This is a genomic window from Streptomyces sp. NPDC059534 (genome assembly GCF_042743475.1).
Taxonomy (GTDB): domain Bacteria; phylum Actinomycetota; class Actinomycetes; order Streptomycetales; family Streptomycetaceae; genus Streptomyces.
In genome coordinates this window covers 1-57671 of record NZ_JBHWAQ010000003.1, presented here as the reverse complement: position 1 = coordinate 57671, position 57671 = coordinate 1, and the positions used below count along the sequence as shown (strand labels likewise).

The 57671-nt window shown below is 73.9% G+C and carries 43 protein-coding genes, 1 tRNA gene and 1 pseudogene (1 of these 45 running past the window's edge); 26 read left to right on the top strand and 19 right to left on the bottom strand.

The window, feature by feature from the left end:
- The 3 genes from ACFVZH_RS04510 to pepN form a co-directional block, all read left to right on the top strand.
- Nucleotides 1-578: the 3' portion of an aspartate-semialdehyde dehydrogenase gene (locus tag ACFVZH_RS04510; protein WP_384893058.1), read on the top strand. The gene continues 439 nt to the left of window position 1, outside the view; the window shows 578 of its 1017 coding nt (coding positions 440-1017); its start codon lies off the left edge, out of view; its stop codon occupies nucleotides 576-578.
- Nucleotides 579-658: 80 nt separating this feature from the next.
- On the top strand, nucleotides 659-1843 hold the full coding sequence (locus ACFVZH_RS04505) for a TerD family protein (protein ID WP_384893055.1): 1185 nt from the start codon (nucleotides 659-661) through the stop codon (nucleotides 1841-1843).
- A gap of 52 nt (nucleotides 1844-1895) precedes the next feature.
- Nucleotides 1896-4478: an aminopeptidase N gene (pepN, locus tag ACFVZH_RS04500; protein WP_384893052.1), complete on the top strand. Its 2583-nt coding sequence runs from the start codon at nucleotides 1896-1898 to the stop codon at nucleotides 4476-4478.
- 90 nt (nucleotides 4479-4568) lie between these two features.
- Here the strand turns inward: pepN and alc are convergent, their stop codons facing one another.
- Genes alc through ACFVZH_RS04480 form a run of 4 tightly spaced genes read right to left on the bottom strand, consistent with a single transcriptional unit; the run spans nucleotide 4569 to nucleotide 8722 of the window.
- A complete protein-coding gene (gene alc, locus ACFVZH_RS04495; RefSeq protein ID WP_384893049.1) occupies nucleotides 4569-5690 on the bottom strand; it encodes an allantoicase in 1122 nt (373 codons plus the stop codon).
- Nucleotides 5691-5749: 59 nt separating this feature from the next.
- Nucleotides 5750-6718 carry a LysR family transcriptional regulator gene (locus ACFVZH_RS04490; RefSeq protein WP_384893046.1) on the bottom strand — a complete coding sequence of 323 codons (969 nt, stop codon included), beginning with the start codon at nucleotides 6716-6718 and terminating at the stop codon, nucleotides 5750-5752.
- 10 nt (nucleotides 6719-6728) lie between these two features.
- Nucleotides 6729-7769: a DMT family transporter gene (locus ACFVZH_RS04485; protein ID WP_384893043.1), complete on the bottom strand. Its 1041-nt coding sequence runs from the start codon at nucleotides 7767-7769 to the stop codon at nucleotides 6729-6731.
- A 5-nt stretch (nucleotides 7770-7774) separates the two neighbouring features.
- Nucleotides 7775-8722 (bottom strand): EamA family transporter, encoded by a 948-nt coding sequence (locus tag ACFVZH_RS04480; RefSeq protein WP_384893040.1) that lies wholly within the window; start codon nucleotides 8720-8722, stop codon nucleotides 7775-7777.
- A 128-nt stretch (nucleotides 8723-8850) separates the two neighbouring features.
- Between ACFVZH_RS04480 and ACFVZH_RS04475 the strand changes: the two genes are divergently transcribed.
- Nucleotides 8851-9357 carry a MarR family winged helix-turn-helix transcriptional regulator gene (locus ACFVZH_RS04475; protein ID WP_384893037.1) on the top strand — a complete coding sequence of 169 codons (507 nt, stop codon included), beginning with the start codon at nucleotides 8851-8853 and terminating at the stop codon, nucleotides 9355-9357.
- A gap of 75 nt (nucleotides 9358-9432) precedes the next feature.
- Here the strand turns inward: ACFVZH_RS04475 and ACFVZH_RS04470 are convergent, their stop codons facing one another.
- Genes ACFVZH_RS04470 through ACFVZH_RS04460 form a run of 3 tightly spaced genes read right to left on the bottom strand, consistent with a single transcriptional unit; the run spans nucleotide 9433 to nucleotide 12003 of the window.
- On the bottom strand, nucleotides 9433-9660 hold the full coding sequence (locus ACFVZH_RS04470) for a hypothetical protein (RefSeq protein ID WP_367828080.1): 228 nt from the start codon (nucleotides 9658-9660) through the stop codon (nucleotides 9433-9435).
- A 20-nt stretch (nucleotides 9661-9680) separates the two neighbouring features.
- Nucleotides 9681-11801, bottom strand: coding sequence for a 4-alpha-glucanotransferase (gene malQ, locus ACFVZH_RS04465; protein ID WP_384893032.1), 2121 nt, complete (start codon nucleotides 11799-11801; stop codon nucleotides 9681-9683).
- Between the two features lies 1 nt (nucleotide 11802).
- Entirely contained in the window at nucleotides 11803-12003 is a 201-nt protein-coding gene (locus tag ACFVZH_RS04460; protein WP_384893029.1) for a hypothetical protein, read from the bottom strand.
- A gap of 236 nt (nucleotides 12004-12239) precedes the next feature.
- Here ACFVZH_RS04460 and ACFVZH_RS04455 point away from each other — a divergent pair, with 236 nt between their 5' ends.
- Nucleotides 12240-15410, top strand: coding sequence for a beta-N-acetylglucosaminidase domain-containing protein (locus tag ACFVZH_RS04455; RefSeq protein WP_384893026.1), 3171 nt, complete (start codon nucleotides 12240-12242; stop codon nucleotides 15408-15410).
- A 60-nt stretch (nucleotides 15411-15470) separates the two neighbouring features.
- On the opposite strand, the gene ACFVZH_RS04450 is transcribed toward ACFVZH_RS04455, so the two are convergent.
- Nucleotides 15471-16034: an HNH endonuclease gene (locus tag ACFVZH_RS04450; RefSeq protein ID WP_384893023.1), complete on the bottom strand. Its 564-nt coding sequence runs from the start codon at nucleotides 16032-16034 to the stop codon at nucleotides 15471-15473.
- A gap of 278 nt (nucleotides 16035-16312) precedes the next feature.
- Between ACFVZH_RS04450 and ACFVZH_RS04445 the strand changes: the two genes are divergently transcribed.
- From ACFVZH_RS04445 to ACFVZH_RS04380, 14 genes are all read left to right on the top strand, one after another.
- Entirely contained in the window at nucleotides 16313-17374 is a 1062-nt protein-coding gene (locus ACFVZH_RS04445) for a mechanosensitive ion channel family protein (protein WP_384893020.1), read from the top strand.
- Nucleotides 17375-17599: 225 nt separating this feature from the next.
- A complete protein-coding gene (locus ACFVZH_RS04440) occupies nucleotides 17600-18814 on the top strand; it encodes an ROK family protein (protein WP_384893017.1) in 1215 nt (404 codons plus the stop codon).
- 59 nt (nucleotides 18815-18873) lie between these two features.
- Nucleotides 18874-20220 carry an ABC transporter substrate-binding protein gene (locus ACFVZH_RS04435; protein WP_384893014.1) on the top strand — a complete coding sequence of 449 codons (1347 nt, stop codon included), beginning with the start codon at nucleotides 18874-18876 and terminating at the stop codon, nucleotides 20218-20220.
- A 133-nt stretch (nucleotides 20221-20353) separates the two neighbouring features.
- Nucleotides 20354-21235 (top strand): carbohydrate ABC transporter permease, encoded by an 882-nt coding sequence (locus tag ACFVZH_RS04430; RefSeq protein ID WP_384893641.1) that lies wholly within the window; start codon nucleotides 20354-20356, stop codon nucleotides 21233-21235.
- A 2-nt stretch (nucleotides 21236-21237) separates the two neighbouring features.
- Complete coding sequence (locus tag ACFVZH_RS04425) at nucleotides 21238-22122, top strand: carbohydrate ABC transporter permease (protein ID WP_384893011.1); 885 nt, start codon at nucleotides 21238-21240, stop codon at nucleotides 22120-22122.
- An 8-nt stretch (nucleotides 22123-22130) separates the two neighbouring features.
- Nucleotides 22131-23396, top strand: coding sequence for a 6-phospho-beta-glucosidase (locus ACFVZH_RS04420; protein WP_384893008.1), 1266 nt, complete (start codon nucleotides 22131-22133; stop codon nucleotides 23394-23396).
- The gene (locus ACFVZH_RS04415; protein ID WP_384893005.1) at nucleotides 23387-24379 is read left to right on the top strand and encodes an N-acetylglucosamine kinase; all 993 of its coding nucleotides are present in this window, start codon (nucleotides 23387-23389) and stop codon (nucleotides 24377-24379) included. The genes ACFVZH_RS04420 and ACFVZH_RS04415 overlap by 10 nt, the downstream gene beginning before the upstream one ends.
- A 294-nt stretch (nucleotides 24380-24673) precedes the next feature.
- Nucleotides 24674-26101: a hypothetical protein gene (locus ACFVZH_RS04410; RefSeq protein WP_384893002.1), complete on the top strand. Its 1428-nt coding sequence runs from the start codon at nucleotides 24674-24676 to the stop codon at nucleotides 26099-26101.
- An 11-nt stretch (nucleotides 26102-26112) separates the two neighbouring features.
- The gene (locus tag ACFVZH_RS04405; RefSeq protein ID WP_384892999.1) at nucleotides 26113-27144 is read left to right on the top strand and encodes a glutamate ABC transporter substrate-binding protein; all 1032 of its coding nucleotides are present in this window, start codon (nucleotides 26113-26115) and stop codon (nucleotides 27142-27144) included.
- Between the two features lie 67 nt (nucleotides 27145-27211).
- Nucleotides 27212-28489: a hypothetical protein gene (locus ACFVZH_RS04400; protein WP_384892996.1), complete on the top strand. Its 1278-nt coding sequence runs from the start codon at nucleotides 27212-27214 to the stop codon at nucleotides 28487-28489.
- Between the two features lie 59 nt (nucleotides 28490-28548).
- Nucleotides 28549-31128, top strand: coding sequence for a tetratricopeptide repeat protein (locus ACFVZH_RS04395; protein ID WP_384892994.1), 2580 nt, complete (start codon nucleotides 28549-28551; stop codon nucleotides 31126-31128).
- Between the two features lie 2 nt (nucleotides 31129-31130).
- Nucleotides 31131-32528: a PP2C family serine/threonine-protein phosphatase gene (locus ACFVZH_RS04390; RefSeq protein WP_384892991.1), complete on the top strand. Its 1398-nt coding sequence runs from the start codon at nucleotides 31131-31133 to the stop codon at nucleotides 32526-32528.
- A gap of 53 nt (nucleotides 32529-32581) precedes the next feature.
- Nucleotides 32582-33925 carry a VWA domain-containing protein gene (locus ACFVZH_RS04385; RefSeq protein ID WP_384892988.1) on the top strand — a complete coding sequence of 448 codons (1344 nt, stop codon included), beginning with the start codon at nucleotides 32582-32584 and terminating at the stop codon, nucleotides 33923-33925.
- Nucleotides 33926-33966: 41 nt separating this feature from the next.
- A complete protein-coding gene (locus tag ACFVZH_RS04380; RefSeq protein ID WP_384892985.1) occupies nucleotides 33967-35370 on the top strand; it encodes an FHA domain-containing protein in 1404 nt (467 codons plus the stop codon).
- A gap of 9 nt (nucleotides 35371-35379) precedes the next feature.
- Here ACFVZH_RS04380 and ACFVZH_RS04375 read toward each other — a convergent pair whose 3' ends face one another.
- Nucleotides 35380-36336 carry a methyltransferase domain-containing protein gene (locus tag ACFVZH_RS04375; RefSeq protein ID WP_384892982.1) on the bottom strand — a complete coding sequence of 319 codons (957 nt, stop codon included), beginning with the start codon at nucleotides 36334-36336 and terminating at the stop codon, nucleotides 35380-35382.
- A 121-nt stretch (nucleotides 36337-36457) separates the two neighbouring features.
- On the opposite strand from ACFVZH_RS04375, the gene ACFVZH_RS04370 reads away from it, so the two are divergent.
- From ACFVZH_RS04370 to ACFVZH_RS04350, 5 genes are all read left to right on the top strand, one after another.
- Entirely contained in the window at nucleotides 36458-36862 is a 405-nt protein-coding gene (locus ACFVZH_RS04370) for a globin (RefSeq protein ID WP_384892979.1), read from the top strand.
- 222 nt (nucleotides 36863-37084) lie between these two features.
- Nucleotides 37085-40453 carry an FtsX-like permease family protein gene (locus tag ACFVZH_RS04365; protein WP_384892976.1) on the top strand — a complete coding sequence of 1123 codons (3369 nt, stop codon included), beginning with the start codon at nucleotides 37085-37087 and terminating at the stop codon, nucleotides 40451-40453.
- Between the two features lie 92 nt (nucleotides 40454-40545).
- A complete protein-coding gene (locus tag ACFVZH_RS04360; RefSeq protein ID WP_384893639.1) occupies nucleotides 40546-43350 on the top strand; it encodes an FtsX-like permease family protein in 2805 nt (934 codons plus the stop codon).
- Nucleotides 43347-44318 carry an ABC transporter ATP-binding protein gene (locus ACFVZH_RS04355; protein ID WP_384892973.1) on the top strand — a complete coding sequence of 324 codons (972 nt, stop codon included), beginning with the start codon at nucleotides 43347-43349 and terminating at the stop codon, nucleotides 44316-44318. Before ACFVZH_RS04360 ends, ACFVZH_RS04355 begins: the two co-directional genes overlap by 4 nt.
- A 212-nt stretch (nucleotides 44319-44530) precedes the next feature.
- A complete protein-coding gene (locus ACFVZH_RS04350; protein WP_384892970.1) occupies nucleotides 44531-45121 on the top strand; it encodes a hypothetical protein in 591 nt (196 codons plus the stop codon).
- Nucleotides 45122-45161: 40 nt separating this feature from the next.
- Here the strand turns inward: ACFVZH_RS04350 and ACFVZH_RS04345 are convergent, their stop codons facing one another.
- The 8 genes from ACFVZH_RS04345 to ACFVZH_RS04310 all read right to left on the bottom strand — a co-directional run bounded on the left by ACFVZH_RS04345 (nucleotide 45162) and on the right by ACFVZH_RS04310 (nucleotide 54419).
- Nucleotides 45162-45545, bottom strand: a complete 384-nt coding sequence (locus ACFVZH_RS04345) for a GNAT family N-acetyltransferase (RefSeq protein WP_384892967.1) — start codon at nucleotides 45543-45545, stop codon at nucleotides 45162-45164.
- Complete coding sequence (locus ACFVZH_RS04340; protein WP_384892964.1) at nucleotides 45542-46228, bottom strand: hypothetical protein; 687 nt, start codon at nucleotides 46226-46228, stop codon at nucleotides 45542-45544. Before ACFVZH_RS04340 ends, ACFVZH_RS04345 begins: the two co-directional genes overlap by 4 nt.
- The gene (locus tag ACFVZH_RS04335) at nucleotides 46225-46650 is read right to left on the bottom strand and encodes an acyl-CoA thioesterase (RefSeq protein WP_384893637.1); all 426 of its coding nucleotides are present in this window, start codon (nucleotides 46648-46650) and stop codon (nucleotides 46225-46227) included. Before ACFVZH_RS04335 ends, ACFVZH_RS04340 begins: the two co-directional genes overlap by 4 nt.
- Nucleotides 46650-48314 carry an energy-dependent translational throttle protein EttA gene (ettA, locus tag ACFVZH_RS04330; RefSeq protein WP_384892961.1) on the bottom strand — a complete coding sequence of 555 codons (1665 nt, stop codon included), beginning with the start codon at nucleotides 48312-48314 and terminating at the stop codon, nucleotides 46650-46652. The genes ACFVZH_RS04335 and ettA overlap by 1 nt, the downstream gene beginning before the upstream one ends.
- A 284-nt stretch (nucleotides 48315-48598) precedes the next feature.
- Nucleotides 48599-50041 carry a Cys-Gln thioester bond-forming surface protein gene (locus ACFVZH_RS04325; protein ID WP_384892959.1) on the bottom strand — a complete coding sequence of 481 codons (1443 nt, stop codon included), beginning with the start codon at nucleotides 50039-50041 and terminating at the stop codon, nucleotides 48599-48601.
- A gap of 225 nt (nucleotides 50042-50266) precedes the next feature.
- On the bottom strand, nucleotides 50267-50773 hold the full coding sequence (locus ACFVZH_RS04320; protein WP_384892956.1) for a single-stranded DNA-binding protein: 507 nt from the start codon (nucleotides 50771-50773) through the stop codon (nucleotides 50267-50269).
- Nucleotides 50774-50959: 186 nt separating this feature from the next.
- Entirely contained in the window at nucleotides 50960-52798 is a 1839-nt protein-coding gene (locus ACFVZH_RS04315) for a GTPase (protein ID WP_384892953.1), read from the bottom strand.
- Between the two features lies 1 nt (nucleotide 52799).
- Nucleotides 52800-54419 (bottom strand): dynamin family protein, encoded by a 1620-nt coding sequence (locus ACFVZH_RS04310; protein WP_384892950.1) that lies wholly within the window; start codon nucleotides 54417-54419, stop codon nucleotides 52800-52802.
- A gap of 302 nt (nucleotides 54420-54721) precedes the next feature.
- Between ACFVZH_RS04310 and ACFVZH_RS04305 the strand changes: the two genes are divergently transcribed.
- Nucleotides 54722-54794 (top strand) — tRNA-Arg (locus tag ACFVZH_RS04305).
- 385 nt (nucleotides 54795-55179) lie between these two features.
- On the opposite strand, the gene ACFVZH_RS04300 is transcribed toward ACFVZH_RS04305, so the two are convergent.
- Nucleotides 55180-55620, bottom strand: coding sequence for a pyridoxamine 5'-phosphate oxidase family protein (locus ACFVZH_RS04300; protein ID WP_384892947.1), 441 nt, complete (start codon nucleotides 55618-55620; stop codon nucleotides 55180-55182).
- A 621-nt stretch (nucleotides 55621-56241) separates the two neighbouring features.
- A complete protein-coding gene (locus tag ACFVZH_RS04295; RefSeq protein ID WP_384892944.1) occupies nucleotides 56242-57075 on the bottom strand; it encodes an L-threonylcarbamoyladenylate synthase in 834 nt (277 codons plus the stop codon).
- Between the two features lie 414 nt (nucleotides 57076-57489).
- Between ACFVZH_RS04295 and ACFVZH_RS04290 the strand changes: the two are divergent.
- A pseudogene (locus ACFVZH_RS04290) lies at nucleotides 57490-57671 on the top strand (hypothetical protein); the annotation flags it as partial.

The following is a 57671-nucleotide window of genomic DNA, read 5'->3' as shown; positions in this document are numbered from 1 at the left end:
CCACCTACCAGGCCGTGTCCGGCTCGGGCGTGGCCGGCGTCGCCGAGCTGCGCACGCAGGCGTGTGCCGTGGCCGAGACCGCCGACCAGCTGGCCTTCGACGGCGAGGCCGTCGAGTTCCCCGAGCCCGCGGTCTACAAGCGTCCGATCGCCTTCAACGTGGTCCCGCTGGCCGGTTCGATCGTCGACGACGGCAGCTTCGAGACCGACGAGGAGCAGAAGCTCCGCCACGAGTCCCGCAAGATCCTGGAGATCCCCGGGCTGAAGGTCTCCGGCACCTGCGTGCGCGTCCCGGTCTTCTCCGGCCACTCGCTCCAGGTCAACGTCCGCTTCGAGCGTCCGATCAGCGTGGAGCGCGCCTACGAGCTGCTCACCGGCGCCGAGGGCGTCGAGCTCTCCGAGATCCCGACCCCGCTCCAGGCGGCCGGCAAGGACGCCTCGTACGTGGGCCGCATCCGTGTGGACGAGACCGTCGAGAACGGCCTCGCGCTGTTCCTCTCCAACGACAACCTGCGCAAGGGCGCGGCGCTGAACGCCGTGCAGATCGCGGAGCTCGTCGCGGCCGAGCTCAAGGGCTGATCGCCGCAACCTCCGGAGGGGCGGCTTCCCGTTGCGGGGAGCCGCCCCTCCGGCGTGCCCGGCCGTGCCAGAGTGCCTCCATGACCCAGATACCGAAGGGTGCGAGCATCGCGGTGCCCCCGCAGGCCCTGCATGTCGCGGTCAGCTGGCGGACCGGGTACGGGGTGCCCGACGTGGACGTGTCGGCGCTGCTCCTGGGGGCCGGGGAGCGGGTCAGGGGCGACGCCGACCTGGTCTTCTACAACCACGCCGAGCATCCTTCGGGGGCGGTGCGGCACCTGGGGAAGTCGGCCCCGGGCGAGCCGGGCAGCCCGGCCGCGGACTGGCTGTGGCTGGACCTCGCGCGCGTGGAGCCGGACGTGGGGCGTCTGGTGATCGCCGCCTCCGCCGACGGGGGCGCCTTCGGTCAGGTGCCCGCGCTCGACGTGCGGGTCACGGACGCGGCCGGGAACCCCGTGGCGTACTGCGCGATCGGCGACGCGTCGACGGAGACGGCCTTCGTCTTCGGCGAGTTCTACCGGCGCGACGGCGGCTGGCGGTTCCGTGCCGTCGGCCAGGGGTACGCCTCGGGGCTGGCCGGGCTCGCGACGGACTTCGGCATCGTGGTGGAGTCGCCGCCGCCCCCGATCCCGGGCCCCGGTTACGTCCCGCCGCCCGCGCCGCCGGTGCCCGCGGCCCCGCCGGTCCCGGTGTCCGACCCGTACGGGGGCGCGTTCCGGCCCGCCGTGTACCAGGGGCGCGGCAAGGAGACCGTGCACTGCGACCCGGCGCTGCCGCCGGGGCACTGGGTGCTCCTGGAGATCGAGTCGTTCCACTCGCTGTCCACCACGATCGAGGCGTGCGACGCGTACGGGCGGGCCGAGGAGTTCCTGCTCATGGCGTACGAGGACGACGTCCGCGCCCGGACGGTCGCGCTGGTGCCGCGCGCTCGCCCGCTCACGCTGCGGGTGGAGGCCGACGCCCCCTGGACGCTGCGGGTGCTGCCGCTGTCCCACGCCCGCCGGTTCGACAGCCACATCGAGGGACTCGCCCACGATCTGGTGATCTACGACGGGCCGTCCGGGGTGCTCGACTTCCATCACCACGGGCAGTCCAACTTCACCGTCCACCAGCACACCCCGCCGCAGGACCCGCTCTACGACGACGAGGAGCAGGACCTGCTGGTCAACGAGATAGGCGAGGTCCGGGTCGGCGCCCCGGTGCCGGGTCCCGGACTGCTGAGGATCAGCGGCGACGGGCCTTGGAAATGCGCGGTGCGCCGCTGAGGCACCCCGTGGAAGGATGGACCAAACGTCACGAAACCGAGGAGTTGACCGGGTGCCTGGCACAAACCTGACCCGTGAAGAGGCTCAGCAGAGGGCGGCCCTGCTGTCCGTGGACGCGTACGAGGTCGAACTCGACCTCTCCGGTGCGCAGGAGGGCGGCACCTACCGGTCCGTCACCACCGTCCGCTTCGATTCCGCCGAGGCCGGTGCCTCGACCTTCATCGACCTCGTCGCCCCCGCCGTCCACGAGGCCGTGCTGAACGGCCACTCGCTGGACGTCGCCGCCGTCTTCCGCGACTCGCGGATCGCGCTGGACCACCTGGTCGCGGGCCGCAACGAGCTGACGGTCGTCGCCGACTGCGCGTACACCAACACCGGTGAGGGCCTGCACCGCTTCGTCGACCCGGTCGACGACCAGGCTTACCTGTACACCCAGTTCGAGGTGCCGGACGCGCGGCGGGTCTTCGCCTCGTTCGAGCAGCCCGACCTGAAGGCGACCTTCCGCTTCACTGTGACGGCTCCGGCCGGGTGGAAGGTCATCTCCAACTCGCCGACGCCGGAGCCGACGGGCCCCGACGCGAACGTCTGGCACTTCGAGCCGACCCCGCGCATGTCGACGTACATCACCGCGCTGATCGTGGGCCCGTACCACTCGGTGCACTCGTCGTACGAGAAGGACGGCCAGACCGTCCCGCTGGGCATCTACTGCCGTCCCTCGCTGGCCGAGTTCCTGGACGCGGAGCACATCTTCGACGTCACGCGGCAGGGCTTCGACTGGTTCCAGGAGAAGTTCGCGTACGACTACCCGTTCGCCAAGTACGACCAGCTCTTCGTGCCGGAGTTCAACGCGGGCGCGATGGAGAACGCGGGCGCGGTCACCATCCGCGACCAGTACGTCTTCCGCTCGAAGGTCACGGACGCGGCGTACGAGCGGCGCGCCGAGACGATCCTGCACGAGCTGGCCCACATGTGGTTCGGCGACCTCGTGACCATGGAGTGGTGGAACGACCTGTGGCTGAACGAGTCGTTCGCCACCTACACCTCGGTCGCCTGCCAGGCGTCGGTGGAGGGCACCCGCTGGCCGCACGCCTGGACGACCTTCGCCAACGCGGAGAAGACCTGGGCCTACCGCCAGGACCAGCTGCCGTCGACGCACCCGATCATGGCCGAGATCAACGACCTGGAGGACGTGCTCGTCAACTTCGACGGGATCACGTACGCCAAGGGTGCGAGCGTCCTGAAGCAGCTCGTCGCCTACGTCGGCCAGGACGAGTTCTTCAAGGGCGTGCAGGCGTACTTCCAGGCGCACGCCTTCGGCAACACGCGCCTGTCCGACCTGCTCGGCGCGCTGGAGGAGACCTCCGGCCGTGACCTGAAGACCTGGTCGAAGGCGTGGCTGGAGACGGCCGGCATCAACATCCTCCGCCCGGAGATCGAGACCGACGAGAACGGTTTCATCACCGCCTTCGCCGTCCGCCAGGAGGCCCCCGCGCTGCCCGCCGGCGCCAAGGGCGAGGCGGTCCTGCGCCCGCACCGCATCGCGATCGGCTTCTACGACCTGGACGCGACCGGCAAGCTGGTCCGCACCGACCGCCTGGAGCTGGACATCGACGCGGCCGGGCTGACCGCCGTGCCGCAGCTGGTCGGCAAGGCCCGCCCGGCGGTCGTCCTCCTCAACGACGACGACCTGTCGTACGCGAAGGTCCGCCTCGACGCGGTGTCCCTCACCAACGTGACCGCGCACCTCGGCGACTTCGCCGAGTCCCTGCCGCGCGCCCTGTGCTGGGCCTCGGCCTGGGACATGACCCGCGACGGCGAGCTGGCCACCCGCGACTACGTCGACCTGGTGCTCTCGGGCATCACCAAGGAAACCGACATCGGCGTGGTCCAGTCGCTCCAGGGCCAGGTCAAGGCGGCACTCGACCTGTACGCGGCGCCGGAGTGGCGGGCCACCGGCCTGGCACGCTGGGGCACCTTCGCGCAGGAGCAGCTGCGCGCGTCCGAGGGCGGCGGCGACCACCAGCTGGCGTGGGCGCGGGCCTTCGCGGCGACCGCCCGCGAGGACGCGGAGCTCGACGTGCTCGCCGGGCTGCTCGACGGCTCCGAGGTGATCGAGGGCCTGGCCGTCGACACCGAGCTGCGCTGGGCGTTCGTGCAGCGACTCGCGGCCACCGGCCGCCTCGACGAGGCGGAGATCGCCGCCGAGCTGGAGCGCGACCGTACGGCGGCGGGCGAGCGCCACGCGGCGACCGCGCGCGCGGCCCGTCCGACGGAGGCCGCGAAGGCGGAGGCGTGGGCCTCGGTCGTCGAGGACGACAAGCTGGCGAACGCCGTGCAGGAGGCCGTCATCGGCGGCTTCGTCCAGTCCGACCAGCGCGAGCTGCTCGTCCCGTACACGGCGAAGTACTTCGCGTCGATCAAGGGCGTCGCGGAGACCCGCAGCCACGAGATGATCCAGCAGATCGTGGTCGGTCTCTACCCGACCTTCCAGGTCTCCCAGGAGACCCTGGACGCGACGGACGCGTGGATCGCGGAGCACGACCCGGTCCCCGCGCTGCGGCGCATGGTGACCGAGTGCCGCGCGGGCGTCGAGCGCGCCCTGAAGGCGCAGGCGGCGGACGCGGCCGCCAAGTAAGGCGGACAGCGGCCGAGGGGGCCCCGGACTCGTCGTCCGGCGCCCCCTCCCCGTGTCCGGCGCGGGCCGGCCGCGTACCCCGGGCGCGGGTCAGCCGCCGAGGGCCGTGTACCGGGCGCGCAGGTCGGCCGCGCCCTGTTCCGTGAGCGTGCCGTGCAGCCGCATCCGGGCGACGCCGCCGTCGGGGAAGGCGTCGAGGCGGACGTGGGTGACGACGGCCCGGGCGGGGAGTGTGAAGCGGTGCAGGGTGTCGGGCTGGAGGCGGGTCCTGGGGATGATCTCGAACCACTCGCCCGTCTCGCCGTTGCGGCCGTGCAGGGCGATCCAGCCGGCCGAGTTGCCCTTGAGGTAGGCGGTGTCGATCTCGACGGCGCGGACGGCGCCCTGGGCGGCGAGCCGGAAGCGGACCCAGTCGTTGGTGTCGCGGACCCGGCGGCGGCGGTTCTCCCAGCCGTCGTCCATCTTGCGGGAGGTGCCGGGCAGGATGATCTGGGTCGGCGAGGAGTAGAACCTGTCCGACGCGTCCTCGTAGGAGCCTCCGTTCAGTACGGAGATCAGGTCGAAGGTGCCGAGCAGCTCCAGCCACTCGGGGTCGGGCACGACCTCGCCGTGGACGCGGAGGCGGGCGACGCCGCCGTCGGGGTGCTGGCGGAGGCGGACGTGGGTGAAGCGGCGCTCGGCGTCGATCGCGAAGCCGTTGGCGGCGTGGCCCCGGACGGGGGTGGGCGGGACGAGCTCCTCCCAGGCGGCGTCGAGCAGCTCGGCGGGGCTGGGCGAACCCTCCACCGCGGTGGCCTGGATGCTCACCCGCTGCGGGTAGTTGCCGCGGAAGTGGGCGGTGTCGACGACGATCCCGCGGATGACGCCGGGAGCGCCGAGGCGGACGATCGCCCAGTCGTGGTCGCCGGGGGCGGGGAAGACGTGCCCGGCGTCGGCGCCGCGGCGGCGGCGGGTCTCCCAGCCGTCCATGATCTTGCCCTTGTGGCCGAAGTGCTCCGGGTCGAAGACGGCCCGCTCGCGGACGAGCAGGTTCTCCCGCTCGGCGAAGAACTCGTCGTTGGCGGCCACCACCCCGGCGCCGAGGCGGCGGTCGGCGAGGTCGACGAGCTCGGTGAAGGGGAAGTCACCGGAGCGGTAGTCGGCGTACGGGTCGCCGCCGGAGTAGGGGGCGGCGTCGTTGGCGTGCGGGTCGGTGTGCTCGTCGAGGCTCATGGTCCGACCTTCCCGCCGCCCGGGCTTCCCGGTCCATCGAATGTTTTCGACGAAGCTCTTCAGTTCTTCTGAACGGTCTCGTGCGTCTTCCGAACGGTCTCGCGTGTCTTCTGAGCGGTCTCGCGCGCCGCGGCCTCCTGCCGGAGCGCGGCCAGGACCCGGGCCACCGCCGGGCCGTCCTCCGCCCCGCGCCGCACGGCCGCGACGACATGGCGGCGCGGCTGGTCGGCGGCGAGGACGCGCATGACGACCCCGGCGCCGGCGCGGCGTTCGGCCGAGGCCATCCGGGGCACGAGGGCGATGCCGAGACCGGCCTCGACCATGGCCAGGATGGCGGTCCAGCCGGAGGCGCTGTGCGCCTGCTCGGGCACGAAGCCGGCGGCTTCGCAGGCGGCGGTGGTGATCTCGGACCAGGGCCCGGAGCCGCCGAAGATCCAGGGTTCGGCGGCGAGGTCGGCGAGCCGCAGCCCGGGGGCGTCGGCGAGCGGGTGCCCGGCGGGCAGGGCCACGTCGAGCGGGTCGGCGAGGAGCGGCACCCGGCTGAACTTGGGGTCGCGCACGGAGGGCGCGTGGGCGGCGAGCGAGAGCGCCAGGTCGACCTGGCCGGCCGCGAGCAGCTCGTACGCCTCCGCCGCCTCGGCCTCCCGGACACGGATGTCGAGCCCGGGGTGCGCGGTGCGCAGCCGGCGTACGGCGGGGACGACGAGGGCGGGCACCGACGTCGAGAAGGCCGCCAGCCGCACCTGGCCCGCCTCGCCCCGCAGATAGCCGTCGAGTTCGGCGTCGGCGCGTTCCAGCTGGGCGAAGACGACCTCCGCGTGCCGCAGCACGAGATGGGCGGCGTCGGTGAGCCGGACCCGGCGGCCCTGGGCCTCCAGGAGCCGCACGCCGAGCTGCTTGGCGAGGTTGGTGAGCTGCTGCGAGACGGCCGAGGGGGTCATGAGCAGGGCCTCGGCGGTCGCGGTGACGGTGCCGCGGTCGCGGAGGGTGCGGAGGATCTGGAGCTTCTTGATGTCCCACTCGGTCATGGGGCGCAACCTACCTGGGGGTCTCCCCCTGCTTGAGCGAAGCCTGGAGCTTGGGGGCGGAACTCAGCGCCACCCCGCCGAGGATGAGCGCCATGCACGCGACCCCGAGGGCGCCGAGGCGTTCACCGAGGAGCGCGTACGACAGGAGCGCGACGCAGACGGGCTGGAGGTAGTAGACGACGCCGGCGCGCGCGGCGCCGATGAGGGCGATCGCCTTGTTCCAGGCGAGGAAGGCGACGGCGGAGGAGAGGACCCCGACGTACAGCAGGGGGCCGGCGGTGGGGACGCCGACGGTGAACCCGCCCTGGACGGCGAGGGACACGGCGTACGCGGGCGCGAGCATCAGCGCGCCGAGCAGGAAGGTGGTGAAGAGGAAGGCGAGTCCGTCGATCTCGGCGGGCTTGCGCTTGAGCAGCGCGCTGTAGGAGGCGAAGGAGAGGGCCGCGGCGAACATCCACAGGTCGCCGGCCGTGAGGTCCAGGGCGGGCGAGCCCTTGCCGACGAGCAGCAGCACGCCCAGGGCGGCGACCAGCATCCCGAGGACGCGGCGGATGCCGAGGCGTTCGCCGCCGAGCCGGGCGTGGACCGCCATGATCACCGGGGAGGCGGCCATGATCATGCCCATGTTGGCGGCGGAGGTGGTCAGCCCGGCCTGGTGCACGAGGGTGTTGTAGAGGGCGACGCCGAGGAGCGAGGCGGTCGCGACGAAGCCGAGGTGGCGGCGGATCGTCCGCCACTGCCGCACGAACGGGCGGACGGCGAAGGGCGCGACGGCGGCCAGCGCGATGATCCAGCGCCAGAAGACGGCCTGGACGGGCGGCACGGTGTCGGCCATGTCCCGGGTGGCGACGAAGCTGCCGGACCAGACGACGGTGGCGAGCAGGGCGAGGAGCACGCCGAGGCCGGCGCCCCGTGCGAGCTTCCTCGCGGGCGCCGGCCTCTCGGTGGCGGCGGTGGTGCGGGCGGTGCGGGCAGTGGGGAAGGTGCGGGTGGTGGAGACGGTGCTGGCGGTGGAGACGGTCGTCGGGTGACGTGCGGCGGTCGGCTTCATGCGGCCTACCGTCGCACCGCCGAACTCTCCAGGTCCATCGAAACTTCCTGACCGTTCTTTTCAGTTGAGCTGAACGATTCGATCTCCGGGGCCTTCGGCGTACGGGGGTTCAGCTGACCCGCCAGGGTGGCGCCGAAGGCGATCACCATGCCGACGACCTGCACCGGACCGAGCGCCTGGCCGAGCGCCGCCCAGCCGATGATCGCCGCGGTGATCGGGGAGAGCGGGCCGAGGAGGGTGGCCGAGGAGGCGCTCAGCCGCTCGATGCCGCGGAACCAGAGGAAGTAGGAGATCGCGGTGTTGCCGAAGGCGAGGTAGGCGTAGCCGGCCAGGTTGGTGCCGGTCAGGGCCGGCGGGGCGCCCTCGACCAGGAAGGCGATGGGCAGGATGACCAGGCCGCCCGCGGTGAGCTGCCAGCCGGTGAGCGCGAGGGCGCCGACGCCCTCGGGGCGGCCCCAGCGCTTGGTGAAGACGACGCCGGCCGACATCGACAGGGACGAGAGCAGTCCGGCGATCACGCCGACCGCGTCGAGCGCGGCCCCGGCCTTGAGGACCACCAGACTGACGCCGAAGGCGGCTGCGACGGTGGTGATCAGGGATTTCGCGGTGGGCTTGTCGCCCAGGAAGAGGGCCGCGAGGCCGACGACGAAGAGCGGGCCCACGGAACCGACGACGGCGGCGACTCCGCCGGGGAGCCGGTAGGCGGCGAGGAAGAGCAGCGGGAAGAAGGCGCCGATGTTCAGGGCTCCGAGGACCGCCGCCTTCCCCCACCAGGCGCCCCGGGGGAGCTTCCGGGTGAGGGCGAGGAGCAGGAGGCCGGCGGGCAGGGCGCGCATCAGGCCGGTGAAGAGCGGCCGGTCGGGCGGCAGAAACTCCGTGGTGACGAAGTAGGTGGAGCCCCAGGAGATCGGGGCGAGGGCGGTGAGAGCGACGACGGCGGCCTTGCGCGACATGACGGTTCCCCCTTGAAGCGACTTCCGGACGGGCCAGACTGGCTTGGCGGTAATTAACTTACCACTAAGCTACTTACTCGCAAGTGGCTTTCTTGCCATCGACCGGAGAGGAAGAGGAAACTGAGGCCATGAAGACGCAGCCCCCCGCCCGCGACGCCGTCGACGCCATCGCCGACCAGTGGGCGGTCGTCCGCCCCGACCTGGACACCGTGCCGATGGCCGTCTTCGGCCGTATCTATCGCCTGGCCAACGCCATGCGCGGCAAGGTGGACAAGGCGTACGCGCCGTACGGCATGGCGCTCGGGGAGTTCGACGTGCTCGCCACCCTGCGCAGGTCCGGCGAGCCGTACACGCTCTCGCCGCGCGAGCTGACCGCGACCCTGATGATCACCACCGGCGGGATGACGGGCCGCCTGGACAAGCTGGAGAAGGCCGGGCTGCTCACCCGCAGCCCCGACCCGAACGACCGGCGCGGGCTGCGGGTCACCCTCAGCGAGCGCGGCAGGGAACTGGTGGACCAGGCCGTCGGGGCCGGCCTCGGCGAGCAGCGCGCCGCCCTGGAGGCCGCGCTCACCGAGGAGGAGGCGGACCAGCTGGCCGGGCTGCTGCGCAAGCTGCTCGCCACGACCGCGTGAGGGTCTCGAACGCACGCGAGGGCGCCGCACGGTACGTGTACCGTGCGGCGCCCTCGGCGGAGACCCGTGAGGCGGTTACGCCTTCTTGGACTTGTCGAGCACCATCACCAGGCCGATGATGACCAGGAACAGCACCAGCGGTGCGGCGACGTAGAGGCCGAGCGTCTCGACGACACTCAGCTTGGGGGCCGGGTCGTCACCGTCGTCGCGGGTGAGCGCGAGCGCGGGGGACGACATGAGCAGCATCATCAGCGTCGTACCGGCCGCGACGGAGCCGGCGCGCAGAGCGTTCTTCTTGTCCACGGTGCAAACGTAGCGAACACCTAAACGGACCGCGCGCCCGGGGGTGCCGTACGGGCACTCCCCCGCCCGACGGCCCCGTCCCCGGCGTCCGTACGGATGTGCAGCTCGTGCAGCAGGGTGTGCGCCCGGGGCGAGGCGGCGAGCTGTTCGAGGGTCAGCGGCTGGCCGTCCGGGCCCGCGAGCGGCAGCCGCCAGTTGGGGTACTGGTCCCAGGTGCCCGGCAGGTTCTGCGGCCGGCGGTCCCCCACCGTGTCCGGCAGCCACACCCCCACCATCCGGGCCGGGGTGTCCAGCAGGAACCGGTGGACGGCCCGGACCTCGGCCCGCTCGTCCCCCGGCCCCTCCGGGAGCAGCCCGAGCCGCTGGAACAGGTCCAGCCACTCGGCGGTCTCCACCGCGTCCGCCGCCCGGTCGCGCTCCAGGTCGCCGTCGAGCAGCCCCAGGCGGTGGCGGAGGGCGACATGGTCGCCCGAGAGCCGGGCGGCGGTGGAGGGCAGGTCGTGGGTGGTGGCGGTGGCGACGCACTCCGCGCGCCACCCCGCCGCGGGCAGCGGCCGGCCGCTGCCCGCCCAGTCCCGCTCGAACCAGAGCACGGAGGTGCCGAACACCCCGCTGCGGGCCAGCCGCTCCCGCACCCCCGGCTCGACCGTGCCGAGGTCCTCGCCGATGACGAGGGCGCCGGCGCGGTGCGCCTCCAGGACGAGGACGGCCAGCATCGCCTCGGCGTCGTACCGGACGTACGTCCCCTCGGTGGGTTCGAGGCCCTCCGGTACCCACCAGAGCCGGAACAGGCCCATGACGTGGTCGATGCGCAGCGCGCCCGCGTGGCGCAGGAGTTCGCGCAGGAGCCCGCGGTACGGGGCGTACCCCGAGGCGGCGAGGGCGTCGGGCCGCCAGGGCGGCAGCCCCCAGTCCTGGCCGCGCGAGTTGAAGGCGTCCGGCGGGGCGCCGACCGACATGCCGGCCGCGAAGGCGTCCTGCTGGGCCCAGGCGTCCGAGCCCTCCGGGTGGACGCCGACGGCCAGGTCGTGGACGATCCCGATCTCCATCCCGGCCGCGCGGGCGGCCGCGGCCGCGTCGGCCAGCTGCCGGTCCGTCAGCCAGGCGAGCCGGCAGTGGAAGTCGACCCGGGCGGCGAGCTCGGGGTCGGCGCGCACGGCCGACTCCGCCGCGCACGGACGGCGCAGCTCCTCGGGCCAGTCGCGCCAGTGGTGGCCGTGCCGCTCGGCGAGGGCCTGGTAGGTGGCATGGTCCTCCAGGGCGCCGCCCCGGTCGGCGAGGAAGTCGTGGAAGTCGGCGCGCCGGCCCGGCCCGAGGTCCACGCTCCCGACGACGAGCTCCAGGGCCCGCCGCTTGACGTCCCACACGGCGTCCCGGTCGATCAGCGCGCCCTTGCCGAGGACCCGTTCGCGCAGTTCGGCCGCCTCGGCGAGGATCCGGTCGAGCTCCTCGCGGCGCTCGGGGCCCACCAGGGCGTACTCGGGGATCTCCTCGATCCGCAGGTGGACGGGGTCGGGGAAGCGGCGCGAGGACGGGCGGTACGGGGAGGGGTCGGTGGGCGCCCCGGGCACGCCCGCGTGGAGCGGGTTGACCTGGACGAAGCCGGCGCCGTGCGTGCGGCCCGCCCAGGTGGCGAGCTCGCGCAGGTCCCCGAGGTCGCCCATGCCCCAGGAGCGGCCGGAGAGCAGGGAGTACAGCTGGACGAGCAGTCCGTACGCGCGCCGCTCGGGGGCGGGCACGCGCGCGGGGCTCACGATCAGGGTGCTGGTGGCGCTGCGGCCGTCGGGGGCCTGGGCCGTGACGGTGTGGACGCCCAGGGGCAGCCGCTCCCAGTCCCGGCCGGTGAGGACGGCCCCCTCCTCGGTGGTGACCCGCAGACGGGTGCGGGCCGGCAGGTCCGCCGGGGGCCGGAGGGGCTCGTCGCCCCGCCGGTGGACCAGGGTGGCGGGCAACAGGCGCTCCCGGTCGACCCGTTCCGCCACGCCGAGGGCGGCGGCGATCGCCTCCGGCGTGGTCGCGTCGACGCCCAGCGCGCCGAGGACGGCGATCACGGTGGCGTCGGGCACGGGCACGGTGACGCCCTCGGAGGGGCTGTACGCGGTGGCGACGCCGTGACGGGCGGCGAGACGGGCCAGGGTCACTTCACACTCCGGGGGACTCCGTGCCACCCGCACTGCCGGGGGCGGTGGGCTCGCTGGTGAGGGGTGCCGCCTCGGTCAGGGGCGGTTCACTGGTGAGGGGGGCCGCGTCGGGCAGCGGCGGTTCGCTGGTCAGCGGCTCGCCGGTACGCGGCGCCTGCTGGGGAATCCGTATCCGTCCGAGGTGGCGGGCGGTCGTGGTCACGGGGGTCTCCCGGTTTCGTCTCGACAGGTGGGACCAAGGGGTGCGAGTGAGCCCTACCCACCGCACCTCGTTTTACCGGCGGAAAGTGGCGAAGTGACGTCACCTCGCCGACGGCTCGCCGGGCAAAGCCGACACATCGCCCTCGCGCATTGACACTTCCGTGCGACGGGTGGTGGGCTCGTGACCCACTCGTGACCAACCGGTGGAGCTGCCGGGCCTGTCCGAAGGGAGACCCCGTGCACCTCGGGCGCAGGAAACGCACCGCGACGGCCGTCGCCGCCGCCGTCATCGGCGGCCTCCTGGGCGGCGCCGCCCCGGGCGCGGTGTACGCGTCCCCGGCGGCCCCCGCCTCCCCGGCGGCCCCGGCCCCGACGGCCGCCCCCGGGGCCCCGACGGCGCCGGTGGACCCGTCGGCCGCCGTCCGGTCGTCGGCGGGCGCCGTCGTCGCGCCCCTGCCCGAGGTGTGGCCCCGGCCGCAGTCCCTGGCCACCGCCGGACCCTCCGTGCGCCTCGGGGACGAGGTGACGCTCATCGCGGACCCCGACGCCGATCCGTACGCCGTCGCCGCCCTGCGCGAGCTGCTCGGGTCCGCCGGGGTGCGGACCGTCCACACCGGACTCCCGGGCCGGGGCCCGGTCCTGCGCGTCGCGGGCCCCTCCGGCGAGGCGGCGGAGGCGGTGCTGACCGCCCTGCGGGTGCCCGAGCGGCTGGACCTGCCGCGCGGCGGCTACCGCCTCGCGACCGGCGTCCACCAGGGGCGGGAGACCGTCGTCCTGGACGGGGTCGGCGAGGACGGGCTGTTCCACGCCGTGCAGACGCTGCGCCAGCTCCTCGGCACCGGGCGCGAGGTCCCCGGGGTCGTGATCCGCGACTGGCCGGGCACGGCCGAGCGGGGGATCACCGAGGGCTTCTACGGCCGCCCCTGGACCCGCGAACAGCGGCTCGCCCAGATCGACTTCCTCGGCCGGACCAAGCAGAACCGCTATCTGTACGCGCCCGGGGACGACCCGTACCGGCAGGCGCAGTGGCGCGAGCCCTATCCGGCCGGGCAGCAGCGGGAGTTCCGCGCGCTCGCCGAGCGGGCCCGCGCCCGGCACGTGACGCTCGGCTGGGCCGTGGCGCCCGCCCAGTCCATGTGCCTGGCCTCGGCCGGCGACGTGGCGGCGCTGACCCGGAAGCTCGACTCCCTGTGGGCGCTCGGGGTGCGCTTCTTCCAGTTGCAGCTCCAGGACGCCTCCTACGACGAGTGGCACTGCGACAAGGACGCCGACACCTTCGGACGGGGTCCCGAGGCGGCCGCCGCGGCCCACGCGCGCGTGGCGAACACCGTGGCCCGGCACCTGGCCGAACGGCACCCGGACGCCGAGCCGTTGACGGTGATGCCGACGGAGTACTACCAGGACGGCGCGACCGCCTACCGCACGAAGCTCGCCGAGACCCTCGACGCGGACGTGCGGGTGGCGTGGACCGGCGTGGGCGTCGTCCCGCGCACGATCACCGGCGGCGAACTGGCCGGGGCGCGCGCCGCCCTGCGGCACCCGCTGGTCACCATGGACAACTACCCGGTCAACGACTACGCGCAGGACCGGCTGTTCCTCGGCCCCGCCACCGGCCGGGAGCCGGCCGTGGCCGCCGGTTCCGCCGCCTTCCTGGCGCACGCCATGGAGCAGCCCGCGGCCTCCCGGATCCCGCTCTTCACCGCCGCCGACTACGCCTGGAACCCGCGGGGCTACCGGCCGCGGGAGTCCTGGCGGGCCGCCGTCGACGACCTCGCGGGCCCCGATCCCGCGGCCCGCGAGGCGCTGCGGGCGCTGGCCGGGAACGGCGCCTCCTCGATCCTCGACCCGAAGGGCGAGTCGGCCTATCTCAGGCCGCTGCTCGCCGCGTTCTGGGCCTCGCGCACGGCCCCGGACACGCCCGCCGGCACGGTCGCGCGGGAGAAGGCGGCGCGCGAACTGCGCGCCGCGTTCACCGTGATGCGGCGGGCGCCCGAGCGGCTCGCGGCGCCCTCCGGTTCGACCGCGGGTGCCGCCGCCGGTTCGGCCGCTGATCCCGCCGGGCCCGCTGGTTCCACCGGGTCCGCCGGGTCCGCCGGTTCCGCCCTCGGCGAGGAGACCGGGCCCTGGCTGGAGCAGCTCGCGCGGTACGGCGAGGCCGGCGAGACGGCGGTCGACATGCTGCTTGCCCAGGAGCGCGGCGACGGCGCGGCGGCCTGGCGGGCGCGGCTGGGCCTCGAACCGCTGCGGGAGGCACTGGGGACGAGCCGGGTGACGGTCGGCGCCGGGGTGCTCGATCCCTTCCTCACGCGCGCGGTGGCGGAGTCGGCGGCCTGGACGGGCGCCGACCGGACCCCGGCGGCGCGGGCCGACCGCGCCCCGGGCTCGTACACGGTGCGGCTCGACCGGACGCGGCCCGTGGAGGCCCTGACGGTGATGGCCCGGCCGGACGGCGCCCACGGCACGGACGCGCGCGTGGAGGCGTACGTCCCCGGGGAGGGCTGGCGGCCGCTCGGCCCGCTGTCGGCGTCGGGCTGGACGCAGACCGAGCTGAAGGGGCTGCAGGCCGACGCGCTGCGGGTGGTGTGGAGCGGCGGGGGCCCGGCCCCCGATGTGCGCTCGCTGGTGCCGTGGTTCGCGGACGGGCCCCGGGCCGGGCTCGAACTGGCCCGCGCGGAGACGGACGCCGAGATCGGCGGGCCGGCGCGGTCGGTGGACGTGGAACTGTCGGGCCTGCGCGCGGGCGAGGTCCGCGGGCCGCTGACGGCGAGGCCCCCGCGCGGGATCGTCGTCCGCCTCCCGAAGGAGGCGGCCGTGGAGCGCGGGGCGCGGACGAGCGTCCCCCTGGAGGTGTCGGTGGGGGCGGACGTGCCGGCCGGCTCGTACCGGGTGCCGGTCTCCTTCGCGGGCGAGGAGCGGGTGCTGACGGTCCGGGCCTTCCCCCGGACGGCGGGTCCGGACCTGGCGCGGACGGCGGCGGTCTCCTCCTCGGGCGACGAGACCCCGGACTTCCCCGCCTCCTCGGCGGTGGACGGCGATCCGGCCACCCGCTGGTCCTCCCCCGCGGAGGACGGCGCCTGGTGGCAGCTGGAGCTGGCCGAACCCGCGCGGATAGGGCAGGTGGTGCTGCACTGGCAGGACGCCTACGCCTCCCGCTACCGCGTCCAGGTCTCGGCCGACGGGCGGGTGTGGCGCACGGCGGCGACCGTCGCGGACGGGCGCGGCGGCCGGGAGTCGGTGCGGATGGACGCGGCGGACACGCGCTTCCTTCGGGTGCAGGGCGAGACACGGGCGACCCGGTTCGGGTACTCGCTCTGGTCGGTGGAGACGTACGCGGTGGCCGAGCGGGAGCCGGAGAAGCCGGCGCCGCCGGTGGACGGGGGCACGGCCGGGGAGCGGAGCGCCCCCTGAGGGGTACTCCGCTCCCCGGCCGTCCGTCCGCGTGATGCCCTGATACGCGAAAGGCCCGGCTCAACCCGTCGTCAGCGCCCTCACGGGGGCTTCGGCGACGGAGTCGATCCGGGCCATCACGTCCTCGGCGCCGTACGGCTGGAGGTACGGCAGCCAGCGGGGGTCCCGGTGTCCGGTCCCGATGATCCGCCAGGCCAGGCCGGACGGCGGGGCCGGTTGGTGGCGCAGGCGCCAGCCGATCTCGCGCAGGTGCCGGTCGGCCTTGACGTGGTTGCAGCGGCGGCAGGCCGCCACCACGTTCTCCCAGGCGTGCGTGCCCCCGCGGCTGCGCGGGATGACGTGGTCGACGCTGGTGGCGACGCCCCCGCAGTACACGCAGCGCCCGCCGTCGCGGGCGAAGAGGGCCCTGCGGGTCAAGGGAACGGGCCCCCGGTAGGGGACCCGCACGAAGCGCTTCAGCCGCACCACGCTGGGTGCGGGGAGGACTTGGGTCTCGCTGTGCAGGAAGGCGCCGGACTCCTCGAGGCAGAGAGCCTTGTTCTCCAGGACGAGGACGAGTGCGCGGCGGAGCGGTACGACGCCGAGCGGCTCGTACGACGCGTTGAGGACCAGGACATGCGGCACGGATGCCTCCTATGACGCCGGCGGCGCGTGGCTCGCGCCGGGACGAACTGCTCTCAGTCTCTCCTCATGGCCCGGCGAAGCGCCACCACGTACCGGAATCGGGGTGACGGGCCCGGAGTGTTCTCGACCACATCGGCGGCTCCTTCTCCCGCCTGCTGCTTACCTGCCTCTTACTTGCCCAGGTGAGGTCCGTCTCTCCCTCGAACACGGCAACAGGAGCACGTCCGACGCCCCGTTAGTGTGGATGGCCTGCGTACGCGATGCATGGAGGTTGCCCCGTGTCCTGGTCCGCCCTAGCGGCTGCCACCGAGCCCGAGCCCATTCCGGTGACCCTGGACGAGGCCGCGGAGAAGGCGACGAACGCGGCGAGCTGGGTGGAGGAGAACTGGTCCACCTGGCTGAACACCGGGCTGCGCATCCTGCTGATCCTGGTCGTCGCGCTGCTGCTGCGGATGGCCGTCCGCCGTGCCCTGACGAAGCTGATCGAGCGGATGAACCGTTCGGCGCAGGCGGTGGAGGGGACGGCGCTGGGCGGTCTGCTCGTCAACACCGAGCGGCGCCGGCAGCGCTCGGAGGCGATCGGCTCGGTGCTGCGCTCGGTCGCGTCGTTCCTGATCCTGGGCACGGCCGGGCTGATGATCCTCGGCGCCTTCAAGATCGACCTCGCGCCGCTGCTGGCCTCGGCCGGTGTGGCGGGCGTGGCGATCGGTTTCGGCGCCCGGAACCTGGTGACGGACTTCCTCTCCGGTGTCTTCATGATCCTGGAGGACCAGTACGGCGTCGGCGACTCGGTCGACGCGGGGGTGGCCTCCGGCGAGGTCGTCGAGGTGGGCCTGCGGGTGACCAAGCTGCGCGGGGTGGACGGCGAGATCTGGTACGTGCGCAACGGCGAGATCAAGCGGATAGGGAACCTCAGCCAGGGCTGGGCGACGGCGGGCGTGGACGTGACCGTCCGGCCGACGGAGGACCTGGAGCGGGTGCGGTCGGTGATCACCGCGGCGGCGGAGTCCATGGCCAAGGAGGAGCCGTGGAACGAGCGCCTGTGGGGGCCGGTCGAGGTGCTCGGCCTGAGTGAGGTGCTGCTCGACTCGATGACCGTCCGGGTCTCGGCGAAGACGATGCCGGGGAAGGCACTGGGGGTGGAGCGCGAGCTGCGCTGGCGCGTCAAGCAGGGTCTGGACGAGGCCGGCATCCGGATCGTCGGCGGGGTTCCGGCGCAGGCCGAGGAGTCGGCGGCCGATCCGACGGCGGGCATGGCGGCTCCGTCGGCGTTCGCCTCGACGACCTCGCCGCAGTCGGCGGCGGCGACGCCGCTGCCGAGGCCGGACCTCTCCAAGTAGCTCCTCCCCTTCACGGGCCGGACGTCCACGGTCCCGACGCCTCCGCGGGTAACGCTTTGGTTGCCTTCGGGGGCGTCTCGCGTTCCCGGGTATTGACGCCTCCGTGACGGTCGCCTTACCGTCCTCCCACCGAATAGGAAACTTTCCTAACAGAGCAGTGGAGAGCGGGCCCGCCGACAGGCAGCACAATGGCCCGACCAGCGTCGAAGGGCAGGTGCGGACCTCATGGCCGGTACGACCCCGGGAACCCCCGGCACACCGCGCGTCCTGCGGGCCATGAACGACCGGGCGGCCCTGGACCTGCTCCTCGAGCACGGCACGCTCTCGCGCACCCGGATCGGCAAGCTCACCGGCCTCTCCAAGCCGACCGCCTCCCAGCTCCTCGCCCGCCTCGAAGCGGCCGGACTGGTCGTCGCCACCGGCACGACCGAGGGCCGGCCCGGACCGAACGCCCAGCTGTACGCGGTGAACGCGCGTGCCGCGTACGCCGCCGGACTCGACGTCAACCAGTTCCGCATCCGCGCCGCCGTCGCCGACATCACGGGCGAGATCGTCGGCGAGTACGAGCTCCGCACCCCCGGCCGCTCCGCCACCGGCGTCGTCCGCCAGGTCACCGAGGCCCTCGACGGGGCCGTCAAGGCGGCCGGGATCACCGGCGAGGACGTCCGGCGCCTGGTCATCGGCACCCCCGGCGCCTTCGACCCGGCCACCGGACGCCTGCGGTACGCCTCCCACCTGCCCGGCTGGCACTCCCCCACCCTCCTGGAGGAGCTGGCCACCGTCCTGCCCATGCCGTTCGAGTACGAGAACGACGTCAACCTCGTCGCCGTCGCCGAACAGCGCGTCGGCGCCGCCCGCGGCCACGAGGACTTCTTCCTCCTGTGGAACGAGGCGGGCATGGGCGCCGCCCTCGTCCTCGGCGGACGGCTGCACCGCGGCTTCACCGGCGGCGCCGGCGAGGTCGGCTTCCTGCCCGTGCCCGGCACCCCGCTCGTCCGGCAGGTCACCAAGGCCAACTCCGGCGGCTTCCAGGAGCTCGCGGGCGTCCAGTCCGTGCCCCGGATCGCCCGCGCGGCCGGGATCGAGACGTCCGAGCAGCCCTACGTCACGGTCGCGGCCCGGCTGCTCGCCCACGCCGCCGCGGCGCACGACGAGGAGCCCCCGTACGCGGAACTCCTCGACCGGTACGCCGAGCGGCTCGCCATCGGGCTCTCCTCGATCGTCGCCGTACTCGACCCCGAACTGATCGTGCTGTCCGGCGACGCCCTCGTCGCCGGCGGCGAACCCCTCCGCGCGCGCGTGCAGTCCGAACTCGCCGACCTCGCCCCTTCCCGGCCGCGGCTCGTCCTGTCCGCCGTACGCCGGAGTCCCGTACTGCGCGGCGCCCTCGAAAGCGCCCTCGCCACCACCCGCGACGAGGTCTTCGACACCTCGCGCTGACCCCGGACCGCCCCACACCCCGTTCCCCCCGCAACCCCTCGCCCCAGGGAGACTCCGTCATGCCCGCACGTCCGCGCAGAGCCGCCGCCGCGCTCGCCGCCACCGCCTCGATCGCCCTCTTCGCCTCCGCCTGTACGGGCTCCGCGAACAACGCGGCCTCCGACGACCCCAAGGCCGAGACCACCATCACCTTCTGGCACGGCTGGCAGGACCCCACCGAGGTGAAGGCCATCACGGACAACGTCGCCCGCTTCGAGAAGGCCCACCCGAACATCAAGGTGAAGGTCGTCGGCGGCATCAACGACGACAAGCTGGGCCAGGCGCTGCGCGCGGGCGGTTCGAAGGGCCCGGACGTCGTCTCCTCCTTCACGACGGCCAACGTCGGCAAGTTCTGCGCCTCGGGCGCGCTCGCCGACCTCAAGCCCTTCATAGAGAAGGACAAGCTGGACCTGGACAAGACCTTCCCGAAGGTCCTCCAGTCGTACACGCAGTTCGAGGGCAAGCGCTGCTCCCTGCCGCTGCTCTCCGACGCCTACGGCCTCTTCTACAACAAGGACGCCTTCAAGGCGGCCGGTCTCGACCCCGAGGCCCCGCCGAAGACCTGGTCCCAGTTCACCCAGGTCGCCAAGGCGCTCACCAAGGCCAAGGGCGACTCCTACGAGCAGCTCGGCGTCATGCCGAACTACCTCGGCTACGAGACCGTCGTCTCCCACTACATGTCGCAGTGGAAGCACAACGGGTACTTCGACGCGGACGGCAAGTCGAACATCGCCAAGGACCCGGCGTTCGCCGAGATGATGACGTACCAGAAGTCCCTGGTCGACGCCCTGGGCGGGTTCCAGAAGCTGGACAAGTACCGCACCACCTTCGGTGACGAGTGGGGCTCCAAGCACCCCTTCCAGACCGGTCAGGTCGCCATGCAGCTGGACGGCGAGTGGCGGCTGAACTTCGTCAAGAACGCCAAGGTCGGCTTCGAGGTCGGCGTCGCCCCGCTGCCCGTCGCCGACGACGAGATCGCCGAGTACGGCAAGGGCTACCTCTCCGGCACGATCATGGGCATCGCCCCGCAGAGCCAGAAGCAGAACGCGGCCTGGGAGCTGGTCAAGTACATGACCACGGACACCGAGGCCGTGGTGCAGTTCGCCAACAGCATCGGCAACGTCCCCTCCACCCTGGAGGCGCTGAAGTCCCCGAACCTGAAGTTCGACGCGCGCTTCAAGACCTTCCTGGACATCGCCCGGCACCCCGCCTCCACCACCTCGGACGGCGCCGTCAACGGCTCCGCCTACCAGGACACCCTTCAGAAGTTCGCCCAGCAGTACGAGAAGGGCCAGGTCACGGACCTGAGGAAGGGTCTCGCGGACACCGCGGCCCAGATCGACCGCGACATCGCCGCGGCGAAGTGACGGCCGGAACCCGCCCATGAGCACGGACACCCTGCCCGCGAAGGAGGCGGCCGCCCCGGCCGCCGCCTCCCCCGGGGGACGGAACACACTGCGGGCCAAGCGCCGCCGCAACGCGCTCCGCACCCTGGCGTTCATGTCCCCCTGGCTGATCGGATTCGGCGTCTTCTTCGCCTATCCGCTCCTCTCCACGCTGTACTTCTCGTTCATGCGGTACGACGGGCTCAACCCGCCGACCTGGCGGGGCATCGAGAACTGGACGTACGTCTTCTCCGACCTGCCCCAGTTCTGGCCCGCCCTGCAGAACACCCTCTGGCTGGCCGTCGTGATGGTCTCCTGCCGGGTGGTCTTCGGCCTCGGCATCGGCATGCTCATCACCAAGATCAAGACGGGCGCCGGCGTCTTCCGCACCCTCTTCTACCTGCCCTACCTGGCCCCGCCGGTGGCGGCCACGCTCGCCTTCGTCTTCCTGCTCAACCCCGGTACCGGACCGGTCAACTCGCTCCTGGAGGCGGTCGGCATCCCCGCCCCCTCCTGGTTCAACGACGCCGACTGGGCCAAGCCGGCCCTGACGGTCCTCGCCGTGTGGGGCGTCGGGGACCTCATGGTCATCTTCATGGCCGCCCTCCTCGACGTACCGAAGGAGCAGTACGAGGCCGCCGAACTCGACGGAGCGTCCCCCTGGCAGCGGTTCCGCTTCATCACGCTGCCGAACATCTCGCCGATCGTGCTCTTCGCGGTCGTCACCGGGGTCATCGGCGCCATGCAGTACTACACCCAGCCGATCGTGGCCGCGAAGGTCGCCTCGGGCAAGATGGGCGGCTCCGGCGAGGTCTTCGTCCCCGGCTACCCGGACGACTCCACGCTGACCCTCCCGCAGCTGGTCTACAGCCTCGGCTTCAGCCAGTTCAACTACGGCGCCGCCTGTGTCGTGGCGCTGGTGCTCTTCGCCTTCTCCATGGCCTTCACCGCGCTGCTCATGCGGCGGCGCGGCGGCCTGATCGGCTCGGGTGACTGACCATGACCATCGCAACCGCTCCCACCCGTCCCGCCGCGAGCCCCGCGGAGAAGCAGGCCCGCCGCAAGGCGCTGCTGCACTGGATCGCCGTGCACTCGCTCGGCATCGCCGCCGCCCTGTTCTTCGTGCTCCCGTTCGTCTTCGTCCTCCTGACCTCCCTGATGAGCGACCAGCAGGCGCTCACCCGGGACCTGACGCCGAACTCCTGGCACTGGGAGAACTACGTCAAGGTCTTCCAGACCGACGGCTTCCTCGCCTGGTGGCGGAACTCGCTGCTGTACGCGGGCCTCGGCACCGTCCTCGTCGTGGTGTCGTCGATACCCGTGGCGTACGCGCTCGCCAAGTTCCGCTTTCGCGGCCGGCATCTGTCGCTGCTGCTGGTCATCTCGATGATGATGCTGCCGCCGCAGGTCGTGATCATCCCGATGTACCTGTTCTGGGCCAAGCAGATGGACCTCTCCGGCACCCTGTGGCCGCTCATCATCCCGATGGCGTTCGGCGACGCCTTCGCCATCTTCCTGCTGCGCCAGTTCCTGCTGACCATCCCGAACGAGTACGTCGAGGCCGCGCGGATCGACGGGTGCGGCGAGTTCCGCACCCTGATACGGGTCGTGCTCCCGATGGCGAAGCCCGGCATCGCCGCCGTCGCCCTGTTCCAGTTCTTCTACTGCTGGAACGACTACTTCGGGCCGCAGATCTACGCCTCCGAGAACCCGGGTGCCTGGACGCTCAGTTACGGCCTGGAGTCCTTCAAGGGCGCGCACCACACCGACTGGAATCTGACCATGGCCGCGACCGTGCTGGTCATGGCCCCCGTGATCCTCGTGTTCTTCTTCGCCCAGAAGGCGTTCGTCGAGGGAGTCACACTGACCGGAGTGAAGGGCTGAGTCACACCATGAAGCTCACAGTCGTGGGGGGCGGTTCCACCTACACCCCCGAACTCATCGACGGATTCGCGCGCCTGCGCGACACCCTGCCCATCTCCGAACTCGTCCTCGTCGACCCGGCCGCCGAACGGCTCGACCTGGTCGGCGGGCTCGCCCGGCGGATCTTCGCCAAGCAGGACCACGCGGGGCGGATCACCACCACCACCGACCTCGACGCCGGCGTCGAGGGCGCCGACGCCGTCCTGCTCCAGCTCCGGGTCGGCGGACAGGCCGCCCGCCAACAGGACGAGACCTGGCCGCTGGAGTGCGGCTGCGTCGGCCAGGAGACCACCGGCGCCGGCGGCCTCGCCAAGGCGCTGCGCACGGTCCCGGTGGTCCTGGACATCGCCGAGCGGGTGCGGCGCACCAACCCGGACGCCTGGATCATCGACTTCACCAACCCCGTCGGCATCGTCACGCGCGCGCTGCTCCAGGCCGGGCACAAGGCCGTCGGCCTGTGCAACGTCGCCATCGGCTTCCAGCGCAAGTTCGCCGGGCTCCTCGGCGTGACCCCGGCGGAGGTCCACCTCGACCACGTCGGGCTCAACCACCTGACCTGGGAGCGGGCGGTACGGCTCGGCGGCCCCGAGGGCGAGAACGTGCTGCCCCGGCTGCTCGCCGAGCACGGCGACGCGGTCGCCGACGACCTGCGCCTGCCGCGCCCGGTTTTGGACCGGCTCGGCGTCGTCCCCTCGTACTACCTGCGGTACTTCTACGCGCACGACGAGGTGGTGCAGGAGCTCGGCACGAAGCCGTCCCGGGCCGCGGAGGTCGCGGCGATGGAGAAGGAACTCCTGGCGATGTACGGGGACCCGGCGCTCGACGAGAAGCCGGCCCTGCTCGCCAAGCGCGGCGGCGCCTTCTATTCGGAGGCCGCCGTGGACCTGGCGGCGTCCCTGCTGGGCGGCGGTGGTTCGCCGTACCAGGTGGTGAACACGTACAACAACGGCACGCTGCCGTTCCTGCCGGACGACGCCGTCATCGAGACGCAGGCCGCGGTCGGCGCGCACGGCGCCACGCCGCTGGCGGCCGCGCCGGTGGACCCGCTGTACGCCGGTCTGATCGCCCACGTCACGGCCTACGAGGACCTGGCCCTGGAGGCGGCGCTGCGCGGCGGCCGGGACCGGGTCTTCAAGGCGCTGCTCGCGCACCCGCTGGTGGGCCAGTACGCGTACGCCGACGGGCTCACCGACCGGCTGATCGCGCACAACCGGGAGCACCTCGCGTGGGCGTGAACCTGAACGGCGTGCTCCTCGCGATCGACGCGGGGAACAGCAAGACCGACGTCGCGGTGGTCGGCCGGGACGGCACCGTCCTCGGCGTGGCCCGCGGCGGCGGGTTCCAGCCCCCCGTGGTGGGGGTGGACACGGCGGTCGACGGGCTCGCCGAGATCGTCGGGCGGGCCTGGGAGCAGGCCGGCGGCGCCGGGCTCTCCCCCGCGTTCGCGCATGTCACGGCCTGTCTGGCCAATGCCGACCTGCCCGTCGAGGAGGCCGCGCTCCAGGCCGAGCTGCTCGGCCGGGGCTGGAGCCGTGACGTACGGGTGCACAACGACACCTTCGCCATACTGCGCGCCGGGCTCGACGAGCCGCGCGGGGTCGCGGTGGTGTGCGGGGCGGGGATCAACTGCGTGGGGATGACGCCGGACGGGCGGACCGCGCGCTTCCCCGCGGTCGGGAAGATCTCCGGGGACTGGGGCGGGGGCGGCGGACTCGCCGAGGAGGCGCTGTGGTTCGCGGCGCGCGCCGAGGACGGGCGGGGCCTGCCCACCGCCCTCGCCGACGCGCTGCCCGCGCACTTCGGCCTGGGGTCGATGTACGCGCTGATCGAGGCGCTGCACCTGGGTCAGGTGCCCTCCGAGCGGCGGCACGAGCTGACCCCGGTGCTCTTCTCGGTCGCGGCCGGGGGCGATCCCGTGGCGCTGTCGCTCGTGCACCGGCTCGCCGAGGAGGTCGTCGCCATGTCGGCGGTCGCGCTCCGCCGGCTCGGGCTGCACCACGAGGAGGCGCCGGTGATGCTGGGCGGCAGCGTGCTCGCCGCCCGCCACCCGCAGCTGGAGGAGCGGATCCACGAACTCCTCGCGGTGCGGGCGCCGAAGGCCGTGGTCGGCTTCGTGACCGCGCCGCCGGTCCTGGGAGCGGGGCTGCTCGCGCTGGACGCGGCGGCGGTCGGCCCGGACGCCAAGGCCCGGCTGCGGGAGCACTACGGGGTGGTCTGAACGCGCCGTCACGGGGCGTCTCGTCGTCACGACGGGGCGCCCCGTACGCATGTTCACCCGTTCGAGGGGTGTCCGAAAGGGAACCGATCTTCGTCGGGCGGCGTATTCAAGGTGAGGGGGTTCGCCTGCGGATGTGCCGGGGGCATGGGGCACGATAGGAACAAGATCGAGTCAATCCCGGTGTGCGGAAGGCCCCCTGAGGCCATACTGCTGGCCGGGTGGTCGTCCACCGGAACCGGTCCCGCCGGGACACCGGACGGTCCGGCCGACGTCAGCGACCGAGGGGGAGGTCAAGTGACACACCCGCCGAACGCGCCCGCCGCCTCGGCGGCGCAGGGCACGGCGCAGGCGCCCGCGCGCCCGGGAACCTTACCCGCGCAGCCGTCGCCCGTGCCCGCCGCCACCCCGCCCGCGGGGCGCGGCGCCTGGGCCGTGGGACGCGAGCGACTGCGGGTCGCCGCGACGACCGAGCCCGGCCGGCTCCAGATCCTGGGGGCCGTCCTCGCGCTGCTCGTCGTGGCGTTCGGGGCGGTCAGCGCCCTGGAGGTGTCCGACCGGGCCGCCGCCGCCGACGACGTCGTCAGCCGCAGCCAGCCCCTGAGCGCCGACGCGGCCGCGATCTACCGCTCCCTCGCCGACGCCGACACCACCGCCGCCAGCGGCTTCCTGGCGGGCACCCTGGAGCCCGCGGAGTCCCGCGCGCGGTACGACCGGGACATCACCACCGCCTCCCGGCTCCTCGTCAAGGCCGCGGCGAACACGGACGGTTCGTCCGAGTCGGCCCGCGAGATAGCCACCCTCAACGAACAGCTGCCCCGCTACACCGGCCTGATCGAGCGCGCCCGGGCCGCCAACCGGCAGGGCCTGCCGCTGGGCGGCGCCTACCTGCGGTACGCCAACCAGCAGATGTCCAGCGCGCTGCTGCCGGCCGCCGAGCGGCTCTACGCGGCGGAGACCGAGCGGCTCCACCGCGACGACGACTCCGCCCGCACCTGGCCGTTCCTGTCGCTCGCGCTCGGCCTGCTCGCGCTCGGCGCCCTGGGATGGGCCCAGCGCCGCAACTACGCCCGGACGAACCGGGTCTTCAACCACGGACTGCTCGCCGCCACCGCCGCCACCGTCGTCGTCCTGCTCTGGCTCGCCGCCGCGCACACGGTCGCGCGCGCCGGCCTGGACAGCGCCCGGGCACACGGCCAGGAGTCCCTCCAGGTCCTCAACACCGCCCGGATCAGCTCGCTCACGGCCCGCGCCAACGAGAACCTGACGCTGGTCGCCCGGGGCGCCGTCCTCACCGAGGACGGCAAGAACGACAAGTACGAGGCGGACTACACGGCGAGCATGACCGCCCTGACCGCGGCGCTGGCCACCGCGCGGGAGCTCGCCGACGACGACGCCGGACGCGGCCCCGTCGACGAGTCCGCCACCCGCACCGGCGAATGGCGGGAGCGCCACAAGGACGCCCGCGCCAAGGACGAGGCCGGAGACTACGAGGGCGCCCTCGGCCGGATCGTCGGCGCCGACCGGTCCACGGGCCAGTCCTTCGACCAGGTCGACGCGGCTCTGGAGCGGGCCCTCGCCCACGAGCAGACCGAGTTCACCCGCTCCGCCGGCGACGCCGGGGACGCCCTGACCGCGCTCCCGCTGGGCGCGGCGGCCCTGGGGATCCTGGGCGCCGCCGGCGCCGTGCTCGGCATCAACCGCAGACTGTCGGAGTACCGGTGAGAGGGGGCGGGATGCCGAACGGCCTTGACCCGCTGGTGCGGCGGACGGCGCGGCGGCTGCACGGCTGGGGCGGGGTGGCGGCCATGGCCGTGGCCTGCGGGCTCACCGCCTCGCTCACCCTGCTCCCGCTCGCCCACGACGGGACCGATCCGGTGGCCGCGCCCTGGACGCCCGGCCCCGGCGTGGGCACCGGCGTCCAGATCAAGGCGGACACCTGCGAGCACCCCGAGGCGTCCCTCACGCCCTCGTCGGCCGACGGCCCGTCGATCCGGGCGATCAAGGACCGCGGGAAGCTGATCGTCGGCGTCGACCAGTCCAGCTACCGATGGGGTTACCGGAACCCGGAGAAGGGCGTCCTGGAGGGCTTCGACATCACGCTGGCCCGGGCCATCGCCCAGGACCTCCTGGGCGACGGGAACGCGATCATCTTCCGCGCCATCCCGACCAACCAGCGGATCGCCGCCCTGAACAGCGGCAAGGTCGACCTCGTCGTGCGCACGATGACGATCAACTGCAAGCGGATCGAGCAGGTCGCCTTCTCCACCGCGTACTTCCAGGCCGGACAGCAGGTCCTGGCGCCCAAGCAGGCCAAGGACATCACCGGCTACGACTCCTCGCTGCGCGGCAAGCGGGTCTGCACCGCCGAGGGCTCCACGGCCTACGACGCCCTGGAGGAGAACTCCTTCGGCGCGGTCTTCAAGGACGAGGCCGACGGCACCAAGGACGACAAGGACCTGCTCACGGTCCCCAACCAGCTGGACTGTCTCGCCCGCCTCCAGCTGGGCGAGGTCGACGCCGTCGTCACGGACAACGCCCTCGCGGCCGGCCAGGCCGCCCAGGACCCGGCGGTCGAGCTCAAGGGCCGGCCGTTCACCCGGGAGTACTACGGGGTCGCCGCCAAGCTGGGCAACGACGACCTGGTGCGCCGGGTCAACCAGGTCCTGGTGGGCTACCGGCAGGGCCCCTGGCAGGCCGCGTACAAGGAGTGGCTGGAGAAGGACCTGCCGGGGATAACCGGCCCGCCCGCTCCCCGGTACAAGTGACGTGGCCGAGCAGCCCTGTACACGCCCCGTACGAGTAACCCTGTACACGAAGCGGAAGAGGTGACCGATGGGCGTCACGGGACCCCCCGGGCCGGTGATGGACCGGGACGAGGTGGACCGTGCGCTGGCGCGGCTCGGCGCCGAGCACAAGGCGATCGAGGACTCGCTCCTCGCGCTCCAGGACCACGCGGGCCGCAGACTGCTCGAAGGCGCCGAGCTGACCGGCGTCACCCGGGACCGCTGGGCGGCGACGGAGCGGAGCATCACACTGCTCTGGAACTGCTTCGACGTGTACACGGGCGCCCTGCGGGAGGCGCGCGAGGTACGTGCGCGGCGCCGCTGGCCGGCCCGCGAGGAACTGGTGGAGCTGACCGACCGGCTGCGCGGCGAGAGCGTGCTCGTCGCGGGCGGGGCGGGTGAACAGGCGCTGCTCACCGAGCGCTTCAGTCTGGAGCGGCTGGTCCGCCGGATGAACGAGCTGTACGCCTCCTCGCTGGACCTGGTCGTCACCGCCGACGCGGTGTGGTCGGCGCTGCCCGCCCGGATAGACCTGCTCGCCGCCGAGCTGGGCCGGACGCGCTCGCTCGCGTACTCGGTGGGCGTGCGGCCGGGCGAGCATCCGGCGGGGGACGAGCTGGAGGCGATCACGGCCGAGCTGACCGCGCTGCGGTCCCAGGTGGTGACCGATCCGCTGGCCTTCTGGCGCCCGGCGGCGGGGAGTTCGGCGCCCGGCGGGGGCCGTCCGGACACCGGGCGGTACGACCGGGCGGCGCTGGCCCTGGAGGACGTCCGGCGCGAGACCGAGGCCGTCCTCGCGGTCCGGCAGGACTCCGAGGACCGGCTGCTGCGGCTGCGGGACGTGCTCTCGCGGGCCGACCGGACGCTCGCCGAGGCGCGGTCCGCGCGCGGCGAGGTCCTGGCGAAGATCGCCGCCTCCGAGGTGCCGGCCGTCAGCGGGCCGCCGACGGCGCTCCAGGAACGGCTGGCGACCGCCGCCGAGTACCGCCGGCACGCCCAGTGGAACCGGCTGTCGCCGCTCCTGGAGTCCCTGGAGCGGGAGGCGGAGGAGGAGCTGCTGCGGGCCCGCGAGTCGCTGACCGCGGTCACGGCGCCGCTCGCGGTCCGGGCCGAGCTGCGCGGCCGGCTCGACGCGTACAAGGCGAAGGTGGCCCGGCTCGGCGCGGCGGAGGACCCGCTGCTGGTCGAGCGGTACGACGCGGCCCGCAGGATGCTGTGGAGCGCGCCCTGCGATCTGCGGGTCGCGGAACAGGCCGTACTGCGCTATCAGCAGGCGGCGGCGGACGTACTGTCCGGCCCGAGAGACGCGGGAGGACGACAGTGGTGAGCGGGGAGACGGGCGTGGGGAGCTGTCAGCGTCCTTCGTGCGAGGGATCGTACGAGGACATGGGAGGCGGCGAGCTGTACTGCGACACCTGCGGGCTCGCCCCGGTCGTCGCGCCGACGGGGCTGATCGCGTCGACGCCGACCGGGATGGCCGTGCCCGGCAGGGGGACGGGCGGCGTCGGGGGGCCGGACTCCGGCTCCTCGCGGAGCGGTTCGCGCGCCTCCTCGCGGGCCTCGTCGCGCTCCTCGACCTCCCGGCGGTCGGTCTCCGGCCGGCTGTCGCGCGCTCTCTCCGGGGCGTCCGGCGCGTCCACCGCCCGTTCGGTGTCGGTGCGCAGCTCCGGATCGTCGGCCGGGCAGTCCGCCCGGAACCGGCTGGGCGCGGGGCTGGTGTCCATCCCGGAGGTGCCGCGGCCCGACCCGCGGGGCGCCGTGATGGAGAACGCCGAGGTGCCCGAGCGGAAGCGTTTCTGCTCCCGCTCCGACTGCGGGGCCCCGGTGGGCCGCTCGCGGGGCGACCGGCCGGGCCGCACGGAGGGCTTCTGCACCAAGTGCGGCCACCCGTACTCGTTCGTGCCGAAGCTGCGCGGCGGGGACATCGTCCACGGGCAGTACGAGGTCGCGGGCTGCCTCGCGCACGGCGGCCTCGGCTGGATCTACCTCGCGGTCGACCGGGCCGTCTCCGACCGGTGGGTCGTCCTCAAGGGCCTCCTCGACACCGGCGACCAGGACGCCATGGCCGCGGCGATCTCCGAGCGCCGCTTCCTCGCCGAGATCGAGCACTCCAACATCGTCCGCATCTACAACTTCGTCGAGCACCTCGACCAGCGCACCGGCTCCCTGGACGGCTACATCGTCATGGAGTACGTCGGCGGCAAGTCCCTCAAGGAGATCGCCAACGACCGCCGCACCCCCGACGGCCGGCGTGATCCGCTGCCGGTGGAGCAGGCGTGCGCGTACGGCATCGAGGCCCTGGAGGCGCTCGGCCACCTGCACAGCCGGAACCTGCTCTACTGCGACTTCAAGGTCGACAACGCCATCCAGTCCGAGGACCAGCTGAAGCTCATCGACATGGGCGCGGTCCGGCGGATGGACGACGACGAGTCCGCGATCTACGGCACGGTCGGCTACCAGGCGCCGGAGGTGGCCGAGGTCGGCCCGTCGGTGGCCAGCGACCTGTACACGGTGGCGCGCACGCTCGCGGTGATGACCTTCGACTTCCAGGGCTACACGAACGTCTTCGTGGACTCGCTGCCCGATCCGGAGCACATCGCGGTCTTCCGGACGTACGAGTCCTTCTACCGCTTCCTGGTCCGCGCCACCGACCCCGACCCGGCCCGCCGGTTCGCCTCCGCGCAGGAGATGGCCGAGCAGCTCACGGGCGTCCTGCGCGAGGTGGTGGCGCTCCAGTCGGGGCGTCCGCGCCCGGCCCTGTCGACCCTGTTCGGCACGGAGGTGCGGGTCACGGACACCGCGCTGTTCGCCGAACTGACCGAGGACGTCTCGCTGCTCGGCGCCCGCAAGGGGGCCGGACGGCGACGCGGCGGCGCGACCCGCGCGCTGCCCGGCGGGACGGCTGTGGCGGCTGGGACCGTCGGGACTGCTGGGACTGCCGGGACGATGCCCGCGCCGGTGCCCGCGCCCCGTGCGGGGCTCGGTGCCACCCCCGGGACCGCCCCCGGAGCCGCACCTGGTGCAAGGCTCGCGGGGCTGCTCGCCCCGGTCGACACGCCCGCCACCTCGCTCGCGCTGCCCGTGCCGCGCGTCGACCCGGGCGACCCCAACGCCGGCTTCCTCGCGGGTCTCGCCGCCGCCGCGCCCGGCGAACTGCTCACGGCGCTCCAGGCCGTGCCCGCGCCCTCGGCCGAGCTGCGCCTGCGCACCCTGCGGGCCCGGCTGGAACTGGGCGACCTGCCCTCCGCCGTCCGCACCCTGGCGGGCCTGGAGGAGCGGGACCCGGACGACTGGCGGGTCGTCTGGTACCGGGGCGTCACCTCCCTGGTGACCGGCGACCACGAGCAGGCGGCCCTGGCCTTCGACGCGGTGTACGACGCCTTCCCCGGCGAGCCCGCGCCGAAGCTGGCCCTCGGGATCTGCGCCGAGGTGCTCGGCCAGCTGGACAACGCCGCCGAGTACTACCACCTGGTGTGGGCCACCGACCCCGGCTTCGTCAGCGCGGCCTTCGGGCTCGCCCGGGTGCGGCTCGCGGCCGGCGACCGGACCGGCGCCGTCCAGGCGCTGGAGTCCGTACCGGAGGCGTCGATCCACTACACCGCCGCCCGGGTCGCGGCCGTACGGGCGCGGCTGCGGCGGCGCCCGGCGCACGAGCCGCTGGGCGGCGATCTGACGGCCGCCGCGGCGCAGGTCTCCGCGCTCCAGGGCTTCGGTCTCGACGCGGTGCGCCGCGAGCAGTTGTCGACGGAGGTCCTCGGAACGGCTCTCGACTGGGTACTCTCCGGGAGTCCCGGTGCGGCACCGGGCGGCGGCGCGCTGCTGCTCGGGAGCGAACTGGACGAGCGCGGACTGCGCTTCGGCCTCGAACGCTCGTACCGGGTGCTGGCCCGGCTCGCCCAGCAGGGCGACGAGAGGATCGAACTGGTGGAGCGGGCCAACCGCTTCCGTCCCCGGACGTGGGTGTGAGGATGTCCCAGAAGCCGAAGCCGTCGCACGGACTCGCCGCCTGCCCGGGCTGCGCGGAGCCGCTGGAGTCGGGTGACCGGTTCTGCGGGGCGTGCGGTTACGACCTGACGGCCGTACCCGCCGCCGAGGCCGGGCCCGACCGCCCGACCGTCGCGATCGGCACCCCCGTCGCCTGGCCGGACGCCCCGCCCCGGGACCCCGGTTCGCTCTCGACGGCGACCCAGCACCCGGGCGACCTGCCCGGCACCGACTCCGGCGGCCACGACCTGCCCACGATGGCGGTCCGCACGGACGGCCCGGTGCCGGCGCCCGCCGCGCCCGCGCCCGCCGTGCCGTCCGGGGCCGAGTCCGGTTCGGGCGGCGACTTCGAACTGGCCGCCCCCGACCCCCGTACGGCCGTACAGGCGGGTCCGCCCCCGGCCGCCGAACAGGCCCCGGCGCCGGCGCCCTCTCCCGCGCCGGCCGCCGCCGGACGGGCCGCGCTGTGCGTGGCCTGCCGGGCCGGGCGGGTGGACACCGACGGCTACTGCGAGAACTGCGGGCACGCGCAGCCGCGCGAGCGCGACCACATGGAGCGGGAGGCCGGCCCCGTGGCCGCCGTCAGCGACCGGGGGCTGCGCCACCACCGCAACGAGGACGCGTTCGCGGTCTCCGCGGCCACCCTCCCCGACGGCTCCCCCGCCGCCGTCGCGATCGTCTGCGACGGCGTCTCCTCGGCGACCCGCCCCGACGAGGCGTCCGCCGCCGCCGCGGCCGCGGCCGACGCCTCGCTGCGCGCCGCGCTGCCCCGTGGCACCCACCCGCAGCAGGCCATGCACGAGGCGATCGTGGCCGCCGCCGAGGCCGTCAACTCCCTTGCCGAGGAGCCCGGCCAGGACGGCGCGGAGCACGACCCGCACCGCCACCGGAACGCCCCGGCCTGCACCATCGTCGGCTCCGTCGTCACCGACGGCCTGCTCGTCGTGGGCTGGGTCGGCGACAGCCGCGCCTACTGGGTGCCGGACGACCGCGGCACCCAGTCCGTGCGGCTGACCGAGGACGACTCCTGGGCCGCCCAGATGGTCGCGGCGGGCCTGATGAGCGAGGCCGAGGCGTACGCGGACGAGCGCGCCCACGCCATCACCGGCTGGCTCGGCGCCGACTCGTACGAACTGGACCCGCACACGGCCTCGTTCAAGCCGGACCACTCCGGTGTGGTGGTGGTCTGCACGGACGGCCTGTGGAACTACGCGGAGGGCCCCGAGGACATGGCCCGGGTGGTCCCCGTGGACGCGGCGGCCCGCCCGCTGCACGGCGCGCAGGTCCTGGTCGGCCACGCCCTGGACGGCGGCGGCCACGACAACATCACGGTCGCGCTCGTCCCGTTCACCGTCACTCCGCAAGGGGCAGGATCCGCCTGAGCGGTCGCCGGTCCGAAACCCCTCCACCGTTGTTGCCCGAGGAGCCCGAACAGATGGCGAACTTCTCCAAGTCGACCGTGCCGCAGTTCTCGGTGGACGTCTACCAGAACGAGTTCCTGCCGGAGGGCGGCAGGGACGTCAGCGCGATCGTCACGGTCACCTCGACCGGGGGCGGCACCACCGGCGCGACGGCGTCCGGCGGCCTCGGGCACGTCGCCGACGGCAGCACGGCCGGTGTCGTGATCATGGTCGACTGCTCCGGCTCGATGGACTACCCGGCCACCAAGATGCGCGGCGCGCGCGAGGCGACCGCCGCCGCCGTCGACACCCTGCACGACGGCACGTCCTTCGCCGTCGTCGCCGGCACGCACGTGGCGAAGGAGGTCTACCCGGGGAACGGCGGCCTCGCCGTCGCCGACGCCCGGACCCGCGCCGAGGCCAAGGAGGCGCTGCGCCGCCTCTCCGCGGGCGGCGGCACGGCGATCGGCACCTGGCTGCGCCTCGCGGACCGGCTGCTCGCCTCCGCCGACCTGTCCATCCGGCACGGCGTCCTGCTCACCGACGGCCGCAACGAGCACGAGACGCCGGAGGCGCTGCGGGCCGCGCTCGACGCCTGCGCGGGCCGGTTCACCTGCGACGCGCGCGGGGTCGGCACCGACTGGGAGGTCAAGGAGGTCACCGGGATCGCGTCGGCGCTCCTGGGCACCGCCGACATCGTCGCCGACCCGGCCGGTCTCGCCGCCGACTTCACGTCGATGATGGAGACCGCGATGGGCAAGGGCGTGGCGGACGTGGCGCTCCGCCTGTGGACCCCGGTCGGGGTCGAGGTCCTGTTCGTGAAGCAGGTGGCGCCGGCCGTCGAGGACCTCACCGGGCGGCGTACCGAGGCCGGTCCGCGCGCAGGGGACTACCCGACGGGCTCCTGGGGCGACGAGTCGCGCGACTACCACGTCAGCGTGCGGGTCCCGCGGGCCGCGGTCGGGCAGGAGATGCTCGCCGCCCGCGTCTCGCTGCTCGCCCCGGACCCGGCGGGCGGCGACCCGCGTCCGCTGTCCCAAGGGCTGGTACGGGCGGTGTGGACGGACGACCTCGCGATGTCGACGTCGATCAACCCGCAGGTGGCGCACTACACGGGCCAGGCGGAGCTCGCGGACGTCATCCAGCAGGGTCTCGATGCCCGCAAATCGGGCGATCGCGACGGCGCGACGGCCAAACTGGGCCGCGCGGTGCAGCTCGCGGCGGCCTCCGGCAACGCGGATACGGCGAAACTGCTTTCGAAGGTGGTCGACGTCGTCGACGCGGCGACCGGTACTGTGCGTTTGAAGGCGAAGGTCGCGGAAGCGGACGAGATGACACTCGAGACCCGCTCCACCAAGACCGTTCGCGTCAAGAGGTAGCCCGGCCACCGGGCCGGACGACGAGAGGGGGAAGCACCGACATGCCGACCTGCCCGAACGGACACCAGTCGGTCTCCGACGACTGGTGCGAGGTCTGCGGCCATCGCATGGCCGGGGCGGGCGCGCCTGCGGGTGCCGTACCGCCGCCTCCCCCGCCGCCGCCCCCCGCGTACGGATACCCCGGTCCCGCCGGTCCCGGCCAGGCCCCGCAGGGCCCGCCGCCCGGCGACTTCGGCGCACCCGGCGGCTACGACAGGCCCGGCGACTTCGGCGCGCCCGGCGGCTTCGACGGCCCCGGTGGCTTCGGTCCCGGTGCCCCTGCGGCCCCGGGCGGCTTCGCCCCCGGGGGCGACCCGAACGCGACGGCCCAGGCGGAGCTCTGCCCGCAGTGCCGTACGCCGCGCGAGCACATGGCGCCGTTCTGTGAGGAGTGCCGCTGGAACTTCCTCACGAACACGGCGACCTCGTACACGCCGCTGGCCCCGCACAACCCGCCGGCCGCGCAGCAGCCCGGGCCGCCGCCCGGCCTGAACCTGCCGCCGGGCTTCCAGTCCCCGCCGCCCCCGCCGCCGCAGCAGCCGGACCCGTTCGGCTACCAGGGTTCGCGGCCCTCGCAGGTGAACCGGCCGGCCGAGCCGCTGGGCGCCGAGCCCACGCACCACCAGGCCCCGCCGCAGCGCCCGCCGCACCAGCAGCCGCCCATGCCGCAGCCGGGAGCGCAGCCGCCGGGTGCCCCGCAGCCGGGGATGCACCAGCCGCCCGCCCCGCCCGCGTACCTCCAGGCCCCGGCGCAGGCCCCGGCCGCACCGGCGCCGCCGCAGCCGCGCGCCGACGACGACTGGGTCCTGTCCCCGCCGTCGCAGCCGCACGCCCCGCAGCCGCCGGCCCCGCAGCACCAGGCACCGCCGCATCAGCAGCAGGGGCCTCCGCAGCACCAGCAGCAGGCACCCCCGCAGCACCAGCAGCAGGGGCCTCCGTCGTATCAGGCACCCCCGCAGCACCAGGGTCCTCCGCAGCAGTTCCAGCCGCCGCGGCAGCCGCAGGGCTGGACGGCGGTCATCGGGCCGGACCGCGAGTACTTCATGGCGATGATGCACCGCAGCGGGCCCGAAGCCTCGGGCCTCAACCTGCCCGCGTTCTCGCCGGACAAGCACCTGCCGCTCCAGGGCAACCAGATCGCCATCGGCCGCCGCCGGCACTCCACCGGCGAGTCCCCCGACATCGACCTGTCGGTGCCGCCGGAGGACCCGGGCGTCTCGCACCAGCACGCCGTGCTCGTGCAGCAGCCGGACGGCTCGTGGGCGGTGGTGGACCAGAACTCCACCAACGGCACCACGATCAACGGCGGCGAGGAGCCGATCCAGCCCTACGTCCCCGTCCAGCTCCAGGACGGCGACCGGGTGCACGTCGGCGCCTGGACCACGATCACGATCCGTCTCGGCTGACGGAGCACGTCAGGCGGCCACCGGCAGGGGCCAGGCGTACGGCCCTCCGGGGTCGTCCAGCCAGGCCCACTGCCGGTCGCCGCTGACCGTCACCCCGAAGCGCTCCCGCTCCGGCCGCCGCTCGCGCAGCCAGAGCGAGAGCGCTTCACGCCTGTCCAGGGCCTCGCCGGCCAGCCCCCACAGGAAGCGGAAGCCCTCGTCCCCGGCCGGGCCCCGGCGCAGGGTGCGGGCGGCGACGCCCCGCAGCGCCACGAAGTACGCCGAGGTCTCCAGGAACCTGCCCTCCGCGTGGGCGCCGTCGCGGACCCGCAGCAGGATCAGCCCGGTGGACAGCGGGGCGAGCACCAGGGCGCCGGGCCTGCTCTGCGCGAGCCAGGGGTACGGCACCCAGGGCACCGCGCAGGTCGCCACGATCCGGTCGTAGGGGGCGTGCTCCGGGCAGCCGCGGGCGCCGTCGGCGGCGACGACGGCCGGCCGGAACCCGGCGGCGGCGAGGTGGGTGCGGGCGGCCTCGGCGATCTCCTCGTCCAGGTCGACGGTGGTGACGTGCGCGTCGCCGAGCCGGTGGCAGAGCAGGGCGGCGTGGTAGCCGGTGCCGGCGCCGATCTCCAGGACGTCGTCGCCGTCGCGGACGTCCAGGGCCCGGAGCATCAGCGCCATCAGGGACGGCTGGCTGGCGGAGGAGACCAGCTCCCCGTCGCGTACCCGGGTGGCGATCGCCGTGTCGTCGTAGGCGCCGCGCAGCCAGCGTTCCCGCCGCGCGGGGTCGGGGTCGCCGGACCAGAGCCGCTCGTAGCCGCCTGTCCCGGAGACGTAGTAGTACGGAACGAAGAGATGGCGCGGGACCCCGGTGAAGGCCGCGCGCCAGGCGGGGTCGGCCAGCTCGCCCGCCGCCTCCACCTCCCGCACGAGCGCCCGCCGCGCCCGCGCGGCGGCCTCGGCGAACTCGTCCCGCGGCTCACCCATGCCTCCACTCTCCCGCCGCCCGGCGGGCCCGGCGAGCGCTCCCGGGCGCGGCACCGGGTGCGGCCCGGGGTGCGGTCCTAGACCTCCGGTCCTCGGCCGGGTCATCTGAGACGATGGAACGGTGAACGAGATTCCCGGGGAAACAGTGCAGGAGCAGACCTTCTACGAGCAGGTCGGCGGCGAGGAGACCTTCCGCCGTCTGGTCCACCGCTTCTACGAGGGCGTCGCCGCGGACCCGCTGCTGCGCCCGATGTACCCCGAGGAGGACCTCGGTCCCGCCGAGGAGCGCCTCACCCTCTTCCTGATCCAGTACTGGGGCGGCCCCCGCACCTACAGCGACCACCGCGGCCACCCCCGCCTCCGTATGCGGCACGCCCCGTTCACCGTCGACCGCGCCGCCCACGACGCCTGGCTGCGTCACATGCGCGACGCCGTGGACACCCTCGGTCTCGCCCCCGCCCACGAGGCGGAGCTCTGGCGCTATCTGGCCTACGCCGCCGCGTCGATGGTGAACTCCGCGGACTGACGGCCCCTCAGGTCGCTCCGGTGGCACGATCGAGGCCACCGATCGGGCATGGACGGACACATTCCGGAGAGACGACCCCGAATAACGGTCACAATCCCATCAAGGTCGGTCTGCAAGCGGTTTCCAGCAGCACGTGCACTCTGAAAGCATCCGGAGGAAGTTTCGGGAGCGTTCGGCGAGTGTTCGACGTGCGCACCGTGATCAGGGTGGCCAGGGGGACGGGTGACGGGGTTCGTATTTCTGCGTGTCAGGGCGCACCGACTACTGCTGTCCGCCGCGCTCCTCGCGGTCCTGCTGACGACATCCGTGCTCGCCACCCTGGCGGCCTTCTCCGGCACCATCGGGGACGCGGCGCTCCAGGCCGGCCTGCGCGGCCGGTCGGCGGCGGCCGCCTCGCTGCTCGTCACCGGCCAGGTGCCCCAGGCGAAGCGGGCGAGCGCCGAGGCCGCCGTCACGGACGGGGTACGGCGGACGTTCGACGGCCTGCCGGTGACCGTCCGGCGCCTTGAGCGCTCGGGGCCGTACGCACTGCCCCGCAGCCTCCAGTCGGAGGCGGCCCGCAAGGGCGACCCGGACCTGACGCACTTCGCGGCGCTCGACCGCTCACGGCTCACCCTCGTCAAGGGCGCCTGGCCCTCGCCGTCCCGGACGGCGGGCGTGATCGAGACGGCGCTGCCCGAGGAGGCCGCCCGGCGGCTGCGGATCACCCCCGGCACCGTCCTGGACCTCGGCGACCGGCTCGACGACGAACGGCGGGTGAAGACCCGCGTCACCGGCGTCTACCGGCCCGTCGACACCGCCGACCTGTACTGGCAGCTGGACCCGGCCGGCGGGCGCGGCGTGCGGACCGTCGCGTTCACGACGTACGGCCCGCTGCTGGTCGACCCGGCCGTGCTCGGCGCCGGAGTGCTCAGCACCGGCGACATCTCCTGGCTCGGCTCCGCCGACTTCGACGGCCTCACCACCGACCGGATCGACGCCCTGCGCGCCTCCGCGACCGAGGGCCCGAAGGCGCTGGCCGCGCGCACCGACGCGTTCGGCACCACGATCTCCACGTCCACCGCGCTCCCGACCGCCCTGCAGCAGACCCAGCGCGCGCTGCTCGTCTCCCGCTCCACCCTGCTGATCGTCGCCGTCCAGCTGGTGCTGCTCGCCGCCTACGCGCTGCTGCTCGTCGCCCGGCTCCTCAGCACCGAGCGCTCCGGCGAGACGGCCCTGCTGCGGGCCCGCGGCGGTTCGCGCCGCCGCATCGCCGGGCTCGCCGGCATCGAGGCGCTGCTCCTCGCGCTGCCCGCGGCGATCGCCGCACCGCTCCTGTCCGGACCGCTGACCCGGCTCTTCGCCGAGCGGTCCGCGCTCTCCTCCCTCGGCGTCCGGCTCGACACGACGCCCTCGCTCCAGGTGTGGCTGGTAGCCGCGGGCGTGGCCCTGCTCTGCGCCGCGGCCGTCGTCGCGCCCGCGCTCGCCGCCGGCGACGGCTCCGCCGTCTCGCTGCGCAAGGCCCGCTCGGCCTCGCTGCCCGCTTCGGTACGGGCCGGGGCCGACCTCGCCCTCCTCGCCGTCGCCGGCGTGGCCTACTGGCAGCTCCAGCGGCCCGCCGCCGCGGGCGGCACCCTCGGCACCGAAGAGGCCGGCGGGGGCTCCATCGATCCCGTGCTCATCGCCGCGCCCGCCCTCGCCCTGCTCGCCGGCACCGTCCTGACCCTCCGCCTCCTGCCGCCCGCCGCCAAGCTGGCCGAGCGGCGCGCGGCGGGCGGGCGCGGGCTCTCCGCCGCGCTCGCGGGCTGGCAGTTCAGCCGCCGGCCGCTGCGCGGCGCGGGCCCCGTCCTCCTCCTCGTCCTCGCCGTCGCGATGGGCATGCTGGCCATCGGGCAGAGCGGCTCGTGGGAACGCTCGCAGCGCGACCAGGCCGACTTCCACACCGGCGCCGCCGTCCGCGTCCTCGGCGCCGGCCCCGGCGAGCCGACGGAGACCGAGCGGCTGGCCGCCGTCCCGGGCGTCACCGCCGTCGCCCCCGTGTACCGCGCCTCCATGGACGCGGCCGGCAAGACCGCGACCGTCCTGGCCGTGGACACCCGCAACGCCGCGGGCGGCATGCTGCTCCGCCCCGACCTCGCCGGCGCCACCGCCTCCTCCCTCCTCGCCCCGCTCACGCCGAAGGACCTCACCCGGCCCGGGCTCGCGCTGCCCGCCGGTACCCGCACGATCGCCGTCGACCTGCGGACCACCGCACCCGCCGGCATGCCCGAGCCCCGGGTCACCGCCGTCCTGGAGGACCCGAACGGCATCCCGTTCCGGCAGATCCTGGGCCCGCTGCCGCTCGACGGCCGCACCCACCGGCTGACCGCCGACCTCGGCGCCCTGACCGCCGGCCCCGGCACGGACGCGGCCCGCGGCTCCGGCGGTCTGCTCACCCTCACCGGCCTGGAGGTCACCGGCCAGATCGCCGACGGCGTGAGGTACACGCAGACCCTCGTCGTCGAGCGCTTCGCCACCGTCCGGGCCGACGGCACCGAGCGGGTGCACGCCCCCGGGCAGGTCCTCGCCTCCTGGGCCTCCGACTTCGAGCAGACCGAGTTCGGCGACCCGGGGGGCGGCGGCCCCGCGAACGGCACCGCGGGCCGCGCGGGACCCGGCGGCCGCCCGGCCCCGTACACCCTCTCCTTCGTCGTCATCGGCGGCGTTTCCGACGACAGCCACTGGGAGACGGAGGAGTACACGCTGCGGGCGAACGCCCCCGGCCCGAAGCCGCCCGAGTACCTCTCCGCCGTGGCCACCGAGGCGTTCATGACGGCGACCGGCGCCAAGACCGGCGACCGGATCGAGGTCGCCCTCGACGGCCGCCAGATCGACGTCACCGTCGCCCGGGTGGTCAAGGAACTGCCGACCACCGGACCGGGCTCCCGGGCCGTGTCCGCCACCACGCCCGTCGCCACCCCCGAGGACGGCGGCGCGGTCCTCGTCGACCTGGCCTCGGTCAACCGGTACCTGGCCGGCGGCTCCGACCGGACCGCGACCGTGCCGCCCACCGAGTGGTGGCTCACCGTCGCCCCCGGCCGCGCGGACGACGTCGCCGCCGCCCTGCGCGCCCGCCCCAACACGGACCCCGCGCAGGTCCTCGTCCGCGACGAGGCCGCCGCCGACCTCCTCGGCGACCCGCTCGGCGCGGGCCCCAACGCCGCCCTGATGGCGGTCGCGGCCGCCGCCGCCGCGCTCGCCGCCGTCGGCTTCGCGGTCGGCTCGGCCGGCGCGCTGCGGGAACGGTCCGCCGAGTTCGGACTGCTCCAGGCGCTCGGCACCCCCCGCCGCCGGCTCGCCCGGCTCATCGCCGCCGAACAGGGCGTGCTCATCGGCATCGGCCTGCTCGTCGGCATCGGGCTCGGCACCGTCCTGGCCCGGGCCGTCGTCCCGCTCGTCGTCCTCACCGGCCAGGCCGCCCGCCCCGTCCCCGCCGTCCTGGTCGAACTGCCCCTCGGGCAGGTGGCCCTGCTCCTCGCCGGAGTCGCCACACTGCCGCTGGCCATCGTCGCCGGGATCGCCCTGCGCCGCACCGACCCGGTCGTGACCCTGCGCCATCAGGGGGACCACTGATGGCCGCCGCGGACAGCGAGCACCCCGAGTCCGCCGCCGGCACGGACACGGCCCGCACCGACACCACCGCCGTACGCAGGAAGGCACCCGACATGGCCCCGCCCCGGTCCGACAAGCCCGCCCGCGCCGTGGCGCCCTGGGTGCGGACCCGGCTGCGGACCGCGCCCTGGGCCGCCGCCTCGCTCGCCCTGCTCGTGCTCGTCACCGCGTACCTCGCGGCCGCGCTGCCGCGGGCCGTCGACGCGTACGAGACGGAGGGCCTGCGCCACGACATCCGGGCCGCAGCGCCCCGCAGCAGCGTCCTCGAACTGACCGCCGAGGCGCCCGGCCTGGAACCCAGCCTGTCCCGGCGCGAGGCGCGCCTGGCCCCCTCGATCCTCCAGCGGCAGCGCGACGACGTCGCCGTCCTGCTGCCCGAGCCGCTGCGCACCGACCCGCGGCAGACCGTCCACGGCGTCCGCACGGTCAAGCGGGTCGAGGGCCTGGACCCGTGGCTGCCCCGGCCCGACGGGATCTCCCCCGAGTTCGTCCTCTCCTCCCCGTCCGAGCTGGCCGGCCACACGACGCTCCGGCAGGGCCGGCTCCCCGCGGGCACGGCCCGCCGCCCCGAGGCGGTCGTGACCGCCAAGACCGCCGCGTCCCTGCACCTGAAGGCCGGCTCCGTCGTCCACGTGCCGGGCCGGATCAGCGCCGAACCGATCGCCGTGACCGTCACCGGGATCGTGGAGCCGCGCGGCCCCGAGACCGCGTACTGGGCCGTGGAACCGCTGCTGCGCACCCCCGCGTACGCCGCGCTCGTCGGCAACGAGGTGAAGTACTACTGGCAGGGGGCCCTGCTCCTCTCCCCCGAGTCGGCGCCCGCCATCCTCTCCACCACCGGCGAACCGGAGGTCTTCTTCCGGTTCGTGCCCACCTCCGACCACCTCTTCGGGCGGGACGTCGACCGGCTCGCGGCCGCCCTCGACTCGGCCGCCGGCGGGCCGGACCTGGTGAAGATGCGCAGGGTCGTCGGACCCACCGGCGCCCTCACCACCGAACTCGACTCCCTCGTCGACTCGTACCGCTCGATGCGCGAGGCGATCAACCCGGTCGTGGCCGTCGCCGTGTTCGGCATCGGCGCCGTCGCGGCCGTGGTCCTCGCCATGACCGGCGGCCTCTTCGTCGCCCGCCGGGACAGCGAACTGGCGCTCATCCGCTCCCGCGGCGCCTCCCTCACCGGCATCGGCCTGCGGCTGCTCGGCGAGACCTCGGCGGTCGCCGTACCGGCCGCGGCCCTCGCCCTCGTCCTCGCCGTCGCGACCGTGCGAGGCGCGGGCGACGGCGTGACGGGCGGCATCCCGCTCGCCCCCTCCGTCCTCGCCGCCACGGCCGTCGCCCTCATCGCGATGCTGGTCCTGCCCCTGCGGGCGGTCGTCGTGCACCGGAACCCGCGGCTGCACGGCGGCCGCGACGACCTGCTCGACGCCCGCCCCTCCCGGCGCCGCACCGTCCTCGAACTCACCGCCCTCGTCCTCGCGGTGGGCGCGGTCGCCTCGCTGCGGCTGCGCGGCACCGCCGACGCCGGAGACCACCTGGTGAGCGCCGCCCCGGTGCTCGTCGGCCTGATCGCGGCCATGCTGCTCGTACGGATCTACCCGCTGCCGCTGCGCTGGGCGGCCCGCCCGGCCCGCCGGCTCCGCGGGGCGGTCGGACCGCTGGCCCTGGCCCGCGCCGGACGCTCCTCATCGGCGGGCACCCTCCCGCTGCTCGCACTGGTCCTCGCGCTCACCACGGCGGCCTTCGGCGGCTCCGTCCTCGCGGGCGTCGCCGACGCCCGCGACCGGGCCGCCCTCCTGACCACCGGCGCGGACGCCCGGATCGGCGGCTCCGTCGAGTGGACACCGCTGCCCGCGGGGCTCGTCGAGACGGTGCGCGGCACGGCGGGCGTACGGGACCTGGCCCCGGTGCAGATCGAGTACGGGGTCTCGCTGCCGTCCTCCCAGGGCACCTCCGACCTGCCGATGAGCGCGCCCCTCGTGGGCGTCGAGCCCGGCTCGTACACGCGGCTCGCGGACCGGACCGGCTTCGGACCGTTCCCGGCCGGACTGCTCGCGTCGACCGGGCGGGGCGGCCCGGACGCCGTCGCGGACACCGAACGGGTACTGCCCGCCATCGCCTCGCCCGCGGTCGCCGAACGGCTCGGCAAGGCGCCGCTGGAGATCGTGTCGGCGGCCGGCGTGTTCCGGGTCAAGGTGGTCGCGGTCCGCTCGACGACCCCGGCCCTCTCCGACGCCGACTTCCTCGTCGTCAACGCCGCCGACCTCACCCACCCGGCGCCCACCGGGCTCCTCGTCACCGGCTCGCCCGACGGCGCCGCGCTGCGGGCCGCCGTCAAGGGCGGCGACGGGGCCCTCGCCGTGACGATGCGCAGCGAGCAGCGGTCCACCTACGTGGACTCGCCGCTCCAGTCGGGCGCCGAGGGCATCTACCTCGGCGCGATCGGCGCCGGCGCCGGCTACGCCATGGTGGCGGTGCTGCTCTCCCTCATGCAGAGCGCACCGGAACGGACCAAACTCCTCGCCCGGCTCCGGACCATGGGCCTCACCCGCAAGCAGGGCCGACGGCTGCTCGGCCTCGAAGCCCTGCCGCAGGCGGTCCTCGCCGCGCTCGGCGGGACCCTGGTGGGCTGGGCGACGGTACCGCTGCTCGCCCCGGGCGTCGACCTGTTCCGGCTGGCGCTCGCGGCGGCACCGGGCTTCGCCCCGCTGGACAGCGCCCCGCTGCGGGCCGACCCGTGGTCGCTGGTGCTGCCCGCGGTCGGCGTCGTCCTCCTGACGGGGCTGGCGGCGGCGGGACAGGCATGGTGGGCGGGACGCAGGGGCTCGATCAAGGAACTCAGGGCAGGAGACGCACGATGACGCAGACCGGGACGACCCTCTCGACCGCCCCTTCGGACACCACCCTCGAGGAGCTGGAGCGGCGGGCCACGGCGCGGCGCGACCGGCCCTCGTACGGGCACGACGCGCTCATCGCCTGCGACCGGCTGGTCCGGATCTTCACCACCGACGGGGTGGAGGTGCAGGCGCTCCAGGGACTCGACCTCCTCGTGAAGGAGGGCGAGCTGATGGCCCTGGTCGGCGCCTCCGGATCCGGCAAGTCGACCCTGATGAACATCCTCGCGGGCCTGGACGTGCCGACCGCGGGCGCGGCCCGGGTCGCGGGCTGCGACCTGCTCGGGATGGACGGCAAGGCGCGGCTGCGCTACCGGCGCGAGGTCGTCGGCTTCGTCTGGCAGCAGACCGCCCGCAACCTCCTGCCCTATCTGACGGCCGCCCAGAACGTCGCACTGCCCATGCAGTTGCGCGGCCGCTCGAAGAAGAAGGCCGAGCGGGCGGAGGAGCTCCTCTCGATGCTGGGCATCGCGGAGGCCAGGGACCGGCGGCCGCACCAGCTCTCCGGCGGCCAGCAGCAGCGGGTGGCGATCGCCGTCGCCCTGGCCAACAACCCGGCCGTGCTCCTCGCCGACGAGCCGACCGGCGAGCTCGACTCGGCCACCGGCGAGCAGGTCTTCGCGGCCTTCCGCCGCGCCAACGAGGAGCTCGGCACCACCATCGTCATCGTCACCCACGACCAGGCCGTCGCCTCCGAGGTCCGCCGTACGGTCGCCATCCGCGACGGCCGCACCTCCTCGGAGGTCCTGCGCCGCACCGAGGTCGACGAGCTCGGCCAGGAGTCCCTGGTCGCCCGCGAGTACGCGATGCTCGACCGGGCGGGCCGGCTCCAGCTCCCCGCGGAGTACACGGCGACCCTGGGCATGGAGCACCGGGTGGCCCTGGAACTGGAGCAGGACCACATCGGGGTGTGGCCCGACGACACAGAGCACTGAGCCGACGGCTGGGCACGGCTGGGCACGGCTGGGCACGGCTGGGCACGGCTGGGCACGGCTGGGCACGGCTGGGCTCAACGACTCGCGGGGCGGCTCGACTTGGCTTGACTCGGATCGGCTTACGGGGCGGCGCGGCTCGGCGCAACCGCGTGCGGCGCGAAAGGCGTCCCCGCCCACGGAAGCGGCTGCCGACGTCGTTCACGGGGGTACTCATGGGAAAGACCGTGCCGTACGCCGGGGCGCTGCTCGTGCCCGCCGTCGCCGGAGCACTCCTGTGGCGGTGGGCCGACTGGAGCCTCCGGAGCCCGCACGGCCTCCCGACCGCGCTCGCGGTGGCCGGCGGCCTCGCGCTGACCGCCGTCGCGCTCCTGGCGCACAACGCGCTCTTCCGCGAGGGCGGGAGCATCGCCGCGGCCGTCCTGATCGTCGCGGGCCTCACGGCGGTCTGGGTCGAGGCCCGGGACTCCGCGGTCCGCGGCGCGGTCGCCGACTGCGTCGTGGTCGGCAAGGCCCGGGTGACCCACCACCCCACCTTCGGCGAGGGCGCGCCGGCCGCCAAGACCCTGTACCACCACACGCTGGACTGCGTCGGCGGCTATCCCACCGAGTTCTCCGCCGAAGAACGGATCGCCGAACCGGGCGGCGCGGTCCGGATCGCCTACGACCCCGCCCACCGCATGGACCCCGTCCTCGAAGGTCGGAACAAGGCCCACGGCTCCCCCGTCGTCCCCACCTCCCTGCTCGCGCTCTCGGCGGCGCTTTCGGCGGCCGCGATCGCCCGGGAGGGGCGCGGGGAGGAGTGAGGGGCGAGGCACCGGCTCTCGGCCGGGCGGCCGGGCGGCCTCAGGCCGTCAGGTCGATGAGCCCGGCGGCGGTGGGCCGGAACCCGCATCGCTCGTGGAACCCGGCGAGATGGGGCTCGTAGTCCACGTGCAGCCAGTGCGCGCCGCGCTCGCGGGCGGCCGCGGCGGCGGTACGGACGAGGTCGACGCCGAGCCCACGCCGGCGCTCGTCCGGGTGGACGGTGGTGTCGAGGAGGAAGGCGTGCACGCCTCCGTCGCCGACGACGTTCACGTACCCGACGAGCCGCCCGTCGCGGCGGGCGGTCACCCGGAGCAGGCTGCGGGCCAGCACGGGGCCGAAGTCGGCGTCCCGGTGCCCGGGCCAGGCGGCGTGGAAGAGCGTGTTGAGCTCGTCCCCGGTGAGGGGCCCGTCGACCTCGATCATCCGGCGGACGTCCCCGGCGTGACGCTCAGCGAGGTCAGCGACATCGGGACGGTGCGCAGGGCGATCGAGCCGTACGGGGTACGGAGCCGCAGCCACGGCCCCGAGGCGAACAGGGCGACCGGCGTCCTCTCGGACGCAGGCGGCAGGAAGCCCAGCGACTGGGCGGCGTGCACGGCCCGCAGCGGCAGCCCGGTGGTGCCGAGGGTCCGGGACCAGATGTCCCGGCCGATCCGGTCCCGTTCGGCCGTGGTCCGCCGCTCCTCGGGCAACTCCGCGTCCCGGGCCCGGAACTCGGCGACCGCGGCGGCGACCGCGCCCCGCATCTCGGCGTCGCCCGGCAGTCCCTCGACGGGCCGCCAGCCGCTGCGCGGCGGCAGTACGCCCGCCCAGGGCGGTCCGGTCACCGTGTCCGGGACGACCGCCTTGCCGGCCGACTCCTCGATGCCCTCGAGGAACTCGCCGGCCGAGACGGTGACATCGAGGTCCACTGCGTCGACGAGGAGCGCCGTGCGGATCGCGAGGACCTCGAAGGACGGCGGCCGCCCGAAGACGGCCAGCGCCCCGCCGCCCGCCTGGAGGCGGACGGCGGCGGCCCGGTCGTAACGGACCAGCCGGGTCAGGAAGGCGGCGAGGGCCGCCGCCTCCCTGGCGTCGGCGAAGTGGAGCGGCGCGAGGACGGTCATGCTGCGGCAGTCATCCCGTCGTCCACGTACTCCTGCAGGAAGCTCCGCTCCTCGGCGGTGATCCGCCGAGGACGCTGGGCCTCCAGGTCGAAGGGCACGACGACCGTGGCCGCCCGGACGTACGTGACGTCCGGGTCCTTGATCTCGTACGCGATCGTCAGCGACGCCGCGCCTATCTTCGTGACCCACGACTCGACGGTCACCGGCTCGTGCCGGTGGACCAGCGGCCGCACGTAGTCGATCTCGTGCCGGGCCACGACGGACCCGCCGGAGAACGAGGGGGAACCGTCCCCCGGCGCCAGCCGGAACATGAAGTCGATCCGCGCCTCTTCCAGGTACCGCAGGAAGACGACGTTGTTGACGTGCCCGAAGGCGTCCATGTCCGACCAGCGCAGGGGACAGCTGTAGATGTGGCGCACGATCAGCCTCGGGTCAGCTTCTTGTACGTGGCGCGGTGCGGGCGGGCCGCGTCCGCACCGAGGCGCTCGATCTTGTTCTTCTCGTACGACTCGAAGTTGCCCTCGAACCAGAACCACTTCGACTCACCCTCGTACGCGAGGATGTGCGTCGCCACCCGGTCCAGGAACCAGCGGTCGTGGGAGATGACCACGGCCGCACCCGGGAACTCGAGCAGGGCGTTCTCCAGCGAGGAGAGCGTCTCGACGTCGAGGTCGTTGGTCGGCTCGTCGAGGAGCAGCAGGTTGCCACCCTGCTTGAGGGTGAGCGCCAGGTTCAGACGGTTGCGCTCACCACCGGAGAGCACACCGGCCGGCTTCTGCTGGTCCGGACCCTTGAAGCCGAACGCGGAGACGTACGCCCGCGAGGGCATCTCGACGTGGCCGACGTTGATGTAGTCGAGCTCGTCGGAGACGACCGCCCACAGCGTCTTCTTCGGGTCGATGTTGGCGCGGCTCTGGTCGACGTACGAGATCTTGACGGTCTCGCCGACCTTGACGGTGCCGGAGTCCGGGGTCTCCAGACCCTGGAGCATCTTGAAGAGCGTGGTCTTGCCGGCGCCGTTCGGGCCGATGACGCCGACGATGCCGTTACGGGGCAGCGTGAAGGACAGGTCGTCGATGAGGACCTTGTCGCCGAACGCCTTGGAGAGGTTCTCGACCTCGACGACGATGGAGCCCAGGCGCGGGCCCGGCGGGATCTGGATCTCCTCGAAGTCCAGCTTCCGCATCTTGTCGGCCTCGGCCGCCATCTCCTCGTAGCGCGCGAGACGGGCCTTGGACTTGGCCTGGCGGCCCTTGGCGTTGGAGCGGACCCACTCCAGCTCCTCCTTCAGACGCTTCGCACGCTTGGCGTCCTTCTGGCCCTCGACCTTGAGGCGGGTGGCCTTGGTGTCGAGGTAGGTGGAGTAGTTGCCCTCGTACGGGTGGGCGCGACCGCGGTCGAGCTCGAGGATCCACTCGGCCACGTTGTCGAGGAAGTACCGGTCGTGGGTGACGGCGACGACGGTGCCGGGGTACTTGGCGAGGTGCTGCTCCAGCCACTGCACGGACTCGGCGTCCAGGTGGTTGGTGGGCTCGTCGAGGAGGAGCAGGTCGGGCGCCTCCAGGAGCAGCTTGCAGAGCGCGACGCGGCGCTTCTCGCCACCGGAGAGGTTGGTGACGGGCCAGTCGCCGGGCGGGCAGCCCAGGGCGTCCATGGCCTGCTCCAGCTGCGTGTCGAGGTCCCAGGCGTTGGCGTGGTCCAGGTCCTCCTGGAGCTTGCCCATCTCGTCCATGAGCGCGTCCGAGTAGTCGGTCGCCATGAGCTCCGCGACCTCGTTGAAGCGCTTCAGCTTCCCCATGACCTCGGCGGCGCCGTCCTGCACGTTCTCCAGGACCGTCTTCGACTCGTCCAGCGGCGGCTCCTGCAGGAGCATGCCGACCGTGAAGCCGGGCGACAGGAACGCGTCACCGTTCGACGGCTGCTCCAGGCCCGCCATGATCTTCAGAACGGTGGACTTACCGGCACCGTTCGGGCCGACCACACCGATCTTCGCACCCGGCAGGAAGCTCAGCGTCACGTCATCGAGGATGACCTTGTCGCCGTGCGCCTTGCGCGTCTTGCGCATCGTGTAGATGTACTCAGCCAAGAGAAACCGTCCGGCTAGGAGTGAGTGGGCAGATACACCCCATCTTGCCTGACCGCCACCCCCGGGCGGAAACCGGTGAGGTGGGAGCGGGGGCGCGGAGGGAGGGCGCGGGGGCGGCGTACCGGGTGGTACGGGTGGAATCGGGGCGTGGACGTGCGACGACCCCGGGCCGCGAGTGCGGTCCGGGGTCGGGCGGGGTCACGGGGTGAAGGGCGTGTGACGCGGATCACTCCGTGGGGTGGGCCGCGGTGCCGGGCGCGGGGCCCGGCACCGGGGGCCCGGGGTTACTGGCCGGCGGCCTTCTTCTTGCGGAGGAAGAACACCGCGCCGCCGCCGACCACGACGAGCGCGGCGGCGATGCCGGCGATCATCGGGGTGGCGTTGGAGCTGCCGGTCTCGGCGAGGTCGCCGCCGCCGGTGGTGGAGCCGGTGGTGCCGGCCGTGGTGTCACCGGTGGTGCCGGGGGTGGTCGGCGAGGGCTCGACCGAGGGGGAGGTGGAGGGGGTCTCGGAGGGCTTCGGGCCGGGAGGGGCCGTCTTGCAGTCCAGGACGCCCTCGAAGGTCTCCTCGAAGCCGTTCGGGCCGGTGATGGTGAACTTGTACGCCTCGTCCTCGGCGAGCGGGACCGTGATGGTCTTCGTCTCACCGCCGGCGATGGTGTACGAGGTGCCCTTCAGGTCGAAGGTCCAGTCCTCGTCGCCCGCGTTGGAGGCGACGATCTCCAGGCCGCCCTTGGCGCAGTCCTTGGCGACCGTGACGGCCGGGACGGCACCCTTCTTGGCCCAGGCGGCGGTGGCCTTGGCGGTGACGGTGGAGTCGCTGGAGCCGGCCAGGATCATGGTCTGGCTCTTGCCCTGGACGCTGACGAAGGCGCGGCCGAGCGGGACCTTCGTGGCGGCCTCGGCCTTGACCTCGGCGGTGCCGTCGGCGGTGCCCTTCGGCACGTCGACGAAGACCTCGTCGCCGTCCTTGGCCTTGGTGACGGCCTTGCCGTCCTTGTCGACGACGCCGACGCCGGCCGGGGCGCCCGGGACGATCGAGAGGGTGGCCTCGGCGGCGTTGGTGCCGACCTTGATCGGGCCGAGACGCTCACCGGACTTGCCCGCGACGGAGGACGGGGAGAGGCTGAGGGACGCCTTCGGCTCCTCGACCGTCTTGGCGTTCTCGAGCAGGTAGGAGGTCAGCTTCTGACCCTGCGGGTCGACCGGGGTGGCGTCGACCTTGTCCGAGTAGCGCCAGATCGCGGCCTGCGTGGCGGCGGCGGCGGTCTTCTCGGTCAGACCCTCGACGTGGGTCTTCGCCTCGAGCGCGTCGACCGAGACGTTCGGGTAGGAGTTCTCCAGGATCCAGAGGATCTTGCCCGCGTCGGCGTTGTTGTGGAGGGACGACTGGTCCCAGCCGACCTCCTTGTACTTCTTGCCCTCGCGGGCACCGGTGCGGAAGTCGATGCAGTAGGTCTGAAGGCTGCCGCCGTTCTCGACCTTCATCTCGAAGAGGCCGCCGCGCTCTTCCCAGACCTCGACCTTGTCGTTGATCTTCTCGGTGATCTTCACCTTGTCGGAGATCTTCAGCTGGCCGAGCGTGGCGGTCGCGCCGCCGTTGTCACCAGGGCTCTCCTCGGCCGCAGCCGGTCCCGCGATGCCTATCGCGCCTGCGGCAACGAGGCCGGAGACCAGGGCGGCTGCGGCAAGGCGGCGAGAAGTACCCCGCCCACGAACTGAAAACATTGGATTCCCCTCCGGGCGGGCCGCTCCGCGAACTTTGGTCGATTCACGTGGGGGGAGCGCACGCCAGCAGATTCACAGACTCGATGGGCTCATGTGCCACATGAGTACCCGGGAATCCTAGGGACGCGGAACCCCCGGGTGCCCGGCCATACGGTCAGATAACCATTCCGTCTCGGAATCGTTATCCACGCGGCGAGTTGGTCGACAAATCCCCACGACACATGGTCAAGGGGCGGTTACCAGGCGCGTTGTCAGCTCGTCCGCCGCCACCGCCCACGGGTCCTCCTCCGCGCCCGGAGACCCGCCCGGAGACGCGCCCGGAGGCCCGCCCGGCGAGGCTTCCCGCCCCCGGTCGGAGCGGAGTTCGGGCTCCGGCCGGGCGGCGCGGCGGAAGGCCGCCGTCCCCCGGCTCAGGTCGTGGCCCACGGCGAGCGCGGCGACGTCCACGAACGTCTTGCGCTGCCCGTCGCGCTCGTCCTCACGCACCTTCAGACGGCCGTGCACCACCAGGGGTTCACCGACCGAGACGGAGGCCGCGAGGTTGGCGCCGAGCGAGCGCCAGGCGGACACCGTGTAGAAGCTGGTGGGCCCGTCGGACCAGAGCCCCTGCTCGCGGTCCCAGCGGCGCGCGGTCACCGCGAACCGGAACCTGGCCACCCCTCCGGTCGCCGTGTCCCGGTACTCCACCGCCGTCGCCACGTTCCCGACGAGCGTCACCGTCGTATCGTTCATGGTCCGCCCCGCTCTCCTGTGTCCTGCTGCCGTGTCCTGCCGATGTGTCCTGCTGCTGTCTCCTGCTGCGTCGACACCATGCTGGAGCGGCACGCGAAACCCCGCCGGGGCCTGTGGACGGCCGCACGGCGGGGGACAACTCCCTCACCCCGGAGGGTGAAAGGGGGCGAAACGGAACCGGTCGGGCTACCTCCCCCGGACCCCCGCCCGCGTGGCGCCGAGCCGCGTCGTACCGAAGCGGAGCCCGCCGGCCATCCGGGCCGACGGCCGCGTGCCCACCACGGTCGCGTACTGCTCGCGCACCTCCCGGTAGCGCACCAGCTCCGCCGCCACCGGATCGAGCACCCGGGCCCGGCCGCACGCCGCCGCCGCCTCGCGCAGACGCCGCTCGGCCTCCTGCCCGTACCGCCGGGCCGGCCCCTTCACCGCGCCCTCGCAGGCCCATTCGACGAGCGGACCGCCGACGATGCCGCCGACCATCACGAGGACCGGCGGCAGCAGGCCCGGCGGTACGACGCCGACGATCTGCCCCACCAGCCAGAGCGCGCCGAAGACCTGCAGGAGCGTCATCACCACCTGGGCGAGCACGGCCGCGGGCCACCAGGCGGGCCTCGGCGGGCGGGCGGCCGGGTCGCCCACGGTGACCGTCAGTTCGTCCAGGGCCTCGGGCAACCCCTCCGCCCCGCGTGCCGCCGCCTCGCGCACGGCCTGCGCCCACGGCACCGGAAGCCCCCGCGACGCCTCGTCCGCGACGATCCGCACGGCCTGCTCGACGCGCTGGCGCGCCGTCAGCTCCTCCTCGGCCGGGGAGACGAGGCGCGGATCGGTGAAGCCGTGCGCCCGCATCCGCTCGTACCGGCGGTAGAGCCGCAGCCAGGGCGTGCCGCAGGCGCGGATGGCGCCCCGGCGCCAGACCCGCTCGGCGGCCTCGCCCGCCGCCTGGGCGCCGACGGCGATCGCGAGCCGGTCCGTGAACGCGTCCCGTGCCCGCTCGTCGAGACCGGACCGCCCGTCGGTGACGTACGCCGGGCGCAGCCGGGCGGCGGCCGCGTCGACGTCGGCGGCGAGCCGGCGCTCGGGGGCGGTGCGTTCCTGGACGAACCGGGCGACGAGCTCGCGCAGTTCGGGGACGCCCTCGCCGGTGAGCGCGGAGACGGACAGGACGGTGGCGCCGGGCTCGCCGTGCTCGCCGAGCGCCACGCCGTCCTCGTCGAGGAGGCGGCGCAGGTCGTCGAGGACGAGGTCGGCGGCCTCGGTGCCGAGCCGGTCGATCTGGTTGAGGACGACGAAGGTGACCTCGGCGTGCCCGGCGAGCGGCCTGAGGTAGCGCTCGTGCAGGGCGGCGTCCGCGTACTTCTCCGGGTCGACCACCCAGATGACGGCGTCGACCAGGCCGAGGACCCGGTCGACCTGGTCGCGGTGGGCGGTGACCGCCGAGTCGTGGTCGGGCAGGTCGATGAGGACGAGCCCCTGGAGTTCGGTGTCGGCGGCGCCGCCCGCGAGGGGGCGGCGCCGCAGCCGGCCGGGGACGGCGAGCCGGTCGAGGAGCCCGGCGGAGCCCTCGGACCAGCTGAGCGCGATGGGCGCGGAGGTGGTGGGGCGCCGCAGGCCGGTCTCGGAGACGGGGACGCCGGCGAGGGCGTTGAAGAGCGTCGACTTGCCGCTGCCGGTGGCGCCGGCGATCGCGATCACGGTGTGCCGGGAGGAGAGCCGCTGCCGGGCGGCGGCCTCGTCCAGGACGCGCCCCGCCTCGGCGAGGGCCTCGCTCTCGACCCGCGTACGGGAGAGCCCGACGAGCTCGTGCAGGGCGTCGAGCCGGGTCCGGAGCGGGCCGCCGTAACTTCCGCCGAGCGGCGGCAGCGTGTCCTCCTCCCGTACCTCCTCCGCGGGTTCCCCCTCCTTGGCGGCGGCCCGCTCGGCCGCCCGCCGCGCGATCAGCCCGTCGTCCCAGCTCTCCCGGCCCCGGCCGGGCGCCCCGTCCCGCTCGCGGCCGCGCTCCCGGCCGTCGTCCGCCACGTCCACCACGTCACTTCTCCTTCTGCAGTACGGAGAGCGCGGCGATCAGCTCCGCCTGCGGCTCGGGGGTCACGTCGAGCGATTCGAGGGGGGCGAGGCGCCGGTCGCGCTCGGCGTGCAGGACGCGGTCGACGTACGAGAGGACCAGCTCGCCGCCCTTGTCGCGCAGCCGCAGGGCCGCCTGGGCGCCGAGAAGTTCGGCGAGGCGTTCGCCGGCGGACCGGGTGCGCCGGCCGCCGAGGAGCGAGGCGGCGAGGAGGGCGGCGACGGTGTCGGCCTCCGGCAGGGCGGTGCGGGCGGCGCGGGGGCCGGAGGGGCGCTCGACGTCACGCACCTCCTCCTCGGCCAGCTCTTCGAGTACGCGCCGCCAGCGCCGTACCTCCACCCCGATCCGCTCCCCCGCCTCCCGGTCCCCGCCGGTCCGCGGCGGCCCCAGGGCCTCCGCGGCGGGCTCGCGGCGCCAGAGGTCCCGTACGCGCTCCTCGGCCGCCGAGACCGCGCAGTGCAGGAGGGCGGCGAGGGACTCGGCCAGGGCGTCGAGGAGCTCGTCGGCGGTGCTGTCGCGGGGGTAGCCCCGCCAGCGGGTGCGGGCGTCGCCCGCGAGGACGGCGCCGCGCCCCAGTCGCTGCCGCACCCGCTTCGCCTCCTCCCCGTACGCGCTCTGGACGACGCCGCCGAGACGGACGGCGGCGGCGTACTGCGCGGCGACCGCGCCGGCCAGTTCGGGGAGCCGGGCGTCGAGGGAGTCGATGACCCCGGACGCGGTCCGGTCGGCGGCCTGCTGCCGGGCCGCCGGGTCCTGGGCCCGGTGGGCCAGCCAGCCGCGCAGGGCGGCGACGGCGTTGTCGGGCAGCAGCCCGCTGCCCCCGTCCGCCGACTCGGGCAGCTCGGGGATGGTGAACCGCGGTACGCCCCCGAGGCCGGCCTTGTCGAGCAGCGCCTCGTACTGCCGGGAGACCTCGCCGATGACCTGGTGCGGGACCCGGTCGAGGACGGTGACGAGGGTGGCGTCGTACTCCTTGGCGGTACGCAGCAGGTGCCAGGGCACGGCGTCGGCGTACCGCGACGCCGTCGTCACCATCACCCAGATGTCGGCGGCGCAGATCAACTCGGCGGCCAGGAGCCTGTTCTCGACGACGAGGGAGTCGATGTCGGGCGCGTCGAGCAGCGCCAGCCCCCGGGGCAGCGAGGAGGCCGTCTCCACCCGCAGGGCGTTCTCCCCGGGGGGATCCTCCCCGGCCGGGTGGTCCTCGTCGGCCTGTGGCAGCCAGACGCGCGTCAGCTGCGGGAGGACCCGCATGCCCGCGAACCAGTGGTGATCCTCCGGGTGGCAGACGAGCACGGGCGTCCGCGTCGTGGGCCTCAGCACCCCCGACTCGCTGATCCGCCGCCCGACAAGGGAGTTGACCAGGGTCGACTTGCCCGCCCCGGTCGAGCCGCCGACCACCGCCAGCAGCGGCGCGTCGGGATCCTTCAGCCGCGGCACCAGGTAGTCGTCGAGCTGGGCCAGCAGCTCGGCCCGCGTCTGCCGGGCCCGCGGTGTGTCCGGGAGGGGGAGAGGAAGGCGCACGGCGGCGACACGGTCGCGCAGGGCGGAGAGTGCGTCGATCAGCTGAGGCCGTTCGTCCAAGGTCACCACATGCGAAGAATGCCCAATTTATGAGTGTTTTTGAAGCCTATTACGGCCCTGCGCGCCGAAGAGAAAGGCGGCGACCGGAAGCCCAGGCATAACGAGTGCACAACACCCGCCCCCCGCAGCGAAAAAAGCGCTGCGCGAATCGCACCTGCCTGCGATTATCGTTCCGCTTCACCGAACCTCCACATCGTGCCACGCAGGTGAAGCAACCGGGCCAAGGCGATCGGAGCCCTATCCTTGTCCCGGCAGGCCACACCCCACCCCCAGGGGGCTCCTGGCCACACAGTCACCACCCGGCCCCCGTAGCTCAGTGGATAGAGCAGGTGCCTTCTAAGCACTTGGCCGCAGGTTCGAGTCCTGCCGGGGGCGCACAGCGCGAGACCCTCCTTCGGGAGGGTCTTCTTGCTGGTCGGGGGCGGTTTTCATCGCGAACGGGCGGAGGCACCCCCTCCGGCGAGATGCCCGCCGAGAGCCCGGGGCGGTGGCGGCGGCGTGCGGACGGTCGATGTCGCGAGCCCACCCGTGGGCACAGCTGGTACCTCGCCGGATCTCGGCGGGCGTCATGTCCGACCGACACCTTCCGCGACGGCGGTAAGGTCCTCGACTCCTCGCGGGACGCGACGCAACCGTCGGAGTTCCTGCACGTCGAACCACCGCCTCGCCGCGACCGCGTCCAGTAGCTGATCACCGGCCCCGATCCGAAGCCCGCGGCGCCCCATCGGTCCTTCCGCGAGCCGGCGTACGCACTGGTTCCTCAGTCCTGAGCGGGGATGTCCAGGGCGGTCCCGTACAGGCGGGAGACCCGGATCAGGATCACCACGCGCCGGTCGGGCAGCGACTGCTCGCCGGGGGCCGCCCCGTCGGCCGGGTCCACGATCTCCGCCTCACCCTCCGCCACGGCGAACGACCAGACGTCCGGGCCGTTGACGTGCAGTGAGGCGCGCGGGTCGCGGCGCAACTGGCGGACCTTGAGGCGGTCGGCAGTGGAGGAGACCCGCAGCACGCGCTCCTCGGCGTCCCAGTCGTAGAGGACGGTCGACAGGTGCGGGTGGCCGGTACTCCTGACGCTCGCGAGTACGCCGAACTGCTGCTGACTCAACAGCCGGGAGAGCTCCTGGTCGGTGAGCACGCGGGGGGCCGGTCCGTCGTTCCGGGTGGTGCCGGTGGTGGTCTCGGTGACGGTGCGCTCGCTCATGGGACAGCCTTTCGATGGTCGGGTGCGGTGAGGCGGGCGGGTCGAGGGCGGGTCGGACGGCTGCGGCGCGGGCGGGAGTCGGCGCGTCGGCGGCGGCTCCCGCGCGGCCTGCCGCTCGGGGCGGCGCGGCTCGTCGGTGAGTACTCCGTCGCGGACCTGGCCGATGGGCGCGCCCGCCACCCCGGTGAAGCTGAAGTCGACGGTGCAGGCCGGGAGGAGCCGTCTAGGCGATCATCAGCATCCGTGCGGCGACAGCTCCGAGGGTCGGCCGGCATGAGCGCGGGACGACGGGCGAAGCGGACGGGGGCGCGGAGTCGGATGCGGCAAACATGCGGTCTCTCCTGTCGGTTGACGCAACACGAGAGACCGTAGCAGATGGTTTTGTTGCGGACTATTTTTCTCGGTCTTACTTATGGTTCCGCTTGCCGGCCACGCGGGCGCCGCCTCGGGCACGGTGACGGGCACCCTCGCCGAGGACGCGAACGCCGTCGCGCCGTACAGCGGCCTGCGCGATCAGCCCGCCGCCGCCAGCAGCTGCCACGCCCGAGTGACGACGAGCCGCGTCCACCGGCGGAATGACGGTGGGCGCGGCTCGGTGCCGTCGCTTCGGGTGCGTGGCGGTCAGTTCGGGTACGCGCGGGCGGTGAGGCGGCGTTCGGCCTGCGGGGCGAGGGTGAGGGTGAAGCCGTGGTTGGCGGCGACGGAACGCGTGTGGTCGGCGGAGAGGGAGCCGTGGCGTTCGAGGGTGAGGGCGGGCATGCCCGAGCGGCCGTGGCCGGGGGTGTGGTGGAAGGAGAGGACGGTGGTCGCGGTCGTCGTGTGGTGCGGGTGGCGGCGGCGGGCGGCGGCCTCGTCGTCATGGGCGAGGACTTGGACGTCCGGCTCGTGGCCGAAGTCCGCGATCACGCCGTCGGCGCGCCAGTGCGCCGGCTCGTCGTCGGTGCCGGTCAGGTGGCGGGAGCGGTTCGCCGAGGTGACGGCGAGGAATCCGGTGCCGGTCCGGACCAGCGCCTCGGCGAGGAAGGCGTTGGAGGGGCAGGAGTGGCCGGGGGCGATCACGCGCACGGTCTCGACGCCCTGCCGGACGGCCGTCAGATGGGGAGGGATGTGCGCGGCGGCGGGGCCCCGGAGGCCGAACGGGCCGAGGTGGAGCAGTTCGTCGACGAGGTCCTCGATCTGGCGGCGCGGGAGCTCGGACGGCAGCCGGGTCCAGTCGAAGAGCGAGCCGACGCGCTCGGGGACGGTGGTGACGCCGGTGACCCGGTCGGCCGGGCAGCCCTTCATCCGGTTCACGCGCTCGACGACCTCCCGGTCGGGGCGGGCCGTCAGGGCGTAGGAGGTGCCGAAGCCGTGCGCGACGGCGGCTCCTTCGTCCAGCGCCTCGGCCGCCCTCCGTACGTCCTCGGCCTCGCCCAGGACCAGGCCCCGAGTCGCGATCGTCGACTGTCCGCCCACCGCACACCTCCAGCTGATTTCGTTGACGACCGGGCAACGATCCGGGCCTCCGCCGGTCACCCGGCGGGCCGGGCCGCTCCGCCGGGGCGGTGACGTGCCCCTCCGCCCCCGGGAGGGGGCGTCGCGGAAGCCCCTGCTCCCGTGGCGTGCCCTCTCCGCGCGGGACGACGATCGCAGGGCCCGCTCGTGAACGGGTGGGGTCCGAATAGCGTTCACTCTCAGTTCATTGCAATGAATTCCTTACGTGCTGTTGCGTTATCTTCAGAATCATTGCAATGAAATCTCTGCATTGACCTGCAACGATTAGATTCCTACGCAACGAAGTCGTTGCCAGAGTCTCGAACGCAACGTAGCTTTTCCTTCATCAGAAACGGCGGGCCGACAGAGAGCCCGCCGCAGAAGAAGGAGCACACCGTGCAGAAGTTCGCCACCACCGCCGCCATCGTCACCACCCTCGACATCGCCGCCGGCCACATCCGCCTCATCGCCGCCGACCGCACCGACACCACCGTCGAGATCCGCCCGGCCGACGCCTCCAAGAGCCGCGACGTCAAGGCCGCCGAACAGGTCGAGGTCGACTTCACCGACGGCGTCCT

Bases quoted from the DNA above. Each gene is read 5' to 3' on its own strand.
- ACFVZH_RS04340 (WP_384892964.1), bottom strand. From the start codon at position 46,228: ATGACCGTCCTCGCGCCGCTCCACTTCGCCGACGCCAGGGAGGCGGCG.
- ACFVZH_RS04390 (WP_384892991.1), top strand. From the start codon at position 31,131: ATGTCCCAGAAGCCGAAGCCGTCGCACGGACTCGCCGCCTGCCCGGGC.
- ACFVZH_RS04480 (WP_384893040.1), bottom strand. From the start codon at position 8,722: ATGTCGCGCAAGGCCGCCGTCGTCGCTCTCACCGCCCTCGCCCCGATC.
- ACFVZH_RS04430 (WP_384893641.1), top strand. From the start codon at position 20,354: ATGTCCCCCTGGCTGATCGGATTCGGCGTCTTCTTCGCCTATCCGCTC.
- ACFVZH_RS04360 (WP_384893639.1), top strand. From the start codon at position 40,546: ATGGCCCCGCCCCGGTCCGACAAGCCCGCCCGCGCCGTGGCGCCCTGG.
- ACFVZH_RS04475 (WP_384893037.1), top strand. From the start codon at position 8,851: ATGAAGACGCAGCCCCCCGCCCGCGACGCCGTCGACGCCATCGCCGAC.
- ACFVZH_RS04380 (WP_384892985.1), top strand. From the start codon at position 33,967: ATGCCGACCTGCCCGAACGGACACCAGTCGGTCTCCGACGACTGGTGC.
- ACFVZH_RS04375 (WP_384892982.1), bottom strand. From the start codon at position 36,336: ATGGGTGAGCCGCGGGACGAGTTCGCCGAGGCCGCCGCGCGGGCGCGG.
- ACFVZH_RS04490 (WP_384893046.1), bottom strand. From the start codon at position 6,718: ATGACCGAGTGGGACATCAAGAAGCTCCAGATCCTCCGCACCCTCCGC.
- ACFVZH_RS04355 (WP_384892973.1), top strand. From the start codon at position 43,347: ATGACGCAGACCGGGACGACCCTCTCGACCGCCCCTTCGGACACCACC.
- ACFVZH_RS04385 (WP_384892988.1), top strand. From the start codon at position 32,582: ATGGCGAACTTCTCCAAGTCGACCGTGCCGCAGTTCTCGGTGGACGTC.
- ACFVZH_RS04425 (WP_384893011.1), top strand. From the start codon at position 21,238: ATGACCATCGCAACCGCTCCCACCCGTCCCGCCGCGAGCCCCGCGGAG.
- ACFVZH_RS04420 (WP_384893008.1), top strand. From the start codon at position 22,131: ATGAAGCTCACAGTCGTGGGGGGCGGTTCCACCTACACCCCCGAACTC.
- ACFVZH_RS04440 (WP_384893017.1), top strand. From the start codon at position 17,600: ATGGCCGGTACGACCCCGGGAACCCCCGGCACACCGCGCGTCCTGCGG.
- ACFVZH_RS04435 (WP_384893014.1), top strand. From the start codon at position 18,874: ATGCCCGCACGTCCGCGCAGAGCCGCCGCCGCGCTCGCCGCCACCGCC.
- ACFVZH_RS04485 (WP_384893043.1), bottom strand. From the start codon at position 7,769: ATGAAGCCGACCGCCGCACGTCACCCGACGACCGTCTCCACCGCCAGC.
- ACFVZH_RS04405 (WP_384892999.1), top strand. From the start codon at position 26,113: ATGCCGAACGGCCTTGACCCGCTGGTGCGGCGGACGGCGCGGCGGCTG.
- ACFVZH_RS04350 (WP_384892970.1), top strand. From the start codon at position 44,531: ATGGGAAAGACCGTGCCGTACGCCGGGGCGCTGCTCGTGCCCGCCGTC.
- ACFVZH_RS04505 (WP_384893055.1), top strand. From the start codon at position 659: ATGACCCAGATACCGAAGGGTGCGAGCATCGCGGTGCCCCCGCAGGCC.
- alc (WP_384893049.1), bottom strand. From the start codon at position 5,690: ATGAGCCTCGACGAGCACACCGACCCGCACGCCAACGACGCCGCCCCC.
- ACFVZH_RS04400 (WP_384892996.1), top strand. From the start codon at position 27,212: ATGGGCGTCACGGGACCCCCCGGGCCGGTGATGGACCGGGACGAGGTG.
- ACFVZH_RS04395 (WP_384892994.1), top strand. From the start codon at position 28,549: ATGGGAGGCGGCGAGCTGTACTGCGACACCTGCGGGCTCGCCCCGGTC.
- ACFVZH_RS04300 (WP_384892947.1), bottom strand. From the start codon at position 55,620: ATGAGCGAGCGCACCGTCACCGAGACCACCACCGGCACCACCCGGAAC.
- ACFVZH_RS04320 (WP_384892956.1), bottom strand. From the start codon at position 50,773: ATGAACGATACGACGGTGACGCTCGTCGGGAACGTGGCGACGGCGGTG.
- ACFVZH_RS04325 (WP_384892959.1), bottom strand. From the start codon at position 50,041: ATGTTTTCAGTTCGTGGGCGGGGTACTTCTCGCCGCCTTGCCGCAGCC.
- ACFVZH_RS04345 (WP_384892967.1), bottom strand. From the start codon at position 45,545: ATGATCGAGGTCGACGGGCCCCTCACCGGGGACGAGCTCAACACGCTC.